Annotated in this window: 60 protein-coding genes, 1 tRNA gene and 1 pseudogene (1 of these 62 running past the window's edge); 6 read left to right on the top strand and 56 right to left on the bottom strand. The window is 45.0% G+C overall.

From position 1 onward, the window contains the following. The 4 genes from ACERC5_RS01265 to ACERC5_RS01250 form a co-directional block, all read right to left on the bottom strand. Positions 1-167, bottom strand: the start of a protein-coding gene (locus tag ACERC5_RS01265; protein WP_373659950.1) for a restriction endonuclease subunit S. Its footprint begins 1,732 nt before the window's first position; 167 of the gene's 1,899 nt are visible here — the first part of the coding sequence; its start codon is at positions 165-167; the stop codon falls past the left edge of the window. A gap of 378 nt (positions 168-545) precedes the next feature. Beyond that, positions 546-617, bottom strand: a tRNA-Arg gene (locus ACERC5_RS01260). A 145-nt stretch (positions 618-762) separates the two neighbouring features. Continuing rightward, on the bottom strand, positions 763-1,233 hold the full coding sequence (locus ACERC5_RS01255; protein WP_373658314.1) for an HD domain-containing protein: 471 nt from the start codon (positions 1,231-1,233) through the stop codon (positions 763-765). 44 nt (positions 1,234-1,277) lie between these two features. Beyond that, positions 1,278-2,024, bottom strand: a complete 747-nt coding sequence (locus ACERC5_RS01250; protein WP_373658313.1) for a TrmH family RNA methyltransferase — start codon at positions 2,022-2,024, stop codon at positions 1,278-1,280. Between the two features lie 180 nt (positions 2,025-2,204). Here ACERC5_RS01250 and ACERC5_RS01245 point away from each other — a divergent pair, with 180 nt between their 5' ends. Further along, positions 2,205-3,188 carry an L-lactate dehydrogenase gene (locus ACERC5_RS01245; protein WP_373659949.1) on the top strand — a complete coding sequence of 328 codons (984 nt, stop codon included), beginning with the start codon at positions 2,205-2,207 and terminating at the stop codon, positions 3,186-3,188. Positions 3,189-3,367: 179 nt separating this feature from the next. Here ACERC5_RS01245 and yidD read toward each other — a convergent pair whose 3' ends face one another. The 16 genes from yidD to ACERC5_RS01165 form a co-directional block, all read right to left on the bottom strand. Then, positions 3,368-3,604, bottom strand: coding sequence for a membrane protein insertion efficiency factor YidD (gene yidD / locus ACERC5_RS01240; RefSeq protein WP_373658310.1), 237 nt, complete (start codon positions 3,602-3,604; stop codon positions 3,368-3,370). Beyond that, positions 3,601-4,326, bottom strand: a complete 726-nt coding sequence (locus tag ACERC5_RS01235; protein WP_373658307.1) for a pseudouridine synthase — start codon at positions 4,324-4,326, stop codon at positions 3,601-3,603. Before ACERC5_RS01235 ends, yidD begins: the two co-directional genes overlap by 4 nt. After that, on the bottom strand, positions 4,316-4,906 hold the full coding sequence (gene scpB, locus ACERC5_RS01230; protein WP_373658306.1) for an SMC-Scp complex subunit ScpB: 591 nt from the start codon (positions 4,904-4,906) through the stop codon (positions 4,316-4,318). The genes ACERC5_RS01235 and scpB overlap by 11 nt, the downstream gene beginning before the upstream one ends. Then, positions 4,890-5,624, bottom strand: coding sequence for a segregation/condensation protein A (locus tag ACERC5_RS01225; protein ID WP_373658305.1), 735 nt, complete (start codon positions 5,622-5,624; stop codon positions 4,890-4,892). The genes scpB and ACERC5_RS01225 overlap by 17 nt, the downstream gene beginning before the upstream one ends. Then, the gene (gene xerD, locus ACERC5_RS01220; protein WP_373658304.1) at positions 5,614-6,357 is read right to left on the bottom strand and encodes a site-specific tyrosine recombinase XerD; all 744 of its coding nucleotides are present in this window, start codon (positions 6,355-6,357) and stop codon (positions 5,614-5,616) included. Before xerD ends, ACERC5_RS01225 begins: the two co-directional genes overlap by 11 nt. After that, positions 6,347-6,829, bottom strand: a complete 483-nt coding sequence (cbpB, locus tag ACERC5_RS01215; RefSeq protein ID WP_373658303.1) for a cyclic-di-AMP-binding protein CbpB — start codon at positions 6,827-6,829, stop codon at positions 6,347-6,349. Before cbpB ends, xerD begins: the two co-directional genes overlap by 11 nt. Beyond that, the gene (locus ACERC5_RS01210; RefSeq protein WP_373658302.1) at positions 6,826-7,347 is read right to left on the bottom strand and encodes a metallophosphoesterase; all 522 of its coding nucleotides are present in this window, start codon (positions 7,345-7,347) and stop codon (positions 6,826-6,828) included. The genes cbpB and ACERC5_RS01210 overlap by 4 nt, the downstream gene beginning before the upstream one ends. Next, positions 7,329-8,318, bottom strand: coding sequence for a nucleoside-triphosphate diphosphatase (locus tag ACERC5_RS01205; RefSeq protein ID WP_373658301.1), 990 nt, complete (start codon positions 8,316-8,318; stop codon positions 7,329-7,331). Before ACERC5_RS01205 ends, ACERC5_RS01210 begins: the two co-directional genes overlap by 19 nt. Next, positions 8,315-8,710: a hypothetical protein gene (locus tag ACERC5_RS01200; RefSeq protein WP_373659947.1), complete on the bottom strand. Its 396-nt coding sequence runs from the start codon at positions 8,708-8,710 to the stop codon at positions 8,315-8,317. Before ACERC5_RS01200 ends, ACERC5_RS01205 begins: the two co-directional genes overlap by 4 nt. Further along, entirely contained in the window at positions 8,707-9,531 is an 825-nt protein-coding gene (gene racE / locus ACERC5_RS01195; RefSeq protein WP_373658299.1) for a glutamate racemase, read from the bottom strand. Before racE ends, ACERC5_RS01200 begins: the two co-directional genes overlap by 4 nt. A gap of 155 nt (positions 9,532-9,686) precedes the next feature. After that, positions 9,687-9,932 (bottom strand): YneF family protein, encoded by a 246-nt coding sequence (locus ACERC5_RS01190; RefSeq protein ID WP_018368317.1) that lies wholly within the window; start codon positions 9,930-9,932, stop codon positions 9,687-9,689. Positions 9,933-10,012: 80 nt separating this feature from the next. Then, entirely contained in the window at positions 10,013-11,260 is a 1,248-nt protein-coding gene (locus ACERC5_RS01185; protein WP_373658298.1) for a diaminopimelate decarboxylase, read from the bottom strand. A 139-nt stretch (positions 11,261-11,399) separates the two neighbouring features. Further along, the gene (guaC, locus tag ACERC5_RS01180; protein ID WP_373658296.1) at positions 11,400-12,383 is read right to left on the bottom strand and encodes a GMP reductase; all 984 of its coding nucleotides are present in this window, start codon (positions 12,381-12,383) and stop codon (positions 11,400-11,402) included. Between the two features lie 162 nt (positions 12,384-12,545). Then, entirely contained in the window at positions 12,546-14,123 is a 1,578-nt protein-coding gene (locus ACERC5_RS01175; protein WP_373658294.1) for a hypothetical protein, read from the bottom strand. A gap of 115 nt (positions 14,124-14,238) precedes the next feature. Beyond that, a complete protein-coding gene (locus ACERC5_RS01170) occupies positions 14,239-15,486 on the bottom strand; it encodes an MFS transporter (RefSeq protein WP_373658293.1) in 1,248 nt (415 codons plus the stop codon). Between the two features lie 226 nt (positions 15,487-15,712). Continuing rightward, positions 15,713-16,324, bottom strand: coding sequence for a DUF5052 family protein (locus ACERC5_RS01165; RefSeq protein WP_373658292.1), 612 nt, complete (start codon positions 16,322-16,324; stop codon positions 15,713-15,715). 75 nt (positions 16,325-16,399) lie between these two features. On the opposite strand from ACERC5_RS01165, the gene ACERC5_RS01160 reads away from it, so the two are divergent. Beyond that, entirely contained in the window at positions 16,400-17,095 is a 696-nt protein-coding gene (locus tag ACERC5_RS01160) for a hypothetical protein (protein ID WP_373658291.1), read from the top strand. A gap of 135 nt (positions 17,096-17,230) precedes the next feature. Here ACERC5_RS01160 and ACERC5_RS01155 read toward each other — a convergent pair whose 3' ends face one another. Continuing rightward, positions 17,231-17,539, bottom strand: coding sequence for an Lrp/AsnC family transcriptional regulator (locus ACERC5_RS01155; protein WP_373658290.1), 309 nt, complete (start codon positions 17,537-17,539; stop codon positions 17,231-17,233). A gap of 108 nt (positions 17,540-17,647) precedes the next feature. Here ACERC5_RS01155 and ACERC5_RS01150 point away from each other — a divergent pair, with 108 nt between their 5' ends. Further along, positions 17,648-18,427, top strand: coding sequence for an MBL fold metallo-hydrolase (locus ACERC5_RS01150; protein ID WP_373658288.1), 780 nt, complete (start codon positions 17,648-17,650; stop codon positions 18,425-18,427). Positions 18,428-18,464: 37 nt separating this feature from the next. Here the strand turns inward: ACERC5_RS01150 and ACERC5_RS01145 are convergent, their stop codons facing one another. The 3 genes from ACERC5_RS01145 to ACERC5_RS01135 all read right to left on the bottom strand — a co-directional run bounded on the left by ACERC5_RS01145 (position 18,465) and on the right by ACERC5_RS01135 (position 21,409). After that, complete coding sequence (locus ACERC5_RS01145; protein WP_373659945.1) at positions 18,465-19,319, bottom strand: bifunctional methylenetetrahydrofolate dehydrogenase/methenyltetrahydrofolate cyclohydrolase; 855 nt, start codon at positions 19,317-19,319, stop codon at positions 18,465-18,467. Positions 19,320-19,481: 162 nt separating this feature from the next. Further along, on the bottom strand, positions 19,482-19,820 hold the full coding sequence (locus ACERC5_RS01140) for an HIRAN domain-containing protein (RefSeq protein ID WP_373658286.1): 339 nt from the start codon (positions 19,818-19,820) through the stop codon (positions 19,482-19,484). An 89-nt stretch (positions 19,821-19,909) separates the two neighbouring features. Beyond that, entirely contained in the window at positions 19,910-21,409 is a 1,500-nt protein-coding gene (locus ACERC5_RS01135) for a MutH/Sau3AI family endonuclease (protein WP_373659943.1), read from the bottom strand. Between the two features lie 105 nt (positions 21,410-21,514). On the opposite strand from ACERC5_RS01135, the gene dcm reads away from it, so the two are divergent. Further along, positions 21,515-22,777 (top strand): DNA (cytosine-5-)-methyltransferase, encoded by a 1,263-nt coding sequence (gene dcm / locus ACERC5_RS01130; protein ID WP_373658322.1) that lies wholly within the window; start codon positions 21,515-21,517, stop codon positions 22,775-22,777. A 274-nt stretch (positions 22,778-23,051) separates the two neighbouring features. After that, positions 23,052-23,969, top strand: coding sequence for a hypothetical protein (locus tag ACERC5_RS01125; protein WP_373658284.1), 918 nt, complete (start codon positions 23,052-23,054; stop codon positions 23,967-23,969). A gap of 113 nt (positions 23,970-24,082) precedes the next feature. Here ACERC5_RS01125 and ACERC5_RS01120 read toward each other — a convergent pair whose 3' ends face one another. The 19 genes and pseudogenes from ACERC5_RS01120 to ACERC5_RS01030 form a co-directional block, all read right to left on the bottom strand. Beyond that, the gene (locus ACERC5_RS01120; protein ID WP_373658283.1) at positions 24,083-26,734 is read right to left on the bottom strand and encodes a valine--tRNA ligase; all 2,652 of its coding nucleotides are present in this window, start codon (positions 26,732-26,734) and stop codon (positions 24,083-24,085) included. Positions 26,735-26,877: 143 nt separating this feature from the next. Continuing rightward, a complete protein-coding gene (locus ACERC5_RS01115; protein ID WP_373658282.1) occupies positions 26,878-28,035 on the bottom strand; it encodes a hypothetical protein in 1,158 nt (385 codons plus the stop codon). Further along, positions 28,032-28,271, bottom strand: a pseudogene (locus ACERC5_RS01110) (VOC family protein); the annotation flags it as partial. The gene ACERC5_RS01115 and the pseudogene ACERC5_RS01110, both read right to left, overlap by 4 nt. Further along, positions 28,262-28,516, bottom strand: coding sequence for a hypothetical protein (locus tag ACERC5_RS01105; RefSeq protein WP_373658281.1), 255 nt, complete (start codon positions 28,514-28,516; stop codon positions 28,262-28,264). The gene ACERC5_RS01105 and the pseudogene ACERC5_RS01110, both read right to left, overlap by 10 nt. A gap of 41 nt (positions 28,517-28,557) precedes the next feature. Then, entirely contained in the window at positions 28,558-29,148 is a 591-nt protein-coding gene (locus ACERC5_RS01100) for a GNAT family N-acetyltransferase (protein ID WP_373658280.1), read from the bottom strand. Between the two features lies 1 nt (position 29,149). Next, positions 29,150-29,503: a VOC family protein gene (locus ACERC5_RS01095; protein WP_373658279.1), complete on the bottom strand. Its 354-nt coding sequence runs from the start codon at positions 29,501-29,503 to the stop codon at positions 29,150-29,152. 376 nt (positions 29,504-29,879) lie between these two features. Then, positions 29,880-30,650: an acetyl-CoA carboxylase carboxyl transferase subunit alpha gene (locus ACERC5_RS01090; RefSeq protein WP_373658278.1), complete on the bottom strand. Its 771-nt coding sequence runs from the start codon at positions 30,648-30,650 to the stop codon at positions 29,880-29,882. Next, entirely contained in the window at positions 30,647-31,513 is an 867-nt protein-coding gene (gene accD, locus ACERC5_RS01085; protein WP_373658277.1) for an acetyl-CoA carboxylase, carboxyltransferase subunit beta, read from the bottom strand. The genes ACERC5_RS01090 and accD overlap by 4 nt, the downstream gene beginning before the upstream one ends. Positions 31,514-31,733: 220 nt before the next feature. Further along, on the bottom strand, positions 31,734-33,104 hold the full coding sequence (gene accC, locus ACERC5_RS01080; RefSeq protein ID WP_373658276.1) for an acetyl-CoA carboxylase biotin carboxylase subunit: 1,371 nt from the start codon (positions 33,102-33,104) through the stop codon (positions 31,734-31,736). Positions 33,105-33,386: 282 nt separating this feature from the next. After that, positions 33,387-33,809 carry a 3-hydroxyacyl-ACP dehydratase FabZ gene (gene fabZ / locus ACERC5_RS01075; RefSeq protein WP_373658275.1) on the bottom strand — a complete coding sequence of 141 codons (423 nt, stop codon included), beginning with the start codon at positions 33,807-33,809 and terminating at the stop codon, positions 33,387-33,389. After that, a complete protein-coding gene (gene accB, locus ACERC5_RS01070) occupies positions 33,806-34,282 on the bottom strand; it encodes an acetyl-CoA carboxylase biotin carboxyl carrier protein (protein WP_373658273.1) in 477 nt (158 codons plus the stop codon). Before accB ends, fabZ begins: the two co-directional genes overlap by 4 nt. Continuing rightward, entirely contained in the window at positions 34,282-35,517 is a 1,236-nt protein-coding gene (fabF, locus tag ACERC5_RS01065; RefSeq protein WP_373658272.1) for a beta-ketoacyl-ACP synthase II, read from the bottom strand. Before fabF ends, accB begins: the two co-directional genes overlap by 1 nt. Positions 35,518-35,749: 232 nt before the next feature. Further along, positions 35,750-36,484 carry a 3-oxoacyl-[acyl-carrier-protein] reductase gene (gene fabG, locus ACERC5_RS01060; RefSeq protein ID WP_373658271.1) on the bottom strand — a complete coding sequence of 245 codons (735 nt, stop codon included), beginning with the start codon at positions 36,482-36,484 and terminating at the stop codon, positions 35,750-35,752. 4 nt (positions 36,485-36,488) lie between these two features. Beyond that, complete coding sequence (fabD, locus tag ACERC5_RS01055; RefSeq protein WP_373658270.1) at positions 36,489-37,418, bottom strand: ACP S-malonyltransferase; 930 nt, start codon at positions 37,416-37,418, stop codon at positions 36,489-36,491. 1 nt (position 37,419) lies between these two features. Beyond that, complete coding sequence (gene fabK / locus ACERC5_RS01050) at positions 37,420-38,385, bottom strand: enoyl-[acyl-carrier-protein] reductase FabK (RefSeq protein WP_373658269.1); 966 nt, start codon at positions 38,383-38,385, stop codon at positions 37,420-37,422. 188 nt (positions 38,386-38,573) lie between these two features. Continuing rightward, entirely contained in the window at positions 38,574-38,795 is a 222-nt protein-coding gene (locus ACERC5_RS01045) for an acyl carrier protein (protein ID WP_373658268.1), read from the bottom strand. Between the two features lie 59 nt (positions 38,796-38,854). Beyond that, positions 38,855-39,832, bottom strand: a complete 978-nt coding sequence (locus ACERC5_RS01040; protein WP_373658267.1) for a beta-ketoacyl-ACP synthase III — start codon at positions 39,830-39,832, stop codon at positions 38,855-38,857. After that, positions 39,832-40,266 carry a MarR family winged helix-turn-helix transcriptional regulator gene (locus ACERC5_RS01035; RefSeq protein ID WP_373658266.1) on the bottom strand — a complete coding sequence of 145 codons (435 nt, stop codon included), beginning with the start codon at positions 40,264-40,266 and terminating at the stop codon, positions 39,832-39,834. Before ACERC5_RS01035 ends, ACERC5_RS01040 begins: the two co-directional genes overlap by 1 nt. 92 nt (positions 40,267-40,358) lie before the next feature. After that, positions 40,359-41,147, bottom strand: a complete 789-nt coding sequence (locus ACERC5_RS01030; protein WP_373659942.1) for an enoyl-CoA hydratase — start codon at positions 41,145-41,147, stop codon at positions 40,359-40,361. A 173-nt stretch (positions 41,148-41,320) separates the two neighbouring features. Between ACERC5_RS01030 and ACERC5_RS01025 the strand changes: the two genes are divergently transcribed. Continuing rightward, positions 41,321-42,670 carry an aspartate kinase gene (locus ACERC5_RS01025; protein WP_373659941.1) on the top strand — a complete coding sequence of 450 codons (1,350 nt, stop codon included), beginning with the start codon at positions 41,321-41,323 and terminating at the stop codon, positions 42,668-42,670. 103 nt (positions 42,671-42,773) lie between these two features. Here the strand turns inward: ACERC5_RS01025 and ACERC5_RS01020 are convergent, their stop codons facing one another. From ACERC5_RS01020 to ACERC5_RS00960, 13 genes are all read right to left on the bottom strand, one after another. Next, a complete protein-coding gene (locus ACERC5_RS01020) occupies positions 42,774-44,537 on the bottom strand; it encodes an ABC transporter ATP-binding protein (protein ID WP_373659940.1) in 1,764 nt (587 codons plus the stop codon). 2 nt (positions 44,538-44,539) lie between these two features. Then, positions 44,540-46,282: an ABC transporter ATP-binding protein gene (locus ACERC5_RS01015; protein ID WP_373658262.1), complete on the bottom strand. Its 1,743-nt coding sequence runs from the start codon at positions 46,280-46,282 to the stop codon at positions 44,540-44,542. Between the two features lie 50 nt (positions 46,283-46,332). Then, on the bottom strand, positions 46,333-46,806 hold the full coding sequence (locus ACERC5_RS01010; RefSeq protein ID WP_373658261.1) for a GNAT family N-acetyltransferase: 474 nt from the start codon (positions 46,804-46,806) through the stop codon (positions 46,333-46,335). A 3-nt stretch (positions 46,807-46,809) separates the two neighbouring features. Continuing rightward, positions 46,810-48,678 (bottom strand): ABC-F family ATP-binding cassette domain-containing protein, encoded by a 1,869-nt coding sequence (locus ACERC5_RS01005; RefSeq protein ID WP_373658260.1) that lies wholly within the window; start codon positions 48,676-48,678, stop codon positions 46,810-46,812. 23 nt (positions 48,679-48,701) lie between these two features. Beyond that, positions 48,702-49,811, bottom strand: a complete 1,110-nt coding sequence (locus ACERC5_RS01000) for a PD-(D/E)XK nuclease family protein (protein WP_373658258.1) — start codon at positions 49,809-49,811, stop codon at positions 48,702-48,704. A gap of 8 nt (positions 49,812-49,819) precedes the next feature. Continuing rightward, positions 49,820-51,034: a CCA tRNA nucleotidyltransferase gene (locus ACERC5_RS00995; protein ID WP_373658257.1), complete on the bottom strand. Its 1,215-nt coding sequence runs from the start codon at positions 51,032-51,034 to the stop codon at positions 49,820-49,822. Positions 51,035-51,063: 29 nt separating this feature from the next. Then, positions 51,064-51,882, bottom strand: a complete 819-nt coding sequence (locus ACERC5_RS00990; RefSeq protein WP_373658256.1) for an Eco47II family restriction endonuclease — start codon at positions 51,880-51,882, stop codon at positions 51,064-51,066. Further along, the gene (locus tag ACERC5_RS00985; protein ID WP_373658255.1) at positions 51,882-52,883 is read right to left on the bottom strand and encodes a DNA cytosine methyltransferase; all 1,002 of its coding nucleotides are present in this window, start codon (positions 52,881-52,883) and stop codon (positions 51,882-51,884) included. The genes ACERC5_RS00990 and ACERC5_RS00985 overlap by 1 nt, the downstream gene beginning before the upstream one ends. Positions 52,884-52,925: 42 nt before the next feature. Continuing rightward, positions 52,926-53,690, bottom strand: a complete 765-nt coding sequence (dapB, locus tag ACERC5_RS00980) for a 4-hydroxy-tetrahydrodipicolinate reductase (protein WP_373658254.1) — start codon at positions 53,688-53,690, stop codon at positions 52,926-52,928. 9 nt (positions 53,691-53,699) lie between these two features. Beyond that, positions 53,700-54,542 (bottom strand): DegV family protein, encoded by an 843-nt coding sequence (locus ACERC5_RS00975; RefSeq protein WP_373658252.1) that lies wholly within the window; start codon positions 54,540-54,542, stop codon positions 53,700-53,702. Next, positions 54,543-54,917 (bottom strand): DUF1149 family protein, encoded by a 375-nt coding sequence (locus tag ACERC5_RS00970; RefSeq protein ID WP_018368276.1) that lies wholly within the window; start codon positions 54,915-54,917, stop codon positions 54,543-54,545. 9 nt (positions 54,918-54,926) lie between these two features. After that, a complete protein-coding gene (locus tag ACERC5_RS00965; protein ID WP_373658251.1) occupies positions 54,927-55,448 on the bottom strand; it encodes a hypothetical protein in 522 nt (173 codons plus the stop codon). Between the two features lie 258 nt (positions 55,449-55,706). After that, on the bottom strand, positions 55,707-57,296 hold the full coding sequence (locus ACERC5_RS00960; protein WP_373658250.1) for a DEAD/DEAH box helicase: 1,590 nt from the start codon (positions 57,294-57,296) through the stop codon (positions 55,707-55,709). Positions 57,297-57,671 lie beyond the last annotated feature (375 nt).

Here is a 57,671-nt window from a genome sequence, read left to right as displayed (position 1 = left end):
GCCCGTGTCGTCTTACCTGACTTAGAATGATAAAGTTTTCCATCATCAGGTATAAAATCTTTATTACCACTTGAAGGTAAAAGATAGCCATAATTAATATCCTTATCTTTATAGCCTTGCTCTTTTAATTTTGTAGACACTTTCATATCTATTGATTTTTCACTCATACTTTTCCTTTACTAAATTACAGTATATCTCGAAGTTTCTTCCACTCCCTATACTGAACAATAGTTATAAATGAGAATCCACTAAAGCTATGTTTGGTATAATTTGTCTTTAGATTTAGATAGCATTAGACTTTTATTTTACTAATAAGCCTATTAGCATTATACCAAAATATATCAAAAATAGACCTCAAAACTTTAAAAACAGTTTGAACTAATCGCAATTATACAGGATGAAGATTACTAAAATAGTAAAAACTGATTCGTTCTTTACAGAAAAAATAAAAAATGGCAACGTTTTTTATCGCCATTTCAAAAGTTATCCCATTTGTTTCAAAAAAATCCCTTTTTCTTATTGACAAAGAAAGGGAGACGTCTCTATCCAGCCTAAGGGAATCGAACCCCTATCTCAAGAACCGGAATCTTGCGTGATATCCATTACACTAAAGCTGGCTACTTTCAAGTATATCATATTTCAGTAAATTTGAAAATAGTTAGATGATGATTTTTTAAGCACCGGTTACTAAATCTATATATCATCAGGGCTTAATCAATAACTAATTCATCAACAACCTCATCCGACAAATCAAGGCGCAGACTAACTGGCAAATACTTGCTTAAAAAATCTAGTCACAGGCTGCAAGCCTTCTCTGATTGCCCAATACTTATCCACCAAGGTCACGATATAACTCTCTTTGTAACGAGGAAAAGCGATTGTTGCTCCCCACATGTGCTTCAAGATAATGTCTTCTTCCACCTTGTTCGTATTGATTAGCTTTTTAGCATTGCGCAAAGCAATACGCGGATGTACCCAAGCATGGCTTTTATTAAACTTTTGGTGACGCCAGTCATAATAGAATAAATCGTGCAACAAACCTGCCCTAGCTGTACTCGCTGCATCCCATCCCAGTTTCTTGGCAATTTTATAACTGGTGTAAGACACATTTATCGAATGCTCCAAACGGGTCGAGTGATAATGGTGAACAATACTTTCTAGTCGTTGTACCTTTGGGTGGCGGATTAAATGACCGACCAGAGCCATGTATTCCTTGTCATCTTTGTAAGTCATCTTATTTTCCTCTCTAGTAGCCATAGCAAAGCATGTCGCTATCATCAGAGATTGACCAGTCTGAACATCATAATCCCTGCAGCTACCGCAACGTTGAGACTTTCAGCCCGACCAGGCATAGGAATATGCACCAGCTCATCGGCCTGCTCAGCCATTGCTGCTGAAATCCCAGAACCCTCATTTCCCATCACTAAAGCAAAATGGTCGTAGCCAGTTAATGTCCGATAATCAACCGAATGCTCAGACAAAGTAGTCGCTAAAACAGGCACCTCAATAGCCTTCAGCTGGCTAATGATCTCTTCAATAGGCAAGCGGTAAATCGGCAAATGGAAGTGACTTCCTTGCATAGAACGTAAGGTTTTTTGATTATAAATATCTGCTGTGCGATGATTGATCAACACCCCATCGAACCCTGCGGCATCAGCTGTCCGAATCATCGTCCCAACATTTCCAGGATCCTGAACATCTTCCAAGACCAGATAGCGACCTTTTTCAAGTTTAGTTACATCTGGATGAGAAATGGCAACCTCCGCAACAATCCCTTGCGGTGATGGCGAACCTGATAACTCACGTAACACTTCCGGACTAACAAAGACAGCCTGTGGCAAATCAGACACTCGGTAAGCCTCTTCTGCTAAAACAAACACACGCAGCATCTCTGATCCAGACAATCGCGCTTCTTCAACAAGATGCCAGCCTTCAATCAAGTAAGAGGTGATCCGATACTTCTTTTGCTGTAATTTTTTAGCCTGCTTAATCAAGCTATTTGCTTTAGAGGTAATGATAGTCATGGTAAATATTATAGCATAATCACTTAAAAAATACTGAAAGAAAAGATGTGTTTGTTATATAAAAATCAGTTCTGTGTTATTCTAAAACGCTTTCTATCACTATTTTCACAATTTTTGGCTGACAAAGAGCAGACTTAGTGATACAATAAACATGTAAATCATTTTCAAAGGAGTTTTCACATGATCGCAACAAAGCAACACAAAAAAGTTATCCTCGTTGGTGATGGCGCTGTTGGTTCTTCCTATGCCTTTGCCTTGGTGACTCAAGGCATTGCTCAGGAACTCGGTATCATTGATATTGCTAAAGACAGAACTCAAGGAGATGCTGAGGACTTGAGCCATGCTCTGCCATTCACTTCACCAAAGAAAATCTACTCAGCAGATTATAGCGATTGCCATGATGCAGATATCGTTGTTTTGACAGCTGGAGCTCCTCAAAAACCAGGTGAGACTCGTCTTTATTTGGTTGAAAAAAACTTGCGCATCAACAAAAGCATCGTTGAAGCAGTTGTTGCATCAGGCTTTGATGGTATTTTCCTTGTTGCAGCTAACCCTGTTGACATTTTGACTTACTCTACTTGGAAATTCTCTGGTTTCCCTAAAGAGCGCGTTATCGGTTCTGGAACATCACTTGATTCTGCGCGCTTCCGTTACGCCTTAGCAGATAAAATCGGTATCGATGCTCGTTCCGTCCATGCTTACATCATGGGTGAGCACGGTGACTCTGAATTTGCCGTTTGGTCTCACGCCAACGTTGCAGGTGTGAAACTGGAACAATGGTTGCAAGATAACCGTGATGTTGATGAGCAAGGTCTCGTAGACCTCTTTGTTTCTGTTCGTGACGCTGCTTACTCAATCATCAATAAAAAAGGCGCAACCTATTACGGTATCGCTGTTGCCTTAGCCCGTATTACCAAGGCTATCCTTGATGATGAAAATGCTGTATTGCCACTTTCTGTTTATCAAGATGGTCAATACGACGGTGTTGAGGGCATCTTTATCGGTCAACCAGCTATTATCGGTGCACACGGTATTGTTAGAAATGTCAAAGTTCCTCTTAACGATGCCGAACTTCAAAAAATGCAAGCATCTGCTAACCAACTCAAAACTATCATTGATGAAGCTTTTGCCAAAGAAGAATTTGCTTCAGCTTGTAAAAATTAACAAAAAATCTGTTGAGAAGACTCAACAGATTTTTTCATACCCTTTAATAAGAAAACAGGACTTTCTATACTATTCATGATGCCTTGTCTCAAGCATGGGATAAGCAATTATTACAAGGAGTTTTTTCTGCCCTAATAATCCCTTATGAAGCGCAAAGTATGGGAGTTGACATTTAGGCATTATTTGTCCTGTCTTTTTAAGCTGAAGTGGTCTGGCACTGGATCCTCACCACCAGCAGCAAATGGATGGCAGCGACAAATGCGAGCAGTGCCCATCAAGACACCTTTTGCTCCATGCTTTTCAATCGCTTCTATCATATAGGAAGAGCAGGTGGGCTGGTAGCGACAACTTGGGGGCAAAAGTGGGGATAAGACAGTTTGATAGAGCTTAACAGGGGCAATTAGTAATTGTTTCATTTGATATTGTTAAGGGCTGCGTTGTGCAACTGACTAATTTCTTTTTTATTGAGACGACGGTATTCACCCGGACGAAGCCCTGTCACGTCAAGGGTCCCAAATCGTGTTCGTGATAGCTTGTCGACTAAAAGACCGACACTTTCGAACATTTTTTTAACCTGGTGGTTCCGTCCTTCATGGATAGTTAATTCAACCACTGATCGGTCTTTTTCCTTATCTACTTTAAGAATGGTATAACGTGCAGGCTTTGTCTTTTTGCCATCAATGACAACACCTTTTGTTAAGGGACGCAGGTTATCCTTGGTTGCAATGCCCTTGACACGCGCCACATAGACCTTATCAATCTCATTACGAGGATGAATCATTTTATCGGTAAAATCACCGTCATTGGTCAAAATCAAGAGGCCAGTAGTATCCCAGTCCAGACGCCCGACAGGATAAATTCTCTCTTTAACCGTCGGCAAAAGGTCAATGACTGTTTTTCTGCCTTTGTCATCTGAAACACTGGAGATAACCCCTCTGGGTTTGTTGAGGAGGTAGTAGACTTTTTCTTCGTTATAAATTGGTGTTCCCTCTACTTCAACCAAATCACCTGACTTGATGGTGGTCGCTAGTTCCGTGACAATCTGGCCGTTGACAGTCACTAGACCTTGCTTAATGAGCTCTTCCGCCTTACGGCGACTGGCTACGCCAGCGTGGGCAATAAATTTATTAATTCTCATCTTCTCTTCTCTCTTCTAGTAGCTCTGCTATGTCACCTGAGGCAAACAGATTACTCTCTTCTTCCTCAATCACAATGCTTGAGACATCTGGTAACTCCGTCAGGTCATTGATCCCCATAAAATCAAGGAAATAGGGGGTCGTCGCGTAAAGGTTGGGTCGCCCAATCACCTCTTTTTTACCAACTTCTGCAATCAAATCAAAGGCCAGTAATTTAGCAATGGCGCCACTTGAGTTGACCCCTCTAATGTCATCCACTTCAAGCCGCGTAATGGGTTGCTTGTAGGCAATAATCGACAAGGTTTCAAGACTAGCTCGTGACAAACTCTGGTTAGTTGGTGTTTTAGCGTAGATCTGCAGCAGCGCTGCATAGTCTTCTTTTGTCACCAAACGGTAGGCCTTCCCAGTTTCTAAAAGGCAAAGGCTCGTCTCGCTATCTGAAAGGTATTTGGTCGCCAATTTGTCAAGTTGTTGGATCAATGCTGACGCTGACAGGTTGAGCATATCTGCCAACTGACGTAGAGTTAGTCCTTCTTCTCCTGCTACAAAAAGCAGGGCTTCTATCCTAGCTAGGTGTGACATCCGTCGCTCCTTTCTCTCCTATCCACTTGAGGTAAACCTCACCAAAATTCTCTGTCTGCGTGACTTCAATCGCCTTGATTTTAATCAGCTCCAAAACCGCTAAAAAGAGGGTAATCAGCTCACTCAGAGACGACCGATGCTCAAAAATAGCTACCAAAGTGAGCTGATGAGTTTGGCTAAAACGGTCTCTAATCTCGTCCATCATGTCCTCGATTTTGTAATCATCTTTATCGATGGTCGTGTGACTGGTTCTGACTTGTTCCTGTTTCGCTGCCATCACCTTTGAAAAGGATAAAAAGAGGTCGATAACCGACTTATCTGCTGTCAAGGTCATTCCTTCAGCTACAATTTCCTCTTTCGGCTTAGAAAAATGCAGGGCTCTCTGCTGGTGCTGTTCTGCTAAATCCTGGCTAACCTGTTTGTACAGTTTATACTCTTCTAACTGCTGGAGCAAGGTCATCTCTAAATCGTCGTCTTCAGGAGGTGCTTCGACCAACTTAGGCAAGAGCCTGCGGCTCTTAATGAGCATCAGCTGGCTTGCCATGACCATATAATCACCAGCCACCTCCAAACGCAGAACAGTCAGAGTAGATACGTAAGCAAGGTACTGCTCGATGACGTCAATCAAAGGCACCTCATAGATGTCCATCTTATACTGAGATACCAGATGAAGAAGGAGGTCGAGCGGTCCTTCAAAATCTTTTAATTTAATGTCCATGTGTCTCGTAGGTCATGAGCGTCTGAGTCGTTTTCAATCCCAGCTGCTTTGCCAAACTTGCTTGACTAACGCCACGACTTAATTCTGTGATGATGTACTGCTGTCGCAGTTTTTGAGCGGTCAAATCACCTAATCCCAAACTGGTGAGGTAGTGAGACAGGCGATTAAATAGCCATTGTCTTGAGTAGGATTTGCCGTTCTTATCAAGGAGATAAGTGCCTGCTTGCACTCGTTCAAGATAGGGAACTAGGTTCTCTGGCAGGGGAAGCACCCTAATCAATTCTCCTTTTTTGATAGTCAACATCCGAAAATCGAGATTGATATCAGCTTGCTTAATACTTTGAATCTCGCTGGGGGTCAACCCTAACTGCCAAATCAAAAGAGCAATCAGTTGACCTGCTGTCTGGTCAGTCTCAGAAAATAAGACAGACAAGTCTCGAATCGGCAGTTGAGTGGTCGTCTGTTTCACCTTATCAAGCGGTTTCAAACGATGATAAGCCCCTACCTCTCCTTGCTCATACAGATACAGGAGAAATTGATTAATGGTAGACAATTTTCGTCTTCTAGCAGCAGGTTTCAGCGTAGAAATAGTAGTCTCGTAGACCTGCAACTTACTGCTTGTCATCTCATCTCCCACCACTTCTAAAAACTGCTGTAGATCATAAGTATAGGCAGCTCTGCTATTTTCTGAGAGCTCCTTACTTGCTAAAAATCTTTCTAAGTTATTGGCCATCACTGACTTCTTTCTTAGGAATAAGGTGATAATGTCCTGCAAAATTATGAAGGAGGCTATTGATAGCCTTGAGAATGGCTTTTCGCGTGATAATCCCCTTAAAATAGCCGTCGGCAGTCACTACCGGTAGAAAAGAAGCATCGACCAGTTTATGCATGATTTCGGTGAGGTCAGCTGTTGGCAAAATTGCCTCAAGGCGTTTATTGACCATGTGCGAAATGTCTAAATCAGCCAGCTCCTCTAAAGCCAGTTCGTGTTCAAATTGGTAATTAACAATGTCAGATACGCTGATTGTTCCGACATAGTGCCTATCCTTGGTGATGACTGGAACGCGTGAAAAACCGTTTCTTGACAAGAGTAACATGACATGATCGGTGTTATGCGTATCAACAAAAATGGCTAAGTCTTCTGCCGGTGTCAAATAGGTTGTCCAATGAGACAATAAAAATTCTTCAAATTCTTTGGCAATCATCGACTAAATTCCTTTGATAAACGAGGGTAAAGCTGGTGATTGAGGTCGTAAAAATTCACACGAATGCTCTTGTCATCTGCCTCAATCACCGCATAGAGTTTCTCCTGCACCTCGCCACGTGGCTGGCTGACAGAGCCAGGGTTGACAAAAACCGTCTTGCCCTCTTGCCAAGCCGCCGCACGGTGCAAGTGTCCATAGAGACAGATGTCCGCTTGGGCTTCTTGTGCAAAATAAATCAGCTTGTCCCACATAAAATTGATGGCGTAGAGATGACCATGAGTCTGGGCGATTGTGAGATGTGGCAGGCTCGTCACCAGATGCTGGGAGTAGCCCTCGTCATAATCACAGTTGCCTTGTACGACCTGAATCCCTGACCAAATCTTGTCCGTACTAGGGAGTTCCGAGTCCCCATTATGAAATATGGCATCCACCTTGCCCTGATAATGCTCTTTGATGGCCTCAACCACCGCACGATCACCATGCGAGTCGCTCATGACCACTAATTTAAGGCTTGCCATTCTGGAAATACCTCCAACAATTTTTTAAGGGCAATCGCCCGATGAGAATGGGAATTTTTATAGTCCGTACCAAGCTCTGCCGACGTTTTTCCTGTCTCTCCGACTAAGAATAATGGATCATACCCAAAACCACCATCACCTTTTGGTGCAAAATCGATGTATCCTGCCCACTCACCTTCTACCACCAAGCTCTCACGATGAGGTGCTGCTAATACTAAAGTACAATGAAACTGGGCAGAGCGGTCTTTAGGCTCAAAGACCATGGCCAACTCATGCAGGAGTTTGGCGTTATTTTTCTCATCAGTCGCACCTGGTCCAGAAAAGCGGGCAGACCAGACCCCAGGCAGACCACCAAGGATATCGACTTTTAGCCCTGAATCATCTGCTAACACCATCTGACCCGTCAGTTTGGAAATGGTCTCCGCCTTGAGGCGGGCATTTTCTTCAAAGGTCGTCCCAGTCTCTTCCACATCAGGTAAATCTGGGTAGTCATTGAGGTTTTCCACCGCCATACCCAGTTGCTTAAAGAATTTCCGAAACTCCTTGGTCTTACCTTCGTTTTTAGTGGCAATGAGAATCTTATCTCCCAGCCCAGCCTGCTGACCGAAGAAATCAGAAGCCTTGATACCACCTGTTGGAACATACACATCAATGAGCCGGTCCCCTTCTTTGATCACAATACCCCCAGCCTGTTGTGTCATGGTCAATTGACGACCTGCTGCATCGTTGATAATGTCAATCACAAAGCGAATCAAGGAGACATCAGAGGCTTTTTTGATGACCTCAACCTGATAGCCTTGCATGCCTTTGTCATCGTCATAGTAAGGCGGGAATAACCCTTGCAACCTAAAGGCAAGAGCCTGAATCTCCTCCTGCTCCTCCGGCAACAGGGCAGATAGAAAACTATGCCCGCCCCACTTACCGATAAACCAGTTCTTGTCGTCCTTATATTCGTAGATCTTAGTTGTCATGTCTTATCCTCTATTTTTGTGAATTGCTCAAGGGGAAGGCCACCTTGAGGAAGAATGAGTTGTACGACTTGCTGACCTTCTGTGATAAAAATTGCGCCATTTCTGTCCTCAGCAACAAGCTGGCGCTCGGTCTCCTGATTAATAATGGAAAGAACAAAATCAATTAGGCTCAATTGTGAGGACAGTCGTATCACCAGAACGTCATACCCTTGTTGAGCTAACCAAGACTCCTCAGATAAGGGAGCTTGGTCAAGGATAGTGGCTAATAGCTGATTGAGCAGATAGAGCTTGTTTGACATGGGTTCGGCAAATTGAGATAAAAGATTGTGTCCGCCCCACTTACCGATAAACCAGTTGTGATTGTCTTTGTATTCGTAAATCTTATCTGTCATACAGTTACCTCATCTAGGCCAGCTGCTAAATCAATATGGTTGACCGTGAAGGGAACATCTGGTAACCAATCGCCTGCGATATGAGCAAAGCTGTCAGCTCCTCCGGTTGTGTAAAAACGGTGACCTTTCGCCGGCTGGCGAGGGTCTCGGTTGATGCCGAAGTAGTTGAGCAAAACGGAGATGTCTCGCACACTCTCAGCTCCGCTATCAACCAAAGCCACCTCCTGCCCCATAACGTTTTGAATGATAGGGCGCAAGAGCGGGTAATGGGTACAGCCTAAAATGAGGGTATCCACCTGACCAACCAAAGGCGCCAAGGTCTCATAAACAGCCTTCTTGGCCAAGGGTGAGGTCATCTGGTTGGACTCAACGATAGGAACAAAGGCTGGACAAGCCAAGCTCTCCACCTGACTTTGAGGGGCTAAACTGGTGATTTTCTCGCGGTAGATGTCCGACTGCACCGTCATAGGCGTGCCGATGATACCGATTTTCCCAGTTCTTGTTGCCTTAATCGCAGCGCTGGCTCCTGGCATAATGACCCCGATAACGGGAATATCCAGTTGGCTCTTGATGTCTTCCCACACCACTGCTGTTGCGGTATTACAAGCCAGTACAATCATCTTGACGTCCTGTTTGCGCAGAAAATTGACCAGCTCCCAAGTGTAGGTCTTAATTTGCTCGGCAGGTCTAGGGCCATAAGGGGCTCTAGCCGAGTCACCGATATAAACAACTTGCTCGTGGGGCAACTGGCGCATCAGCTCACGTACCACCGTCAGGCCACCAACGCCTGAGTCCAAAAATCCAATAGGTCTATTATCCATCGTCTTCTTTCTGTGAGATTTATAAAAATAGCAGAGCTGTCAGCGCTAATCGTCGACGACACCTACTTTTACAATTGATGACGAGATCTTCCAACCAAAATCAAAAATCACGCCATTGGACGTGATTTGACAAGTTGGCAATCACTGCCCACTTCTTATTTTTTCTTGGCTTTAGCTCTTGCTTCCTTCTGTTGCTTTTGCATCTGACGAACAACAGCTTGAACCTTGGCTTCACTTGGTTTTTGACCCATCTGGCTCATCATGGTGCGGATAATATCCGCATTAAATGGTGGATTTTCTTCCAAGTATTTTTCCATCTGTTTACGAGCGATGAAAGCACCGCCGACTAAACCGCCGAGACCTGCCAAAGTAATCAAGAGCATGGCTACCCAAATATTCATATCAATCGATACTCCGTTTCATTTTCTTATCTTAACCATTATAGCAAAAAATAAGCAAATTGACAAAGGGAAAATAACGACTAGTCACCAAAATCAAAGCCCATCACGGTTGCTAGATAGTCCTCTGGGGTTTCTGCCCGACGAATGAGACGCGGTGTGCCATCAGTCTGCCAGAGAATTTCCGCAGAGCGGAGCTTGGCATTGTACTGATAGCCCATAGAAAACCCATGCGCCCCCGTGTCGTGAATAACCAAGGTATCGCCAATCTCCGTCATTGGCAATTCACGTTCCCGCGCCAGCTTGTCATTATTTTCACACAGCCCACCGACCACATCGACCACAGCCGTCTCTGTGCTTTCAAGACGATCCATGTTGGTCACATGGTGATATGAGCCATACATGGCAGGACGTAGCAGGTTGACACTAGAGGCATCTACCCCCAGATAGGAGCGGTAGGTGTGTTTTTTATGGGTAACAGTCGTCACCAACAACCCGTGTGGTGCCAGCATGAACCGCCCCAACTCCGTAAATATCTTGACCTCACCTAGACCAGCAGGGGTGAGTACCTCTTCATAAGCCTGACGGACACCCTCGCCGATAGCCATAATATCATTTGGCTGCTGGTCAGGATGGTAATTAACCCCAATACCACCTGATAGGTTGATAAACTCAAGGCTCACACCTGTTTCAGCCTGAATTTCAACTGCTAGCTCAAACAGCTGCCGTGCCAACTGGGGGTAGTAAGCGTTGGTCACTGTATTTGAAGCTAGGAAGGCATGAAGTCCAAAACTCTTAACCCCACGGTCTTTCAGGTAACGGTAGCCGTCCATCAGTTGTGCCCTAGTCATGCCAAATTTTGACTCCTCAGGGTGATCCATGATGTCTGTTCCCAGAGCAAAAACGCCACCCGGATTATACCGCAACGAGATGGTCTCAGGTAGACCGACCTCACGCTCCAAATAAGCGATGTCCTCATAGGCATCTAGGTTAATCACTGCCCCAATTTTCTGGGCATAGGCGTATTCTCTTGACGGCGTGTTGTTGGAGGAGAACATGATGTCGGTAAAGCCAAGTTTGTGACTCATCAGCAGTTCTACCTCTGTCGCACAGTCCACCCCACAGCTCTCTTCTTGCAAGATTTTTAAAATTGCAGGGGTCGGCGTCGCCTTGACAGCAAAATACTCCTTAAAGCCCTTGTTCCAAGCGAATGCAGCATTAACCGCTCTAGCTTTCTCGCGAATGCCCTGCTCATCATACAAATGAAAAGGGGTCGGAAACTGCTCTGTTACTGTTCTCAGTTCTTCAGGACTGATAAATGGTACTTTCATTTATTTCTCCTCTGAAATAATCTTATCCCATTATAACACAAGTCCTCAAAAAACTAGACCATCAGCTCTGCTATTACTGTTTGCCACAGAAGTTCGTCTTATAAAAAGCCAGTCCTAACTGACCAGCTTTTTCCTGTTACTAGATACTATCCCCATTCCAGATGGAGTTTTTGACCACCACATAGTCCACATGGCGCAGGGCATCCACATCGTGACCACCCGCATAAGAAATAGACGATTGCAAGTCCTCCGTCATTTCCTTGAGGGTATCGGCTAGATGACCCTTGGCCGGGAGGAGAATTTTTTTGCCTTCAACGTTTTTGTGTTCCCCCTTTTGGAATTGAGAAGCAGATCCAAAATACTCCTTGAAGAGTTGACCATCTTCTTCAATCAACTGACCTGGACTTTCGATATGCCCTGCAAAGAGCGACCCAATCATGACCATGCTCGCCCCAAAGCGGATGGATTTGGCAATATCACCGTGGGTACGGATGCCCCCATCAGCAATAATCGGTTTTCTGGCTGCCTTGGCACAGAGCTTCAAGGCAGACAGCTGCCAACCACCAGTGCCAAAGCCAGTCTTGACCTTGGTGATGCAGACTTTACCAGGACCGATACCAACCTTAGTCGCATCAGCACCCGCATTTTCCAGCTCACGCACCGCCTCTGGTGTGCCGACATTCCCCGCAATCACAAAGGTCTCAGGCAACTCTTTTTTGATGTGCTTAATCATATCAATCACACTGTCCGCATGACCATGAGCGATGTCAATAGTGATAAACTCAGGCGCATCAGCTTTTAGTGACGTCACAAAATCATACTCATAGTCCTTCACCCCCACCGAAATGGACGCAATCAGCCCTTGATCGTGCATTTTTTTGATAAATGCAGGGCGAGCTGCTTCATCAAAACGGTGCATGATGTAGAAATACCCATCGCGAGCCAACTGTTCAGCTACCGCCTCATCAATGATGGTTTGCATATTGGCAGGAACCACTGGTAGTTTGAAGCGATGACCGCCGAACTCAACTGTCGTGTCTACTTCAGACCGACTACGGACGATACACTTATTAGGGATGAGTTGAATATCTTCGTAGTCGAAAATTGGAAAATTATGGTACATCAGGTAACTCCTTGACTAAATAATTGACCTTCCTATGCTATCGCATCGCTAGGCAAAAACTTGCCTTTCCTTAATTATTTTACCACAACTGTCGCTTATTTCAAATTTTGTATAAATAAAAACAAAAATAGTTCGTTAAAAACGAACTATTTTCATGACCTGTTAATGTGATAGCTCACCATAACGTTTTAAAATAGCTTGGCGACGGGCTTTCAACCGTTCTTCTTCAGCTTGTAGGCGTGCTAAATTAACTGATAAGCTCTCCAACTCGGTGGTCAAGTCCTCGATTTCTGAGTTAACATCCGTCAATTCCTCACCCACATCGGCCAAATCCTCTTCGACATCAATTAGCTCTTCGGCTAATTCACTGCTGTCCGTCGGCAGAGGTTGCTCATTAACAACAGACGACATCGCCTCTGGTTGCCAGCCCACTAGCGTTTTTTGGCTATCCATGTGCAAATATTTACCTAATCCCTTGCCATTCTTGGCCATCAGATACTTGATAAATTTCTTAATGAGACCTTCAAAGCCTGTATCCTTGAGGTCTTTGTCCAACTCAGCGTAGACCTGATCCTTGACTTGGGCTTTTTCCTCATCAGTCAGAGGGCGACCAGCCTGGTCATACCAAATCCCGTCCTTAATCATAACGGGCATATCTTCCTTCTCCTCCGTTACTGTTTTTTGTTCTGAAGTTTTTTGCTCTAGGTTAAAATCACCAGTAAGCTTGTCTATCATCTGCTGAATGAGACCTTCGTTAAGTTTATACTTGGTCGTTTGGTTATCATGGTCAACCAAAAGCAATTTGGAATTGATGAGCTTTTGGGTATGAAAGGAGACCGCCGCTCCTGTAATGCCTAGTTTTTCTGCAATGACCTTATTCTTAGCATGGGGTTGAATCAACTCAGTCAGCACCTGATAACGGCTGATATCACTCATGGTCTTGAGAATAGTTGAGAAGCTATCCATATCTAAGACATCTCGCTGGTTCAACAGCTGATCCATCCGAGTAGAAGTCACCAGCCAGATAGGAAGGCTAAATTCCTTCGTGAAAAATATAGCCATGACCCTGATGTGAATAGGACTGAGCAAGATCAACTCATAGGTCGTCTGGTACTGCTCAGCCATGTTCGACATCCCTGCCATCGGAACATAGGCGAAAAAGGACTCTAGACCGAAGGCCTCCAAGTAAGACTGCCGCTCTGACGCAAACTGCTCATAGTAAGGCGCATAGATGGTCTCCACTTGACGCAAGACCTTAATCAAACCCTCTACCGTTTCTTTAGGGCTGTTGATGGCTTGATACCAGTACCACTTATTCTCGGCAGACATCTCGACCTTGTCCAGATAGGTCAAGAGAGGCACAGCCTCAATCTCCTCTTCAATATAGGAGCGTGCCAGAGTCATCTGATAGGCTTTGATAATATCCTCCTCAGACAAGGTTTCAAAGAGATCAAGAGCCTCAGACAGGGTCTTGGGGTCATCCCCCTTGTCCAGTAGAATAATGTAAAGAATGTGGGAAATGGCATAAGCTTCACTCCAGAGGTTATAACGTTTGAGGTCTTCGTCTAAGGGTGATAGTTTATCTTTTATCTCTTCTTTAATATGCCAGACATCGCTCAAAATATCTTTTTCTTTTTGATTTATATCCCATTCTAAGTCTCCTTCTTTTTTAAGCATAAAGAGGGGAACGTAGAGATAGTCGACAATCTGGCTGTGATGAGCATGGTAGGTATAGGTCATGGCAACTCCTTTAATCGCAATCTGTTATATCTATTATACCCCTTATCAATTCAACCGTCTAGGCTGATGCGTCAAAGCCAGACGATACAAGGTCTAACAACGAGTGTTGCTGGCTTTAAGCTCTGCTATTTCCAAAAAATGTCCAAATAACAAGAGCAATAGAAGCGATAAGGAACAATAAAGCTAATGGTGTCGGTGCAAGGACTAATACCAGCCCTGATAAGAGCAGGCGCACCAAGAGGATACCCGCGGTAAAGTAGGTGCTAATGCCTGATGAAATTGTTGCTAAGCGTTCTTCTGGCAGTTCATTCATTATAAGGGCATTCATTTTCGGATTGACAATGCCGACATTGACCATGGTGACAAAGAGGACAGCAATCATCAGGTAGGTGTTGCCCAGCAAGAGTCCTAAGAAGAGAGGAGCTGGAGCTAGGGCTGACAGGCGCACGAGCTTTGTCACTTCCCAGTTTTTGGCAACTGACATGGTCAGCATACCGCCGATAATCCGACCAGACATGGCTGCCGCACTGATGAGGGTCAGGGTAAAGGGCAGATTCACGATAATCATGTTGGTATTCTGACTAGCAGCAAATAGAAAGAGCACATCCAATCCACTGAAAACAGCATTCATTAGAGGAATAACTGTCATAACCGTCCGCAAAGCAGGGATTTGTTTAATTTCCCGAATAACCAGCTTGGAACTCTCCCACATCTGAACCAAAAAGTTTTGGCGTTCAATCGGGGCTTCAACGTCTTTAATCGGATCGGCAGTTAAGAGTGCAGTGAGTTTAGGCTTAATCACTAGCATAATAAGCGCCGCTACTGCAAAGGTCGCTGCGTTGAAAAAGGCTAAGTGCTGGTAACTCATAACCGCAATCAGCAGAGCTCCGCTAAACTTAAACACAATACTGAGCAAAGAGAAACTAGATTGACGAAAGGCCATGGCTTGTTCCCTCTCCTCAGCCTTAATCACCCGCAGGGAAATCGGGCTATACAGTCCATTTTCATACTGACCAGCCAAATCTGAGATAAAGTTAATTGCACTGGCAGCCAGCACCACCCACAAACTAGGCTCAAAGCCCATAAAGAAACCAATCAAGCTGTAGAGACCGACACGCAAGACCAGTGTTCCCATAATCATCTCCAGCTTCTTCTTGGTCTGATCGGCTTTGATCCCCATAGCAAAGCTAAAAAGCATGGGCAGGGTTTCTGATAAGGTCACTGCTGAAATAGCGAGCTGACTATTGGGCAAAAGGAGGACGTAATTCATCAGAGCCAGATAATACAAGGTGTCTCCGAAGTTAGAAATCGCATCTGCGACAAAAGTGGTCAAAAAGAGCTTATTTTTCAAAACTGTTTTCATGGTGTAAACCTCACGACTATTTTTTTGATAAACGTTTATTTAATTTTATTTTAACAGATATTTTTATAAAGTCAATGGTTTTTTAAAATTAAATGATTATTTAATTTTAAATATAAAAAGAAACTGAGATGGTCACCATCTCAATTTCTACTACTTTATATTTAGGCTTAGAGTTCAAAGCAAGTTAACCTTAGCAACAGCTGCTAGTTTACTTTTGATTTTCTACTTAATCAAGCAAATCCGTGTCGTAAATCGTAAAGTCTGCACGATAGATAATCAAACGCTTGCCATCGATAAGCAGATAGGTCGTATTGGGGATGCCATTTGGCGCAGAGGTCGATACCTTGTTTCCAAAATAAGTCGCTAGCGGCGTCCCATTCTGCGACCGAATGAGAATCAGTTTGCTCTGACCAGTCCAGTCGTTTTTGATTTGATTAAAGAAACGATTGACAAAAGGCAAGGAACGGTCATCAGTCTCAAGCTCCACACTAGCCCCATACTTATCCATGTAATCTGTCAAGCCATCCTCAGAAAAAATCAGGGTTGACCCCACATGCAAGACCTGACTAGACCCAATCGTCACATCAAGAACGGAGGATTCCTTGCTGATATTGCCCAGCTCATCGGTCATATCAAACCGATCATCGCTTTGGATAGATACTGATTTGCCTGTCAACTTGTCAATCACTTGCGAGTTTTCGTCAAAGGTTCGCACCGTCCCTGATAAACCCAGATACTGCTCCTGTGTGGTCTTAAAAAAGTCGGTCATGCTCTGACATCCTGCTAACACCAGTAGACCAAGGGCGGTCACCAGCCCGAGTTTTATTGTTTTTCTCATAAATGTTCTCCTTTTACGTTTCCCTCATTATACCACAAACTTGCTCCCTCGTCCGCCTTGTGCTATGATAGACCTATGAACAAACGATTTTTCGCCCAACCCCAGACCCCTTCTCATAAGGCTTTTTGGAGGATAATAGCCGAGCTGTACAAGGCATTTATCACCCTAGAGCTTGTTGATGAGATGACTGAGCAGATGAGCCCTAACAAGCTGACTTTGATTGAGCAAAGGGTCGATGATCATCAACCGACCTTTAGATTGACAGCCAGCACCACAGAACAGTTCATTGAGCTCCCCAACTTAACCCCAGAAGATTGGGACATATCAACCAGCTTAGCCCTCGCCAGTTACTTGATGACAGTTGGTCAACCAGAGCCGTTGCACTGGCTAGATAAGTTACCCTTACACGCTGCCATCACCGACCAAGATAATCACCTCATCTACCATAACCAGAAACCCAAAGACCCCTTCTTCTTTGACGAGCTGGAACAAACCCCTGTTGAGAACTGGCTGATTCAAGAAGTTCTGACTAAACCTGAACACGCCGTCCATCTGCTCTTGCCTGCCACCTCTTTTGATCAGATACTCATCCAGTCCTATCAAGGGCTTTACGATAATAACCAGTTTCAGGGCATTTTTCAGCAGGTACAAGACATCAAGCCGATGCTCGCTAGCTATCTAGCCGAGACAGGGCAGGCCATCGTCGGCTGGTCAGACACTACATCAGGGGCCTCCATTAAAAACAACCTCTTTGATGAGGAGGCATTTTAAGAATCATCTGACATGATAAAAAATACAATTGCTATTCGCTAATCATCAAATGCAATAAAATTAACCACAGTGGATACCTGATAACTAGCATATCGCTCTAGACCATCAAGAAAATGTGATAAATCTTCTATTTTTTCAAAATACATTTCCAGCAATCCGATAATGGCGGTCAACATGATAGGCAAACCGACTAACATAGTCCTTATAGGATTGGTGGTTACCTTCTGTTAAAGTGACTAAGACTAGAACATGAACCATACACCCTGTTTGATGACGATTGAGTTCTACGGTATAACGCTGGATAACACCTTGTTCTTCCATTTTCTGTAGGCGAGCCGTCACAGCAGGAGCTGTCAAATGGACAGCTTCTGCCATATCCTTAATTTTCAACCGACTATTAGCTTGCAAGAGGGTCAGTATCTGGCGGTCTGTCTGGTCTAGCATATCTTTCTTTCTAAACTAAAGTTTTTAGGGCAAATACTTTTGAAAACACCTGTATCTTCCTATGCTTTTAGTGTATCATAGTCCTATCATTTTTGAAAGGATAAGACCATGAAATTCCATCACATTCGCCAATCAACTGCTCGCTTGATCTATGCAGGCAAGACGTTTCTTATTGACCCAATGTTAGCCGATAAAGGTGAATACCCTCCGATTGAAGGTGCGGTGACGGGTAACACCAGCAGAAATCCTCTCGTAGATTTACCATTTACTCGAACAGCCATCACTACTGGTATTGATGCCATTATCGTGACCCATCTCCACCAAGACCATTGGGATGAGGTGGCAACTGAGGTGCTGGATAAAAGCATTCCGATTTTTGTCCAAGATGAAGCTGACGCTACTGTGATAGCAGCTGCTGGTTTTACCGATGTTCGTGTGTTGACGCAAACCACTAGCTTTGGTGGTATTACCCTCCACAAAACTAATGGGGAACATATCGAAAACCTCAACCAATATCCCCAAGAAGTTAGAGACTTCATTGGCTCTGTTTGTGGAGTGGTCTTCCAAGCAGACGACGAAAAAACGCTTTACCTAGCTGGAGATACTTTTTGGAATGACCATTTCAAAATAGCTATCAACCGCTACCAACCAGACATTATCGTTCTTAATGCAGGTGGCAATGCTGTAGAAGGACTAGGAAGAGTGGTCATGGATAGTCAAGATGTTCTTGCTGTTGCCCAGCATACACCTGCTACTCTCATCTCCGTTCATATGGAAGCCATCAACCACTGGGCACTGTCTCGTCAGGAACTTGCTACTTTTGCTGAGCAACACGAATTTGCTGACCGTTTACATATTCCACAAGACGGAGAAATAATAATACTTTAATCTCAAAAACGCCATCTGGCGTTTTTTTGTAGGTCTCTTAGATGTTCACTGTGCGCATGGCTGCCTGATAGGTTTGTTCTAGTAGCATGGTGATGGTCATGGGACCGACCCCACCTGGAACAGGTGTGATGAGGCTTGTTAGTGGTTCGACCTCGTCAAAATCAACGTCACCACAGAGCTTGCCATTATCGTCACGGTTCATGCCCACATCAATGACAACAGCACCTTCCTTGACAAATTCCTTGGTCACAAACTTAGCCTGACCGATGGCAACGACTAAAATTTCTGCGCTACGCGCCAACTCTGGCAAGTTTTGGGTGCGAGAGTGGGCAATCGTCACCGTTGCGTTTTTATCCATGAGCAGCTGTGCCATTGGCTTGCCGACAATGTTGCTACGACCAATCACAACCGCTCGTTTGCCAGCCAGTTCGACACCATAAGCCTCAACCATTGCCATAATCCCAGCAGGCGTGCAAGGCACCATGACGGGGTGTCCGCTCCAGAGGCGTCCCATGTTCATCGGATGAAAACCGTCAACATCCTTTTCTGGAGAAATGGCTAGCAAAACAGCCTCTTCGTCAATATGTTTAGGCAAAGGGAGCTGCACCAAAATCCCATGATAACTGGCGTCCACATTGTATTTAGAGATAAGAGCCAGCAACTCCTCCTGAGAAATAATGTCAGGTACTCTTACCACCTCGCTCTTAAACCCAGCGGCAAGTGCTGACCGCTCCTTGTTGCCAACGTAGACCTGACTAGCAGGATCATCACCAACCAAAATCACGACTAAACCTGGGACAATAGCATGCTCTTCCTTCATCTGAGCAACTTTTTCTGCTAGTTGCTCTTGCAAACGATTTGCTATGCCTCTTCCATCAATTAATGTTGCCATTTGAACTCCTATCTCCATTGATACCACCATTCTACCAAAAAAAAAGACAAAAAGCACGTACTTTTTATCCTTACTAATAGTTAGCGATAATTTTCTGTACAGTTTAATTTTTTGAGTTTGTTCAGTTGATGTCGTCAATTAAGAGATAATAAGCTGGGATGCTTACCGATTATCCTTAAATTTCACCACCACACGCAGTTGACGCTCGGGATGAACGGTCAAATCAACCATCTGGATACGCGCTTCTAAAATCTCACCGTGACCGTAGAACATCATACGACTGATTAAGGTATTACGGTCTTTAGGCACATAGCCGAGCTTTTTGCCCTTGTAAAAAATCGCTACCGCTTCTGAGTCATAAGGATTGGTCGGCTCCGCCAACAAATCCAAATAAGTCCCTGGCTTTAGCTGGTCTACAACCTCTAAGCCATCATAGTAGGCAAAGGCTGCTAAATGAAAATCCTCCACATTGCGACTTGGTTCGTAGCCTGTAAATGTCATGATGTTTCTCCTTTGTAGTCGTTTTTATTAATATTATAGCAGAAAAGGTATAGGCTTGCTATTTAATTATGAATAATACCAACTGTTTACTAATCCAGCAAATCTGAAATTTGTGCCAAGACATAGTCATTATTTAACCAAAAACATTGCTTGGTCATGTAGTCACTAGAAAAGGCCTCCGGTTTATTAGTCCAGCGAGCAGGAACCGGTAACTGATCAGAGTTAGGATTATTAGCAACATAAGATGCTTTTTGAGCATGTGGACGAATGTGGATTGTTCTTCCCTCTGATTTTGAAATGAGATTATTTGTCACACGCCCATTTTGATAAATCAACTGAACACCATGCTTTAAGGTATCAACCGTTTCCTGCCAAGCAGCCTTAACGACACCGTCTAAATCAGCAATGGGCATGGTCCAAAATGTTGCCCCTTTGAAATAATAGATTCCATCCTGATTCTCTTGAAAAATAGCAAAGAAAAATTTCGTGGCATCAAAAATATCTCGAAGAGTCGATCCTTCCCATTCCTCTTCAACCAACTCTTTAAATTTAAAAGCAGGAAAACTCATACTTTCTTTAATGGTCTGCTTATTAGTTACTCGTATGGTCTTAACCGTAATATTGGCCTTGAAAAATTCTTCCGTTTCGTCAAGATTCTTGTCCAACCCCAACATCCGATTAATCAAGAGGGCATTAATCGACTTAGGATAGCTCCCATTACTCTGCTTTGGAATGTCAAACAGATTTGCTAGCTCTTCGACCGATTTGTTTTTGTAAGGGGCAAGTTGATGAATAATATAGTCTTCCAAGCGGATATTTTGTAAAATGGAAACATCCTCAATAAGACGATGACCGCTCTGATACCTTACTTGACGCTCCTGAACCTCATTTTCAAAGGGTTTTAAGCGAATATTGTCATCTTCTCGGCCACCAAAAATAAATTCCCTTAAAATATAGGTCATATAGTTGCTTTTCAAAGAATAGGCCCTTTGCATGGCTTTGGGAGCATTTAGATTCGGATGTTGGTCTCGAACAGATTTGCTATTGGCACCTTTTGTACAAGCACCCAAGTAGAGGGTCAACCCTTCTGATAATTCATGTGCTCGACCCGACTTAATATAATCATGAATTTTCTCCCAGTCCTGTTTGATGATTTCCAGGTCATTTTCAGGAAACTGAAAGAGAGCAGCCTTTAAGATTTGCCAATCTGTCCAAGGTAATTCTTTGTCATGCAGGTAAAACCCAAGTTCCATAAACTGGTTTTTCAACCAAAATGAGGAGGTTTCAAATACCTTGTCGTATTCTTCAATGTAGTTGATAATATTTAATACCAATCGCTCCTTAGCTGAATAGGTACCGTTTTTGAGAATTTTGACGGGCGTGGCCTTTAGCTCTACGCCAGCTTCATACAAATCTGCTCCAGCAATGCTATTTTTATCCACCCCAAACCAAGATTCCCAAGCATCTCCTACTTGGGACTTCTTGCCAGATTTTTTCTCGGGCATATTGGCCATCAGCTCTGCCATTGTCTTCCCAACAGCTTCTAAAGCTCTGTTGTGGATCTGCTCTTTCGTTTGATAACTAACCATACACTTCTCCTGCTACTCTATATTTCCATTATAGCAAATTAAATAGTTGATCGAATGCAAAAAATGCGGTATAATAAAGAAATAAACCTATAGATTGAGGATATGATGAACGTACTTGAATTATTCGCTGGCGTGGGAGGGTTCCGTATAGGGCTTGAACAGGCAGACAAGGATTTTTTCCAAACCAAATGGGCCAATCAATGGGAGCCTTCACGCAAGTCTCAAGACGCTTTTGAAGTCTACGACTACCGCTTCCCAGATAGCAAAAACTTAAACATCAGCATTTCTGATATTACCGACGAAGAACTCGCTATGATGGATGCGGATATGATTGTCGGTGGCTTCCCTTGTCAAGACTATTCTGTTGCTAGAAGCAAGAAGAACGAGCAAGGGATTGAAGGTAAAAAAGGGGTCCTCTTCTGGGAGATTATCCGAGCGACCCGCATTATTCAACCTAAATACCTGATTTTGGAAAATGTTGACCGCCTGCTAAAAGCCCCGTCCAAACAAAGAGGTCGTGACTTTGCCATTATGCTGGCAGCCTTTAACAATCTTGGCTATTCTGTTGAATGGCGGGTCATCAATGCTGCCGAATACGGCCGCAGCCAGCGCCGCCGTCGAGTCTTTTTCTTTGTCTATCGTAACGATACGGCTTTTGCAAAAAAACTAGACCAAGAATTCGAGCAAAACGACCAAGTTTTTGACGAAAAACGCTATGACGATTACATCTATCAAACAGGCCTCTTTGCCACCCAATTTCCAATCAAGCAAACACCTGTTAAACATCGTCAAGTTTACTATGAGTTGACCAATGATATCGTTGAGGTTTCAGATAACTTCACAGGTACTGTTTGGAACACAGGCGTCATGCGACACGGAAGATACTACTCGATTGATACCGAACCAAATTTTGACGGTCAACCGATTACGCTTGGTCAAATTCTCCAAGACGAGTCAGAAGTTCCTCAAAAATACTTCCTGACCTCACCTGAAAAACTGGAAAAATTCCAGTACCTCAGAGGACCTAAGAAAATCGAGCGCACCTCGGCTGATGGCCACACCTACACCTACTCCGAAGGAGGAATGTCTCCCTATGATGACTTGAATTTACCTGGCCGAACCATGCTAACATCTGAGGGAACTGTCAATCGTTCCACTCATCTGCTCTATGTCAATGACAAGTATCGACTCTTAACACCCGTTGAAGCCGAACGCCTCCAAGACTTCCCAGACAACTGGACCTCCAAGAAGAAACTCTCTGACGGAACTATTGTTGACGTCTCTGATAAAATGAGAATGTTCTTTATGGGTAACGCTCTGGTCACAGCTATCGTGAAAAAAATTGGCGAATATATCAAGAGTATTTAATAAAAACATAAAAAAACAACATATGGTGTCCCACGGAACAAGAGACACTATATGTTGTGTTTTTTGTTGTAGTTTTGCACTACTTTTGATATAATTAACATATGGAAAAAGCTGATAGGCGGCAACCTACCAGCTTTCATTAAGAATTAGAAGAGAAGGCAACTTAAGTACTGCACTATTCTAAAACCTACTGTAAAACTATATCAATTTTTGATAAAAAAGTAAACTAACTCAACTAATTCTTTTTCCATAATTAAAATGAAAAGGAAAATGAATGAATAAAATTATTAATCTCAAACATCATGAAATTGATTTTTTAAATCTAGATACCACAACAGATACTAGGCTATTTATAGACCCTACAAAACTTTACTCTAACAACTTGCATCCTATTTTTGGTAAAGCTCACCAAAAAGTTGCACATTTTTTTAGAACAGCATTTAAACTCTACCAACAAAATAACCAAGCTAAATTAAAAGAATTATTCAGTCATTCTCAAGAATGTAACTACATTCATCTTGGTTTATCTAAAGGAAAATCTTTGGGTAAGGGCGCATCTCAAGAAATGCTATTAAAGTTCTTTGAGCTTGTTGCTAAAGCAGATGATAACAGCAGAAAAAATTTACTTACCCTGACCGCTTTATCAATCCTTTCACCAAAATTTGCCGAAGATAGAACCTCTGATTTATTAGTTAGCCTACTAAAAAAAGAAATTGTCGAATATACTCTAGAACAAGCTAGAATTCATGGCATTCCAATTTCTACAAAGAACTATAACTTCAGAGAATATTGGAATAGTGACTCTGAATCGTGGGAAAACCTTGAATCTCCTTATATTCTTGGTGCTGATAATCAACCCTTACTCCTTCTTCCAAAAGTACTCATTACAAAACGTTATCACTTTCAAGTTATTAAATTTATCCGAACAATCATTTTTGTCCCTTATAAAGAAAAACTTGCAGGAACTTTTGGATATCATAAGAATGGTAATGCTAAACCGGTACCAAATCGTTACTTAGAGAAAGAGCTAATAAAGAATCAGTATATAGATTCAAAGAGTAAGTACAAACAATTTGCTCAAGATGAACTATCCAAAAATCCCAGACAGTTTGATAGCTTTTATACAAATATTACTCAGTTTACCAATCGTAGTATCCTGTCCGATGACGAACTTGATGAACTAACCAAGTAATAAAATTTTTAGAATAGTGCTTTAAGTACAGAAATTTTCTGTACTTATTTTCATACCAAAAACCCCAACAATCTGCTGGGGTTTATCGGTTATTGAAATACAGTTTTATCTGCTTACTTCACCAACTTCTCCATTTCTGCAATGCGTGCTTTGGTGGCATCGTATTTGGTTTGGTAGTCGGTTTGTTTGTCTTGTTCTTTTTGGACGATGTCTGGTTTGGCGTTGGCGATGAATTTCTCGTTAGCGAGTTTCTTGGTCACCATGTCCAGTTCTTTCTGCCATTTGGCGAGCTCTTTGTGGAGGCGGTCTAGCTCTTCTTCGACATTGAGAAGGTCTGCTAGCGGCAGGAAGATTTCAGCGCCTGTGATGACGGCTGACATGGCAAGCTCTGGAGCAGCAATAGCTGCGCCAATCTCCAGCTTCTCTGGGTTGGTGAAGCGGGTGATGTAGTTGATATTGGCTTTAAAGAAGGCTTCTAGCTCGCTGTCTGCGGTCTTAATCAGGAGGGTAATCGGCTTGCTTGGGGCGACATTGACCTCAGCACGGGCGTTACGAACCGCACGAATCAGATCTTTCAGGCTCTCGACCTCTGTCGCAGCTCTGCTATTGGCAAAAGAAGCATCCACCACTGGATAAGCGGCTACCACGATACTGCTATCAGAAAGCTGCCCAAAAATCTCCTCGGTCACAAACGGCATAATCGGATGGAGCAGGCGTAAAATGGCGTCAAGGGTGTAGAGGAGGACGGAGCGGGTGATGGCTTTTTCTGCCTCATCGTCGCTGTAGAGGACCTCCTTAGTCAGCTCGACATACCAGTTGGCAAAGTCTTCCCAGATGAAGTTGTAGAGATGGTGTCCAGCGATACCGAACTCAAACTTCTCAAAGGTGTCTGTGACTTTGGCAATGGTCTCATTGAGGTTGTGGAGAATCCAGCGGTCGGTCACGTTGCCAGCTTGGCTCTTAGCGACCTTCTGCACATTGGCACGTGCCTCCTCAAGGGTCAACCCCTCACGATTCATGAGGATATAGCGGGAAATGTTCCAGATTTTGTTGATGAAGTTCCAAGAAGCATCCATCTTCTCGTAGCTGAAGCGAACATCTTGACCTGGGGCAGAGCCGTTTGAAAGGAACCAACGCAGGGCGTCTGCACCGTACTGGTCGATAACATCCATTGGATCAATCCCGTTGCCCAAAGACTTGGACATCTTACGCCCCTGCTCGTCACGGATGAGACCGTGGATGAGGACATTCTTGAATGGGCGGCGGTCAGTAAATTCCAGCGATTGGAAAATCATGCGAGACACCCAGAAGAAGATGATGTCGTAGCCTGTAACAAGGGTTGAGGTTGGGAAGTATCGGTTAAAGTCATGACTGTCCGTATCTGGCCAGCCCATCGTGGAGAATGGCCAAAGGGCAGAGCTAAACCAAGTGTCCAGCACGTCCTCGTCCTGCACCCAGCCCTCACCTGCTGGGGCTTCTTCGCCAACATACATCTCACCAGCTTCATTGTACCAAGCAGGAATCTGGTGACCCCACCAAAGCTGGCGTGAAATCACCCAGTCATGGACATTTTCCATCCATTGGAGGAAGGTATCATTAAAGCGTGGGGGGTAGAAATCAACCTTATCGTCAGTCTCTTGGTTGCTAATCGCCCGTTTGGCCAGCTCGTCCATCTTGACAAACCATTGGGTGGACAGGCGTGGTTCAACGACAGCACCTGAACGCTCAGAATGTCCTACGGAGTGCACCCGTTTTTCGATTTTGACCAAGCTACCAAGCTCTTCTAGTTTGGCAACGACTGCCTTGCGGGCTTCAAAGCGATCCATGCCAGCAAATTCCGCCGCCAATTCGTTCATGGTGCCATCATCGTTCATGACATTGACTTGTGGCAAATCATGGCGTTGCCCAACGAGGAAGTCATTCGGGTCATGGGCTGGCGTGATTTTGACCACACCTGTTCCGAATTCTGGATCGGCATGCTCGTCAGCCACGATTGGAATTGCTTTGTTGATGATTGGTAAAATAACGTTTTTGCCAATCAAGTCCCTGTAGCGTGGGTCTTCTGGGTTGACAGCAACTGCCACATCACCAAACATGGTTTCTGGTCGTGTGGTCGCTACTTCTAGACCGCGCGAGCCATCTTCCAGCATATAGGTCATGTGGTAGAAGGCTCCCTCCACGTCCTTGTGAATCACCTCGATATCGGATAGGGCGGTACGAGCGGCTGGGTCCCAGTTGATGATGAACTCACCGCGGTAGATGAGGCCTTTCTTGTAGAGGTCGACAAAGACCTTGCGCACGGCTTTTGACAAGCCCTCGTCCAGCGTAAAGCGGTCACGCTGGTAGTCCAAGGACAAGCCCAGCTTGCCCCACTGCTCGCGGATAGTGGTGGCGTACTCTTCCTTCCACTCCCAGACCTTTTCTAAAAACTTCTCACGACCGAGGGCATAGCGCGAAATGCCCTGCTCCCGCAGGCGCTCCTCCACCTTGGCTTGGGTGGCAATCCCTGCGTGGTCCATGCCAGGTAGCCAGAGGGCATCATAGCCCTGCATGCGCTTCTGGCGGATAATGATGTCCTGCAAGGTCGTGTCCCAAGCGTGCCCAAGGTGCAATTTACCCGTCACGTTTGGCGGTGGAATCACGATAGAATAGGGCTTGGCTGTCTCGTCACCAGACGGTGCGAAGACATCGGCCTCAAGCCATTTAGCGTAGCGACCAGCCTCTACCTCAGCTGGATTGTATTTTGGTGATAATTCTTTTGACATGGGGTGGTCCTTTCTTTTATTCATTGCCTTTTTTTAAATATATTTACTAAACACTTTTCTCAAGTCATTCCTAATTTGTTCTTTAACATGTTCAATTTCATTTGGATATCCCAATCTTTCTTTAGAAATAGACACATACCTTTTTAAATAGACTTCAACACACCTAAGAGGAAAATCAACCATTTTTTACTGTTTTGCAAATACATTATTAAATCATCTATGTATTGAGTCATCAGTTCGCGATTAATCATTTCATTTTCAAATCGCTCAATATAGCTTCCTATTTCTGTTCCCTGGTAGTTTCTTATATTGCTTATGAAATAGTCTCGCTCTTGTTCAGCTTCCTCACAACTCGTATACCAGCAATCTTTTAAATACTTATTTATTACCTCCAATAATTCAAAAAATATCTCTGGAGTTTGGGCATAGTCTTCTTTACTATCTAAACCAATGGAACGACTCAAGGAGGTTTCAATATTATTTTCTCCAAGTATCACAGATAATTTAAACAGTTTATCTTCTTTTGACGTTATCCAATATTGCGTGTGACTTGAGAAAAAATCTATAAATTTATTGAAAAAAAGTGATTCATAGACTGAATGTTGCAATTGAATATTATATATTTCTATCATATGACTCAAGTTATTTTCAATACTATCATTTAAAATACGTCTTTTTAGTATCTCCCTGATATAATTTAAATCTTCTCCATCAACTATTCTGTAGTGAAGCAAATTGTTTCCAACGTGATATTGAAAATAAATATTTTCATCTAGGTAAGTTCTACACTCAATGATTGCTGACTCAAGTTTATCCGAATCGAATCTAAAAATACAATCTCCAGAAACAGCATTCCCAACAAATTTCTCTTGGAAATTTTCGTTTGCTATGTTTTGATAGTAAATTGTAATGTTAGTAAGGGGGGCACTTTCCCTAATGAATAATCTAATTGCTGAATTTTTTCCTTGTAACTCCGCCAAAAATAACGGTCGTAAAAATGCACGTTCTCGTTCTCGCTGTTCTAAGTATAGTTTCTCTTGTTTCTCTTTCTCTTCTTTTCGTTCGAGCTGTTTATTATGTGATTCTATTGTATTTTGCCAATCAAATAGAATAAAGGTTGTAAAAATTGCAATTGCTGATAAGACAACTTCAAAATAATCTTTGTTGCTATCTGATGAAAAATATAGCTTTAAATATTTAAACAACACCCCCATGATATTCATTTCTGCTAGCAATGGTAGTAAAATAAGAAAGATTATAAAAGCGAGAATTGAAATAATTGCTAGTTTTGTTCTTCTCATTTTTCTTCTTTTCCTCCTTCCCCCACCACCTCCACTTTGACTCCATCAGGGTCTTCACAGTAGAGGGCGTAGTGACTGTCTCCTCCTGCGTAGGGGTAGCGGTCATCGTAGAGGAGTTTGACTCCTCTGGTCATCAAATCCTGCCTGAGTTGGTCAATCTGCTCACGACTGCCACCGTAGAAGGCTAGGTGATTCAGCCCTGTTCGGCAGCGGTGATAGCCTGCATCTAGAAAATCAGCTGACGCAGAACCTCTCGATTGCCTTCAGTTTGAACTATTTCCATTTTGGAAATAGTTGCCTGCTCATCCAGCTCACCTTCTTCAAAAATATGCTTGAGATGCTTGTTAATAGCAGGCACTCCCATACCAAACAGCCGACTCATCTCTTTTGGACTGACCCAAATCGTCTCTCCACGAATAATGACCTGGACGGTCTCCTGCAACTGTTCAGCAGTATAAATCAGGAACTGCAATTCATTCATCAGGACTTCCTCCTTCCCAAACTAAGTTTGATACTCTAAGTTTAGTTCAATGGCACATTTTTCTCCCACTCACTCTTCAGCAAGCCATAGCGGAGGCTAGCACAGCGATTCCCTTGGGCATCCTTACGGTCACGGATGGTTGCTTCTAAGGTAAAACCAAGCTTTTCAGCCAATTTTCGACTAGCTTGGTTGTGATCATAACACGCAATTTCAATCTTATGAAGCTTGAGAAGTGTAAATCCGGCTTCCAAAAAAGCGTGACAAGCTTCGGTCATAAGGCCTTTTTGCCAAAAATCCGGATGTAGAGTATAGCCCATTTCTAGGACATCATCCGCATGGCGCAGGTTAAAATCAACAGAGCCGATAACCTTATCTGTCCCTTTGAGGCAAATCCCATAGCCCGATGGCAAATGATGGTCTGCATTACGTTTCGTCAGAACATGCTCTAAGTAATACACTTCATCTTCAACTGTTTTGACAGGTGGAAAACCTGCTGGCCAGGAGACCTCTGGTAAGCTAGCATATTCGAACACCGCTTCTGCATCTGCAACGGTGCGTTCTCGCAGGTAAAGTCGGTCAGTCTCAAGATTCGGCAGACTGATTTTTTCTTCAGTATTGTGATTGTTGCTCATGTTAGTTCTCCTGGAGTTGATAGAAATCTAGGACAATACCTTCAGGACCTTGAACAATTAGGGAATATGTCCCCCAGTCAGTCCTCGTTGGTGGATTCAGAATCATCTCTCCCGATTCTTGAAGGGCCTGATATTTCACATCTACATCTTCTATTTGAATGTGCAGAATAATACCAGATTGGAACTGCTCCAATGGGATAATCGCTTTATCCGATAGCATCAGACAATGGCTACCGACAGTGAACTGAGCAAAATGCTCATCTTTATAATCTGCTACAAGACCAAGCAATCTCTCCAACTGTTCACTAGATTGACTAACATGACTGACAACAATATCTAATTGATTTAAATCCATCACAATTCTCCTTTTCTAGATTAATATCGGTTCCAAATTCATCAGTTTACAGTTTTCACTCCGTTCAAACTGCATCCATATCTCTAAACTCTGCTCAGTTGCTATGCAACTGGCACTCACTAAGAGATATGGAAAATCCCCATCCAGCTTGCGCTAGATAGGGACGAAGTTCTGTTACGATTTCCGCGGTACCACCCAAATTCGGGCTTGTACCCGCAACTTTGTTTGTTCAGTTTTAGACATCAGCAACCAGTTTTGACCAACTCGCGGATTTCTCAGCCTCACCACTTTCTGTACAGTTGTTTTCTCAAAACACCTCTGATGGGTTAATTCTATCATCTTTTTAACAGAATAGCAACACCTATTGCCCAAAAAATCAATATTTTCTAAACCGTTGGTAACGGGCTTCTAATAACTCTTCTAACGGCAGTTGGCGTAAGTGGTCAAGTTCCTTAATCAATTCACTTTTCAGTGTAGCGACAACTTCATTTGTAAATTGCCCATATTCGGGGATAACCTTATCCACGACATCCAGCTTGAGCAGCTCATAAGAGGTGATTTTCATAAGCTCAGCCGCCTCCATGGCACGGCTGCCATCTTTCCAGAGAATAGAAGCAAAGCCTTCTGGCGAAAGCACCGCATACATAGAATGCTCCAGCATCCAAACCTTGTCCGCCACTGCTAGAGCCAAAGCTCCACCAGATCCACCCTCACCGATGATGATGGCGATAATCGGCACTTTTAGGTCACTCATCTCCATGAGATTGCGGGCAATAGCTTCTCCCTGTCCACGCTCTTCTGCTCCGACACCTGGATAAGCGCCCGCAGTATTGATAAAGGTAATAACAGGGCGACCAAATTTCTCCGCCTGCTTCATAAGACGCAGGGCCTTGCGGTAACCCTCTGGACTAGGTTGGCCAAAATTACGGTCCAGATTGTCCTGAAGGTTTCTTCCTTTTTGGATACCAATCAAGGTCACAGGCTGACCTGCCAATCGACCGACACCTCCAACAATCGCCCCATCATCTCTGAAATGCCGATCACCATGCAGCTCCATAAAATCATCCAGCAAGAGCTCAGCGTAATCCAGAGCGGTCAAGCGAGCTTGGTCTCTGGCCTGCTTGATGATGTTTCCGATGTCACTCATCGCACACCTCCATGTAGACTAATTAAGCGACCGATGGTCTCACGCAGGTGCTGCCGCTTGACGATCGCATCGACAAAACCATGCTCCAAGAGAAACTCTGCCTTTTGGAAATCATCGGGTAGCGTTTCCCGTACAGTACTTTCAATGACACGCCGTCCTGCAAAGCCAATCAAGGTCTGCGGTTCGGCTAAGATGATGTCCCCTTCCATGGCAAAGCTGGCTGTGACCCCACCTGTGGTCGGATCTGTTAGAATCGTCAGGTAAAAGAGCCCTGCATTGGAATGGCGTTTGACAGCAGCTGAAATCTTGGCCATCTGCATGAGGGACATAATCCCCTCTTGCATTCTAGCTCCTCCAGAAGCCGTAAAGAGGACGACTGGTAAGCATTCTTGCGTCGCATGCTCAAACAGACGGGTAATTTTCTCACCCACGACCGTCCCCATGGACGCCATGATAAAGTGAGAATCCATGATTCCCAGTGCCACTTTCTGTCCCTCAATCATAGCGGTCCCTGTCATCACTGCCTCATCCAGACCAGTCTTTTCACGGGTTGCCTGTAATTTTTCCATATAGTGAGGGAAGTCCAAAGGATTCTTGGTCTCAATCCCTGTAAACAGTTCCTCAAAACTCCCCTCATCCACTGTCAGGGTCAAGCGATCGTGCGCTGTAATCCGAAAGTTATACTGACAAGATGGACAAGTCTTTTCTAGCCCTAAATCCTTCTGATAAATGGTCTGCTTGCAGGCAGGGCACTTGGAAAAGAGTTCGTCTGGCACCTCAGGCTTGACCTGTGGACGGACTTCTCGGGCAAAGCGATTGGGGTTGATACGGATATATTTTTCTTTTCGTGAAAATAAAGCCATTCTTCCTCCTTTTTAGCAGAGAGGCAGTCGAGACAAAAGTCCTGGCCTCTTAACACTATATTGTTTATTGTACAAGACGCAGTGGTTGACTGGCCTCTAACTCGCTGATAAATCAGCTTTTACAGTCCTAGTCAACTGTGCGGAGGTGGGACGAAAAGATCGAATTTCTTCGAAATTACCGATTTTTGTCCCACTCTCTTCTCGTGTGTATCTTCCTATTTTAGTCATGAGTGGCTTGGTAATGCGGTAAAAATTCTTCCATCAAGTAGGCGGTGTCATAATCCCCTGCCACTACTCGCTTGTCCGCAATCAAGTCCAGCTGAAAGTCTGTATTGGTCACAACCCCTTCAATCTCCAGCTCATAGAGGGCCCGCTGCATCTTCATCAGAGCTTCAAACCGATTGGCCCCATGCACGATGACCTTGGCAATCATGCTGTCATAGTAAGGCGGAATGGTATAGCCGGGGTAAACAGCTGAGTCAACCCGCAAGCCCACACCACCACTGGGCAGGTAGAGATTGCGAATCTTACCAGGGCTCGGTGCAAAGTTGAAGGCTGGATTTTCAGCATTGATACGGCATTCAATGGCATGACCTGTGATGGCGACCTCCTCTTGGGTCACCGATAACGGCAGTCCTGCTGCGATGCGGATTTGCTCCTTGACGATGTCTACACCTGTCACAAATTCCGTCACGGGGTGCTCGACTTGGACACGGGTATTCATCTCCATGAAGTAAAACTCACCCTTAGCTTCGTCTAAGAGAAACTCGATCGTTCCTGCATTTTCATAACCAACGGACTGAGCTGCACGCACTGCTGCCTGCCCAATCTTGTGGCGCATGGTTTGTCCAATCGCAATAGACGGCGCTTCTTCAAGGACTTTCTGATTGTTTCGCTGGAGCGAACAGTCCCGCTCGCCCAAGTGAATCACCTGCCCTTGCTTGTCTGCGAGGATTTGAACCTCAATGTGACGAGCTGGATAGACCACTTTCTCCAAATACATGGCACCATTGCCAAACGCTGCCTTGGCTTCTGACGAGGCTGACTCAAAGGCAGGAACAAGATCTTGAGCCTTTTCGACCTTACGAATCCCTTTGCCGCCACCACCAGCTGACGCCTTGAGCATGACTGGATAGCCGATTTTCTCCGCAATGGCTAGCGCCTCCTCAGCAGAGAAGACCTCTCCATCTGAACCAGGAATGACAGGAACACCAGCCTTGATCATCTCGGAACGGGCATTGATCTTATCCCCCATGGTATCCATGACGGCACCAGATGGACCAATAAACTGAATGCCTACCTCTTCACACATGGTCGCAAACTTGGAATTTTCACTTAAAAATCCAAACCCGGGGTGAATGGCTTCTGCACCTGTCACAACTGCAGCAGATAACACTGCATTGATATTCAGATAGGAGTCGATCGATTTGGCAGGTCCGACACAAATCGCCTCATCTGCCAAGAGCACATGAAGGGCGTCTTTATCCGCCTGCGAATAAATCGCCACCGTTTCAATTCCCAATTCTCTCGCTGCACGAATAATCCGTACCGCAATTTCGCCACGGTTGGCGATTAAGATTTTTTTGAACATACTTTTCTCTCTTTATGGCAGTTTCGCAAAGGGATTTCCCTTAACTAAACGATTCCAATGAAAACTTTTCTATCGCAGTAGCTGTTGGGTCGTTCACTTCGCTAGGCTTGTGACCAACCTGCTCCTTTTCCGATTTTCAGACTCGAACCTTCCAGAGTCACTTAACTGACTCTGGAAGTCTTGCGGGGATAGGACAACAACATCGAACGCTCTGCGTTAGCGATTTCTGTATTCTCGCTTTCTGATTTTCAGGCTCGAACCTTAAACAGTCCACTGGACTGTTTAAGCCCCAATCGCAAAGGTCAGCGTCCCGCTCGCTGCCAGCTTGCCATCGACTTCGGCTTTGGCTTCAACGACTGCAATCGTGCCACGGCGTTTGACAAAGGTCGCTGTCATGACGAGCTGATCTCCAGGAACGACTTGTTTTTTGAATTTGACCTTGTCCATGCCCGCATAAAAGACCAACTTGCCCTTGTTTTCAGGCTTGGACAACTCCAAAACACCTGCGGTCTGCGCCAAGGCTTCCATGATGAGGACACCCGGCATGACTGGATATTGGGGAAAATGCCCATTGAAAAAGGGTTCATTGATGGTCACGTTTTTCAATGCGACAATCGTATCGTTTGTCATCTCCAGCACCCGATCCACCAAGAGCATCGGGTAGCGGTGAGGCAGCGCCTCTTTAATCTGGTTTATATCCATCATTTGATGCGCACCAATCCTTGTCCAAATTCGATGACCGCTTCATTGGCCACCAAGATCTCTGTGACAACCCCATCACGTGGAGCTGGCACTTCATTCATCACCTTCATGGCCTCGATGATCATCAGGGTCTGTCCCTTCTTCACACTGTCCCCGACGGCCACAAAGGCTGGCTTGTCTGGAGCGGGCGACAGGTAGGCCACACCGACGAGCGGGCTCTCCACCACTTCCCCTTCGGCTTGTGCTGTTGGGACAATGGCAGAGCTAGCAGTCGCAGGCTCATCTAGGGGAACGACTGGCGTTTGCGCTTGGGGGGCAGCATTCGCCACCGTAGGCTGAGCAGCTGGTGCCACAGCCAAAGCGCTGCCTTCATTTTTACTAAAGGCAAGCTCATCGCTGCCATTTTTATAAGAAAATTCACGGAGACTTGAGCTGTCAAACTGTGCCATTAAGTCTTTAATTGCTGCTAATTCCATTAGCCCTCCCATTTCTTAAATGCAATGACTGCATTGTGACCACCAAAGCCAAAGGTATTGGAAATGGCATAGCGAATAGCCATATCTCGACCTTGTCCATAGATGACATCCGCCTCAATGTAGTCAGATACTTCTGTCGTACCAGCCGTTTTCGGCGCATGGGCATGTTTCATCGCTTCGATAACAGCGATAGCTTCCACCGCACCCGCAGCTCCCAACAAATGACCTGTAAAGGACTTGGTTGAGGACACAGGCGTATTGGTTCCAAAGACAGAAACGATCGCGCCGCTCTCGCCCTTCTCATTGGCAGGAGTAGAAGTCCCGTGGGCGTTGATGTAGTCCACATCTGCTGGCTCGATGCCTGCTTCTGCAAGCGCCAACTTCATAGCTTTAATAGCCCCCAAACCTTCTGGATTCGGCGAGGTCATGTGGTGGGCATCGCAGGTATTGCCATAACCCACGATTTCCGCCAAGATTGTAGCCCCACGTTTTTGGGCATGTTCCAGACTTTCCAAGACCAGAACACCTGCACCTTCACCCATGACAAAGCCATTTCGGTCCTTGTCAAAAGGAATCGACGCGCGAAGCGGGTCTTCGGTCGTGGACATAGCGGTCAAGGCCTGGAAACCACCGATGGCAAATGGCGTAATGGCTGCTTCTGAACCACCAGCCAGCATGACATCTTGGAAGCCGAATTTAATTTCACGAAAAGCATCCCCCAAGGCATCATTGGACGATGCACAGGCCGTAATCACACACTTGCAGACCCCATTGGCACCAAATCGCATGGCGATATTTCCTGCTGCCATGTTTGGCAGGGCTTTTGGCAGAGCCATCGGGCGAATCCGCTTGGGACCCTTGGTGTTCATTCGCTCCACTTGTTGCTCGATTTCCAAAATCCCACCGATACCGGTCGACAAAATCACTCCAAAGCGGTCTCTATCTAACGTGTCTGGCGTCAAGCCTGCATTGGTGACTGCTTCTTCTGCCGCATAGAGAGCATAGAGCGAGTAGTCATCGTAGCGATTGGTGTCTTTTTTCGTAAAGTATTTGTCAAAAGGGAAATCCTTGATTTCCGCGGCATTATGGACACTGTATTCGCTCGTATCAAACTTGCTAATCTTGCCAATACCGACCTTGCCTGTGTATAGGCTGTTCCAAAATTCTTCTGGCGTGTTCCCGATTGGGGAAGTAATACCGTATCCTGTAACGACGACACGATTGTTTTTTGTCATGGTGTTCTCCTTTTTGAACTGTACGATTTTTACAACTGTCACATTAACGAGACGCAGTGGCTGAGTGCTTCAGGATGTTTGCGCCTTGAAGGCGAGAAATCGTGAGTTGCACAACTCAAACAGCCTGAAGATGGCTGTTTGAGGTTGTGGATAGAGCGAGCAAGGCTCGCCACAATCATCAGGGCTGTTTAGCTGATGTCATCAGCTTTTACACCCCTACTCAACTGTTCTCTCATTGCATGGTCAAGCCGCCATCAATGGCAATCACTTGACCGGTGAGGTAGTCTTGACTAGCCAGAAAGACTGCCGCATCAGCCACTTCATCCGCCTGTCCAAAGCGTTTCATCGGGACTTGTCCCAGCATCGCCTCTTTAATCTTATCTGCCAACACAGCTGTCATATCCGACTCGATAAAGCCTGGGGCAATGGCATTGACCCGCACATTGCGACTTGCCACTTCCCGTGCGATGGACTTGGTCAAGCCAATCAATCCTGCCTTAGACGCTGCATAATTAGCCTGCCCTGCATTGCCCACGAGACCAACCACGCTCGAGAGGTTGATAATCGCCCCCTCACGTGCCCTTGTCATAGGTTTTAGGACAGCTTGAGTCATGTTGAAGGCCCCTGTTAGGTTGATTTTGAGGACGCTGTCAAAGTCTTCTTCCGTCATCCGCATGGCCAGACCATCCTTGGTAATGCCGGCATTGTTGACCAGAATATCCACACTTCCCAGCTCTTCGATGGCTCTATCAACCATTTGCTTGGCCTGCGCTTGACTGGAAATGTCTCCCGAAATGCTCACCACCTTGACACCGTAGGGCTCAAAGGCAGCCAGCGTTTCTGCTGGAATCTCCCCACGACCGTTGATTACGACATTGGCACCCAGACTGGCAAATTTATGAGCAGTAGCCAATCCAATACCACGTGTTGAACCAGTAATAAACACATTTTTCCCTTGTAATTTCAAAGTATTATCCTCCAATATTTTCTAATAATTTTTCTAAATCAGTTAATGTTTCAATTGATTGACAAGCTAATGTCTTGTCCATTTTTTTGATAAAGCCAGACAAGACATTGCCCGGACCAATCTCAATAAAATTGGTCACCCCAGCTGCCTGCATGGTAGCAATCGACTCGTAAAACCGTACAGGCTCCATGACCTGACGAGTCAACAGACTTGGAATGTCCGTAGTCGCCATAATAGCCGCCTCGGTATTGCCCACGACAGGACAAGTTCCCTCATGAAAGGCCACTTCTTTTAGAGCAAGTGCTAGCTTGTCCGACGCCGGCTTGAGGAGTGCCGTGTGAAAAGGACCAGAGACATTCAGTGGTATCAGGCGTTTGACGCCTTCCTCTTTAAGAAGCTCTACCGCCGCATCCACCGCATCTACCTCACCACCGATGATAATCTGTGCTGGCGTGTTGTAGTTGGCAGGACTGACCACACCCAAGTGAGCGACTGCTTGACAGGCCTTCTCAATGACAGCGACATCCGTATTCAGGACGGCCACCATCTTGCCTGATCCAGCAGGAGCTGCTGTTTCCATATACTCCCCACGCTTGGCGATGAGGGCGACTGCTTCCTCAAAATCTAGATAGCCTGCTGCCACAAGGGCTGAGTATTCGCCCAAGGACAGACCTGCCATCATGTCAGCCACCAATCCCTGCTCCTGCAAGAGACGGAAAATCGCCACAGAAGTCACCAGCATGGCTGGCTGGGTATAGCGGGTCTGATTGAGCTTGACCTTATCGGTATCGATAAGGTCCCTCACATCATAGCCCAAGACACGGCTAGCTGCTTCATAGGTCTCTCGGACAATTGGATAGGTCTCGTACAAGTCCCGTGCCATCCCTAGACACTGCGCCCCTTGCCCTGCAAACAAAAAAGCTGTTTTTGTCATCTTATTCTCCAATACTTGCCCAACGCGTTGCTTCTTCCTTGATCACTGCAGCCGCACCGTAGTAAATATCCTTCAAAATCTCTTCACAAGTCTCTTCCTTACTGATGAGCCCTGCAATCTGACCTGCCATGACAGAGCCATGGTCAACATCCCCGTCAACCACCGCATTGCGAAGGGCACCAGCTCCCAGCTCTTCAATTTCTTCAGCTGTCTTTTTACCCGCTAAGAAATCTTTCTCAGCCTGACTGTAAGCTGTCGCCAGCTTATTTTTAATAGCACGGACAGGGTGCCCGACAACAGAAGCCGACACCACCGTATCAATGTCCTTAGCTTTCAAGACCTTATCTTTGAAGTTTTGGTGGGCATTGGACTCTATCGCCACAACAAAGCGTGTCCCTACCTGCACCGCCTCTGCCCCCAGCATAAAGGCTGCCGCCGCACCGTGACCATCTGCAATACCACCTGCTGCAATGACAGGAATCGTCACCGCTTCGACAACCTGACGCACCAAGGTCATGGTCGTCAACTTACCAATGTGGCCTCCTGCTTCCATGCCTTCGGCAATGACAGCATCCACACCCAGTTTTTCCATGCGCTTAGCAAGGGCAACGGACGGTACCACTGGAATGACGATAACCCCTGCTGCATGCAAGCGTTCCATGTACTTACCAGGATTTCCCGCACCTGTCGTCACGACCTTGACACCCTCTTCGATGACCAAGTCCACGATGTCATCCGCAAAAGGCGATAGGAGCATGATATTGACCCCAAATGGCTTATCCGTAATAGACTTGACCTTCTGGATATTGGCACGAACAACCTCTTTTGGAGCGTTGCCCCCACCGATGATGCCCAGACCACCAGCATTTGAGACAGCACCAGCCAAATCACCATCTGCCACCCATGCCATCCCCCCTTGGAAAATAGGGTATTTGATGTTTAATAATGTTGTAATACGTGTGTTCATTTTAGTTCTTATCCTTTTTACAACTTAGCAAACCTGCTAGGAAAACAAGACAGGTTTCTCTTGCTTACCTAGCAAGTTTGATAAAAAAAATATTTTTTCTATCAAACTATTCAGGTAAGAAGTAAGGCTAAGCATTTAGCCTTAACTTCTATATTTTAATGATATTGATAGCTTCTTTATGAAACGAATTAAATTTTGCCTTCAACGTAAGCAACCAAGTCGCCAACAGTGTTCAAACCGTCTTCTGTTTCGATTTGGATGTCAAACGCATCTTCAATTTCTGAAATAACTTGGAACACATCCAGTGAGTCAGCGTCCAACTCATCAAAGGTTGTCATGAGAGTGACTTCTTCAGCATCTTTGCCGAGTTCTTCAACGATAATTTCTTGTACTTTTTCAAATACTGCCATGATAGGGTCTCCTTTTTGGATAAAAATATTTTTATAAACGGGTGCTAACCCATTGATAACTAGATTGTAATCAGTAAACTACCCCAGGTTAAGCCACCACCGAAGCCTGATAAGAGGACGGTTTGGCTACCATCGAGACGAATCCGCCCATCGGCGACGCACTCGGAGAGCAGGATAGGAATGGACGCTGCACTGGTATTGCCATAGCTCATCATATTGGCTGGGAATTTAGCTAGATCAGCACCAATTTTTTGAGCCATCTTGTCAATGATGCGACTGTTGGCTTGATGAAGCAGGTAGTAATCGACAGCCTCTGCCGATAAGTCATTGTCGGATAACAGTTGACGGATGCTTTTTGATACGGTCTTGATAGCAAAATCAAAGATGGCTCGACCGTTCATCTGAACCCGACTATCAGCCTGCTCTGCCATTGCCGCAAAAGGCGATGAAAAACCTGACTTTCCTGACTGCAAGGCTTGTCCATGGGTGCCGTCGGTATTGAGGCTCTCGGCCAGAAAATACTGGTGATCGCTGGCCTCCAGCAAGACCCCGCCAGCACCGTCACCAAAGAGCACAGCGGTGCTACGATCAGACCAGTCCAAAATCTTAGAAAAGACCTCCGCCCCAATGACAAGACCTTTTTGATAAAGACCAGACTGGATTAATTTTTCAGCGGTTGATAAGGCAAAGACGAAACCTGAGCAAGCTGCCGCAACATCAAACGCAAATGCACGCGTAGCTCCAAGAGCTCCCTGAACGAGAGCTGCTGTTGAAGGCATCATGCTGTCTGGCGTAATGGTCGCAATGATGATAAAATCAAGCTCTTCTGCCGTCAAGCCTGCTTTTTGGAGCAGTTGCTCAGCAACGGCTGTCGCTAACTGACTGGTGTCCTCTGTCTGGCTGATCCGCCTCTCTCTAATACCCGTACGACTAGCAATCCAGTCGTCGCTGGTATCCATGATTGCTGCGAGATCATCATTGGTCACCACCTGACTAGGTACGTAGTGAGCAACCTGACTAATTCTTGCATAGGTCATCACATCAAGTCCTCCAGAAACTGGTGAAGGCTAGCTAGACCTTTTTGAAGCGCTAGGACCTCGCTCTCGCTCATATCGCCTAATACCTTTAACACCATATTTTTGTGGAACTGACGGTGAAGTCTATACAGCAAGCGTCCCTTGCTTGTTAAGCTAATGTAAACCACACGACGATCTGTCAGCGAACGTGTCCGTGTGATGTACCCTTTTGCTTCCAGTTTATTAAGGCTGGTGGTAACTGTTCCTAGGGTTAGGAGCAGCTCTTTTGCAATATCAGATGGTGTGACATTCTTGTTTGTTCCAATAATGTCAATGGTGTGCATCTCCTTTAAACTAACATCCTTAAACTGACTTTGTCTCAGGCTGTTCTCCTCTACAACCAAAACACGGTTAAAAATATCTACTAAGTAACTATTGATTTGATTGTAGTCCACACCACACCTCCACTGTATCTTATCAAAGCTAGAACTTTGATGGTCAAATTATATCACAACCAAAGTTGTTTGACAAGAAAAAAATGTCATCACTAGTTTCCTGTAAATTGAGGGCGGCGTTTTTCAGTGTAAGCTCGAACGCCTTCTTTGAAATCTTCTTTGTAAGCTAAGTCTGACTGCAATTTCAATTCTAACTTAGAATAATCTTCCCAACCTGCAAATTCGCTAGCCCAAATCATCTGTTTGATTGCCGCATAGGATTGAAAAGAGGCTCTGTTTAATTTTGTGATAAGATTCGTAACCGTTTTATCTAACTTATCTGACGTGCAAGTTTTATAAACAAAACCATAGTCTAAACCACGTTCAGCTGTTACAGCTTCTGCCGTCATCGCCAGCTGGGTGGCTCGGTTGATCCCTAAAGAGCGGGTCAAGAGGAAAATACCTCCAGCATCTGGTGCTAGATTAACATTCACAAAGGCTTGGATAAACTTCGCTCGTTCAGTCGCGATGCAAAAATCTGCAGCGACAACCATGTTAAAGGCTGCACCAGCCACTGGGCCATCAACTGCCATAATCACTGGTTTTGGCAGACGCTTCAAGACAAAGGAAATCGTGTTAACCAGCTCTGCTATTTTCACTAAAGATGACACATCATCGGCATCCACAGCCCGTTGCATCTCGGCCAAGTCCCCACCAACGGAGAACACCTTTCCCTCACCCTTGACCAGAAGAATCTTAACAGCTTGATCATGATTGGCTAGCTCAATCGCTGCTAAAATCTCCTCGCAAATGGGTACATTAAAGCCATTAGAGACTTGAGGGCGATTGAGGGTCAGGGTGGCAACACCATCTGCTACCTCATAGATAATTTCTTCAAACATCTCCTTATCATCCCCTTATATAGTTAGATAGATAAATCATTTGATAATCAAACGATTTACTTTATTATAACTGATTTAACTGAAAATGCAAGTAAAAACTGTAAAGCTACTGACAAAGTTTATTGTCTTTGCTATAATGCTAGGGTAAAGTTTTAGAAAGAATAGGACCATTCATGAAAGTAGCCAAATTTGGTGGCAGCTCTCTTGCTTCTGCCCAGCAACTAGAAAAAGTTTTTAACATTGTTAAATCAGATAATGAACGACGTTTCGTCATTGTCTCAGCACCAGGCAAACGTTCGGCAGATGACACAAAAGTGACCGATGCCCTGATTAAATACTACAAAAATTATACCGCTAATCACGATGTGACGGCTGATCAAAACTGGATCATCAACCGCTATAAAGCCATGGTTGATGAACTTGGCTTGTCTAACAAAATTCTTGATGACATCGCATTAGCCATCGCCAGTCTAGCCACTCTGCCGAAAGAAGGAAACGAGTTTCTTTACGATACTTTTTTGGCAGCTGGAGAAGACAACAATGCTAAATTGATTGCCTATTTCTTTAGACAAAGAGGGTTAGATGCTAAGTATATTCACCCAGAAGAAGCTGGCATTATCGTCACCGGTGAACCCGGTAACGCACAACTTCTAACATCAAGCTATAATGCCTTGCAAAAACTGCGTGATTCTGAAGAAATTTTAGTTATCCCTGGATTTTTTGGTGTTACAGTTGACGGACAAATCTGTACCTTCTCGCGAGGAGGGTCTGATATTACAGGCGTCATTGTTGCAGCAGGGGTTAAGGCTGATATTTACGAAAACTTCACTGATGTTGATGGGATATTTGCTGCTCACCCAGGTGTCGTTGACCAGCCACACTCCATTCCCGAGTTAACTTATCGGGAAATGCGCGAGCTGGCCTACGGTGGGTTCTCTGTTTTACATGATGAAGCGCTCATTCCAGCCTATCGTGGAAAAGTCCCTATTGTCATCAAAAATACAAACAACCCTGATCATCCTGGTACAACAATTGTCTTGGAGAGTCCCAAAAAAGACCAGCCAGTTGTTGGGGTCTCTGGGGATGATAAATTTGTCAGCATCAATATTTCCAAATACATGATGAACCGAGAAGTTGGATTTGGACGGAAGGTACTTCAGATTCTTGAAGATTTGAATATCAGATTCGAACATATGCCAACAGGGATTGATGATTTATCCGTTGTTGTGCGTGAGCGTGAACTCAGTCCAATTAAAGAGCAGGAAATCATTGATCAATTAACGCGAAAACTAGAAGTTGATCATGTTGACATCGAACGAGATTTGTCGATTATTATGATTGTTGGCGAAAATATGAAAAATCATGTCGGCGTTGCAGCCACTGCTACTTTTGCTTTAGCTAAAGAGGAGATTAACTTGGTGATGATTTCCCAAGGTGCCAGTGAGGTTTCCGTCATGTTTGTTGTTAAAACAAGCGATGAAAAAGCTGCAGTCAGAGCGCTGTACCGTGCATTTTTTAACTAGAAATTGATTGTGTGACCGTATTTTTAATACTTGGATTGTCTATTAGATATTAAAGGCGTGAGAATGAAATAGCCTCCTAGACTATTTCATTCTCACGCCTTTTTTAATCTGTCTTGGCAAACTGGCTTTGGTAGAGTTCATAGTAGAAGCCTTTGTCAGCCAGTAAACTGTCATGCGTGCCTTGCTCAATAATCTGACCGTCCTTAAGGACCAAAATCTTATCTGCTTCTCGGATAGTTGACAAGCGGTGGGCGATGACAAAGCTAGTTCTCCCCTGCATGAGCTTTTTCATAGCCTGCTGGATAAGTAGCTCAAGTCTTGTGTCCACTGACGAGGTCGCTTCATCCAAAATCAAAATTTTCGGGTCTGCCAATAGGGCACGGGCAATGGTCAAGAGCTGTTTTTGCCCCAGCGAAATGTTGCTGGATTCTTGGTTCATTTCCATCTTGTAACCACCTGGTAGGGTGCGAATAAAGTGGTCCACATTGGCAGCCTGAGCTGCTGCCACCAGCTCCTCATCGGTCGCTGAGAGGTTACCAAACCGTAGATTGTCCTTGATGCTCCCTTCATAGAGCCAAGCATCCTGCAAAACCATCCCGAACTGGCGGCGCACCGCCCGTCTATCCAGTTCTCTGATATCTCTACCATCTAGGGAAATAGCTCCCGCAGTCACATCATAAAAGCGCATGAGAAGGTTAATCAAAGTAGTCTTTCCTGCACCCGTGGGACCAACGATGGCAATCATCTCACCTGGTTCAACTGTCAGATTAAAATCTCGAATGAGGGGCTTGTCTGGACTATATTGGAAAGAAACCTTACTAAAGGTCACTTGACCAGTCAAATTGATTTCGTCAGCCGTTTGGAGACTGCTCGTTTCTTCGTTTTCATCGAGAACAGCAAAAATCCGTCCTAAAGATGATTTAGCGCTCTGCAATTGTCCCGACAACTGCGCTAAGGTCTGGACTGGCTGACTAATCTGCCAAACATACTGAACAAAGGCCTGCATGTTACCAATGGTCAATCGCCCTGCCAACACCTGAAGCCCACCTAAAAGCGCTAGAACGACATAGGTCAAATCAGAGATAGAGTTAAGCAGGAACATCAGACTGGATAAAAAACTAGCCTTGAAGCCAGCTACCTGCAGGCTGCTGGTAATGTGGCGAAAATCTCGACTAGATACTTCTTCACGACCATAGAGCTTGATAATGTTGAATCCCGTCAGATTCTCCTGAACAAACCCGTTAAGGTCTCCTAAAATTTTGGATTGATCGGTGAAGTATGGCTGAGACAGCTTCAACAAGAACCGAGCCGTCAAGTAGGTGATGGGCATACTAACCATGACCACTAGCGCCAGCTGACTATTGAGCCAAACCATCATGGAGATGACCAAAATTAAACTCAAAACCGCATTAACAATCTGTAAGAAAGACTGCTGAAGAGCATTCGAGACGGTCTCTACATCGGTTGTAAATCGCCCTAAAAGATCACCAAACCGGTGCTGGTCAAAATAAGCCACTGGCAAGCGATTGATTTTATAGCTGAGGTCTTGGCGTAAGTCACGCATCGCACCTTGCACCACCTTGGTCATGTAGATATTGGCTAGGTAAACACCGACTTCAAAGAAGAGGGCACGCACCAGATAGAGTCCTAAAATTAGGGTCACATAGCGATAGTTAATGTCTGCACCAGCGACACCTTTCGTCATATCAATCAGGTTTTGCGTCAACTCTGTGATAACTAAACCAATAACAAAGGGTTCCAAAACACCAGCTACAATACTGATGACCTTAAAGAAAACAGCTAAAAAGAGTGAGCCTCGATAGCGACTAAGATAAGGCCACAGTCGCTTAAAACCTTGTTCTGTCATTCTTAGCCCTCACTTTCTGTCAAACTCTGGCTATTGAGCTGAGACTCTGCAATCTCGCGATAAATGGCATTGCTGAGCATGAGCTCCTCATGCGTCCCGCGCCCAACAATCTCTCCCTTGTCCAGCACGATAATCTGGTCAGCATCCATAATAGTACCAACCCGTTGCGCCACAATGAGCACTGTCGCCTCCTGTGTCACCGCCTTCAACCGCCGTCGTACCTCGGCATCAGTCTTATAGTCCAAGGCTGAGAAAGAATCATCAAAAATATAAATGTCCGCCTGCTTAACCACCGCTCGCGCAATCGACAGCCGCTGCTTTTGCCCACCAGACAAGTTACTACCGCCCTCTGCCAACAAGCTCTCGTAGCCCTCCTCACGGCTAGCGATAAAGTCAGCTGCCTGTGATACTTGCGCTGCTTGCTCCAGCTCAGGCAGAGTCGCCGTTTCCTTACCGTACTTGAGGTTTTCTTCGATTGTTCCGGTAAATAGCAGAGCTTTCTGAGGAATAAAGCCTATCTTAGACCGCAAAGCCTTGAGGTTGTAGTCTCGAACATCAACCCCATCGACTAAAATTTTCCCCAAGGTCACATCATAAAACCGAGGAATCAGGCTGACTAGACTAGATTTCCCAGACCCCGTTGAACCGATAAAAGCGATGGTTTCCCCGGGCTTGGTCTTAAAGGAGATGTTATGGAGAACAGGACTCTCCGTCTCTCCTGGGTAAGCAAAGGTCACATTGTCAAATTCCAGATAGCCCTTGGTCGCTGTTTCTGTCACTCCATCCTCATTTGGTGCGATAGAGATAGGCAGGGTCATCACTTCTTTAATCCGGTGACTAGAGACTGCCATCTTCGGATACATGGTAAAAAGGTTAGAAAAAAGCAAAAAGGAAAACAGCGCATGAAAGGCGTATTCGATAAAAGCAACCATGTCACCGATCTGCAAGTCTCCTCGCGACAGTGGCGGAATGGCAAACCAGACAATGGCGACAATCATGGCGATGATGATTTGCACAAAAATGGGCTCAGTCAAGGCAGTCAGGCGAAACAACTTGCTTGAGGTCTCTGTGAACGACTGGTTGGCCGTCGCAAACCGCTCTTCCTGAAAGTCTTCCCGTGCAAAGGCACGAACAACTCGAAGACCAGTTAGGTTTTCTCGCACGTACTGGTTAATCTTGTCCAGCGTTGTTTGTTGCTGCTCTGATAAAGGTTCCGTTCGTCTAGCGACGTAGACCACCACAGCCACCAAGAAAGGAATGGAGACCGCCACAATCCAAGCCATGGATGGGCTAGTGCGAAGAATCATACCCACCGAAAACAGCATCATCAGTGGGGTAATCATGCCAAGACGCAAGGCTTGATCAGCGAATTGCATGAGCATGTAGGCATCCGTTGTCATCCGAGTGACGAGAGAGGAGACGCCGATTTGCTCGTACTCATGGTGAGAATAAGCCTGAAGCTTGTCGTACATGTCATTACGCATGTCCTGAATCATGGTAGTCGTTAACTTGCTAGTGGCATAAGCCATGGTCAGGCGACCGACCAGACCAGCTAGACTAGCTAACAACATGACCCAAAACCAGCGGTAGAGGGCAGCTTCATTTTGCTGCACCAAACCGTCATCAATCATCCGTGCCAAAATGGTCGGCAGACCTAGATTGACCACAATAAAGAGTAAAACCCCGACCACATTTAACAAGAGCCATTTGGGGTAATGTTTCAAATAAGACCAAATATATGCCATAAGTTCCTTTCTCGTCTTTCTGGAGTTGCAAGCTCAATAGTTAGTGACCATCACAGCGACTTAACCATCCAGACATCCATCAGGTAGTGGCCCGTTTCCTGGGTCAATGGCTGAGCTAAATGCTGGTAGCCCATCTTCTCATAGAGTTTGAGGGCAGCAGCTAGCTTGGTGGAGCTTTCTAGATACATCTGCTCATAGCCTGCTTGCAGCGCTTTTTCTTCAATGTGTGCCAAGAGCTGGCTGGCATAGCCTTTTCCACGGTAGTTTTTGTCTACATAGAGTTTTTGCAGCTCACAAACCAATTCTGAAATCGGACCAAAACCACCGCAGGCAACCACCCTGTCGTCTACCTTGATGACCAAGTATTGAGAACGAGGCAGTTTATCATAATAGTCAGCCAAATCATCCAACTGCGGGTCAAAATAAGCTGTTCCAGGCAAAGCCAATCCCTCATCTTCTAAACAGTGACGGACAAGCGTGGCCACCGCAGAGTTATCAGTTGGGGTGAGGTAATGAAGTTCCATCTCCTACCCCTCCAACTCACTCAAATACTCATAGCGCTCGTACTTGGCAAGGAGCTGGTCATTTTGCTCGTCCAACTCTTTTTGCAAGTCGGACAGGCGGGCAAAGTCCGCTCCACAGGTCGCCATCTCACCCTCAATAGCGGCAATCCGCTCCTCAAGGCTAGCAATCTTCTCCTCGATGACCGCCCATTCCTGCTTCTCAAAGTAGGACATGCGCTTGCGCTCGGCTTTTTCCTTTTCTGCCTTTGGTTTTTCCGTTTTTGGGGCAATCGCAGAGCTGTCCCGCTCGAAGGCCTTTTCATCCAGATAATCGGTGTAGTTGCCGAAAAATTCCCTGACACCGCCAGCCTCAAAGGCTAGAATCTTGGTCGCCACCTTGTCAAGGAAATAACGGTCATGGCTAACCGTAATCACAGGACCTGCAAAGCCTTGCAGGAAGTTCTCCAAGACTGTCAAGGTCGCAATGTCCAAATCATTGGTCGGCTCGTCTAGGAGCAGGAGATTGGGCTTTTCAATCAAGATTTTCAAGAGATAGAGCCGTTTTTTCTCGCCACCAGACAGCTTGGCAATCTGGGTGCCGTGAGTTGAGCGAGGAAAGAGAAACTGCTCCAAGAGCTCGGAAATGCTGGTCGTGCCGACAGTTGTCTTAACCTCGTCTGCCACCTCTTGCAGGTAGTTGATGACCCGCTTGCTCTCGTCCATCCCCTTAAGATTTTGCGAGAAGTAGCCAACCCGCACAGTCTCCCCCATGTCAACCGTCCCAGCAGTGGCTTGCAAGTCTCCGCTAATGAGGTTGAGCAGGGTGGACTTGCCGACCCCATTGTCTCCGACAATGCCAATCCTGTCCTTGTTTTGAATGAGCAGATTAAAATTGCTCAAAATCGGCTTGTCCCCATAGGAGAAGCTGACCTGCTCAAAGTTAATGACTTTCTTGCCAATCCGACTGGTCTCAAAGGTGATGTCCAACTCTGTACTGGTGGTCGTGGTCGCCAATTTCCCCTTCAGCTCATGGAAGCGATTAATACGAGCTTGTTGCTTGGTCGCACGCGCCTGCGGTTGGCGACGCATCCACTCCAACTCCTGCTTGTAGAGTTGCTTTTTCTTGTGGAAGCTGGCCGCATCCCGCTCGTCCTGCTCGACCCGCAGGCGAACATAGTCTTGGTAGTTGCCCTGGTACTCAGTAAGCTGGCTGTTGGCCAGCTCAAAGATACGGGTAGCGACATTGTCCAAGAAATAGCGGTCATGGGTGATGAAGAGGACTGTTTTCTTACCGGTTTTCAGGTAAGTGGTCAGCCAAGAGATGGTGTCGATGTCCAGATGGTTGGTCGGCTCGTCAAGGAGCAAGAGGTCACTGTCTGACAGGAGCACCTGGGCTAGCTGAACCCGACGGCGCAGCCCCCCAGACAAGAAGCCGACGGTGGCTTGCAAATCTGTGATCCCTAGTTTGGTCAGAACCGTTTTGACCTCGCTCTCGATCGACCAGACGTCCAGCGCATCCATCTCTGCCATGACCTTTTCCAGCTCTTTCTGGCTCTCTTCTGAGTAGTCGAGGAGCAGCGCTTCATAGCGTTTCAGCACTGCCATTTCCCTTAACTCCGATGACAGCACCGTGTCTAGGACGGACTTGCTGTCGTCAAAATCAGGCTCTTGGGTCAGGTAGCTGATGGTGTAGCCCTTGGCAGCGGTAAAGGGCGAGCGGTCGCCGTCAAAGCCAGACCGCCCCGACAGAACGTCAAGGAGCGTGGTCTTGCCCGTACCGTTGACGCCAATGAGACCGATGCGATCCAGCTCATGGACGATAAAGCTGATGTCCCGAAAAACCGTCTTGTCACCGACGGACTTAGTTAAGTGTTCTACGATAAAGTTTGACATAAGGTGCTTTCTAAAAGATTATTTTACTCGAAAGTAAAACCATCTTGAATAATATTTTTTACTTTCAGTAATTCCGTTTTAATTTCATCAATTAGCTCGTCGTAAGTAATTCCATTTCTAATATTCCAATATTGATAGATTTGAAAATTATTTTTGATTTTACCAGTATAGCTACCATACAATTTACTCAAAGATGTCTTTTTTTCTCTTATCAATTTAGAACTCTTATCGTAATTCTCCAAAAATCCTACTCTCTTCATCTCATTGAAATAATAATCTTTATCATCAAATCGTGAATAATGTGATACTGGTCCAGAATGAAGTCTAAATTGTCTTCCTTCAATCTGAATACCTATAACTCCAATAATTTCACCATTTACCTTCTGCTTATACATAATATCTACAGTAGGTTTTTTATTATTAAAAAAGTTACCAATCACAGGCATACCCCAAGGAGTTTGAAACTCTACATTAAGTTCTTTCTCAATGAATTGGCTCAACTTACTTCCAGAAAACTTTAAATATATATCTTCTAATCTCAACTTCTCAAGTTCAGAATCACTTTCAAAAAAGTATCTATTCTGTGCTTCGTTCAACTTCTCTAAAAGTATACAACTTATTAGTTGGATGTCAGAAACATAATTTTCAATAGTGTTAAAGATATGGGAATCTAGAGTAACTATTTGATTTATTCCAGCTATTCTTTCAGAAATTTTAGCATAAGATAAAAATTCCCAATTATCGTAATGTAATGTCTGCTCTATTCCTGTTAGGATACCAAACTCAAATACAATATTCTTCTCAGAAAAATTCTCTTCATATGTTCTTAACTGCTCAATAGTCGGAATAGATTTCAATTTATTTTCGATGAAAACAGCCTTTCTCATACCATTAGAATCCTCAAAATAAATGGTTAAGTCCCTGTGTCCTTTTTCTCTTTCTACCTTAATGAACTGATTCTTCTTAGAATAAAACTCTGGATAAAAAACTTCCACAAAAGGATTGACACTATCAACCCTAATATTGATTAACCACTCCCAAAAATTAGAGTGGGATAACTCTTTTCCCCCCAACGATAAAGCAAATAGAGGGGATTGCTTTAGCGCATTAACATTCTCCTGCAAATTACTCATATTTTCTCCTAGTTTAACATTTTTAAATGCTTGACAAGATACTTAACAATCTCCTCCCTCTCATTCCCCACTTCTCCCGCGACGATAGCCCGTTCCAGTTCGTCCAGAATGTCGCCCAGCTGGGGGCCTGGTGTGATGCCGAAGTCTTGGATCAGGTCTCGCCCGGTGATGGCCATGTCTTGTTTGGAATGGATAGGGAGCTCCTCGTCTAATTGCTGGATCAGCGCTGGCTGGCTGGATAAGCCCTGAGCAGACCGCAGATTCTCCACCAAGAGCAGGCAGTTCTTACCATAGCGGTAGACCAGCTGACGACTGGGCTCCGCACTCAAACGCTCATGGTAGGCAGACACCAGCTGGTCGACAGCTTTCTGAAGGTCATTGGAGGTTTTCCATTTTTTCAGGAAGGGCTTGACCTCTCTGATGTTTAGGGCGAATAGCAGAGCAGCCCAAGCCTGTTCGGAGCTGATAAACTGATAGCCCTCAGTGAAGCCATCACGCAAGGTCTCAAGCGCTGCTCCTTTTTCAGCCATATCAGGCAGAAAGTCATAGGCACAACTCGCTATCAGGCTGGTCAGACCAGCCTGCCAAAATGGTGCGGTCAAGAGCTTATCAAACTCGATGAAGACCCGCTCCACGGAAATCTTGGCTAACAAGGGTACCAGCTCTGCCATTGCCTCAAAAGTCGCAGTCTCAAGGGTAAAGCCAAGACTGGCTGCAAAGCGAAAGCCACGCATGATCCGCAGGGCATCCTCCTGAAAGCGCTCGGCAGGGACGCCAACCGCACGGAGCAGGCGGTGGTCAAGGTCAGCCAGCCCATCAAAGAGGTCAATGACCTGACCGCTGCTATCGAGGGCAAAGGCGTTGACCGTGAAATCCCGCCGCAGCAAGTCCTCCTCCAGCGAGCGGACAAAAGTCACACCAGAAGGACGGCGATAGTCCACATAGACATCCTCCGTACGAAAGGTCGTCACCTCGTAGCCCGCCTCACCGTCCAAGACCAGCACCGTGCCATGCTCAATCCCAATATCAACCGTGCGTGGAAAAATGCTCTTAACCTCCTGCGGATAGGCGGAAGTGGCGATGTCCACATCGTGGATAGGACGACCTAAAATGGCATCTCGCACCGAACCGCCCACAAAATAAGCCTCGTAGCCCGCCGCCTGTAATTTCTCTAAAATCGGCAAAGCCTTCTGAAATTCAGAAGGCAGATTGGTTAGTTTCATTTGTTTTCCTCTGTTGCAGATGATTCTCTCTAATTAAGACGATTAAAGCCTTGATAACTTGAGAAACCTAATAGATAAATAGCCAAAGCAAAGGCTTGTTCGTCAGATAGGTTGTCGTCGTGAACTACTGACTGTTGAATTTCCTGTAAGACCGTATCGTTAGGAACAACCGTATCAGCTAAGTCGGTCACACAATCTTGAATGACCTCTGGAAGTATTAAACACATTTGATAAAAAGCGTCTTCTTGTCCAGTCACTAGAGCATAAAATTGATCAAGGCTAACTCTCCTAATATGTTTATGACCAACTTTCTTCTTATCAACAGTTGTCTCCCACTTGATATTTTGAGATTGCTTAGCGATCGCCTCAACTAAAAAGCAGGCACAATCATCATCATCTAGCAACTGGGATTGCATTTTGATAAACGTTTTTCCAGCAGCAGCAGAATTCATCGTATTATGTTTATTTTTCATTTCAACATAAACACGACTAACCGTTGAACCGTCAGGAAGTTCAATAGCACTTGGGCGTTCTAAGATAACATCCCAACCTCCCTCTTTTCCATTGTCTGGAACTCGGCAGTCTAACATGTATTGAAAAATTCCTTGATGGAAATAACCAATATCATTGTTATTCGCTTTATCCCTTTGACGGAAAATTTCACTATTAATAATGTCCTCCCACGATTGCTGATAAACAGTTTTATCAAAAATCAATTTAACAGGGTCAATGATATTTTTATTAAAACGTTGTAAATCAAATGAGGTTAATTTTTCACCATATTTGCCAATCGTCATGCGAACATGATGATAAAAATTCTCTTGGCTAATAAAATCAAGTGTCCACATTAAACTACCTCCAAACTTTTCTTAATCTGATTGGCTACCTCATAGGCTAATTTTACAGGGACGGCATTCCCAACTTGCTTGTACTGATTACCAACACTGCCAGTAAAGACCCATTCATCAGGAAAAGATTGAATGCGAGCATTTTCTCGAACAGTAAAAGGTCTTGCTTCAAGGGGATGACAGCGATCCGTCTGTTTCTGACTGGGCGAGGTCAAAACCGTTAAAGACGGCTCGTCCATGCTCAACCGACGTAGAATACCTGTCCGACCACCACCCATATCCCACGTCGATTTCATATAAGGTTTAGCGACCTCTTCTGGAATATCTCGCCAATAACCCCCAGGTGGAACCAACTCAAAAATCGCTTTCTTATAGTCAGAATAAGAGGCACCAACACTAGGTGGTGTATCAACTAAAATATCTTTCAAAACAGGTTTATAGCTATGAGGAATCGGATAAATAAACTCGGTTTTATCAACCAAGTCATTTCGAATACCAACCATAATCATTCGTTCACGCTTTTGAGCAACACCATAGTCCCAAGCATTAAGAACCTTAGACTGGACTTGATAACCAGCATCTTCGAAGACTGTCAAAATCGTCTGATAGGTTCTCCCTTTATCATGACTAACCAAGCCCTTAACATTTTCGAAGAGAAACATTTTAGGTTGTAATTTCTCTAAAAAAACAGCATAGTGATAAAATAGCGTTCCTCTAGTATCTTCCAAACCTAGACGCTTACCAGCATAGGAAAAAGATTGGCAGGGAGCACCACCACTAAGCAAGTCTAGTTCTCCTTTTTTGATTTGAAAATAATCTTCTAAATCAAGCGGCGAGATGTTGGCGACATCATCATGGATAACACGCCAATTAGGACGATTGGCCTTCAGCGTTTCGGCAGCTGCTTTATCAAATTCAACTAATCCGATAGTTTCAAAGCCTGCTGCTTCCACTCCTAGGGCTAGCCCTCCAGCTCCTGCAAATAATTCAATTGTCTTCAAACTAGACTTCCTCTCATTATCTTGTTTATTAGTTGCCTAAGCCTAGAGCAGACTCTCTAATCCGTAAACAAGTTGGTCACGGGCGACCACAGCCTTAATCCCGATATTGACCCCGCTCATAAAGGATACACGGTCATAGGAATCATGACGAAGGGTCAGACCCTCACCCTGCGCTCCAAAGATGACTTCCTGATGGGCAACGAGACCTGGCAAGCGCACGGAATGAATCCGCATGCCGTCCACTTCCGCCCCACGTGCTCCTGCCCGCAACTCCTCTTCGTCAGTAGCCCCTTGTGGCTTGCTTTGACGGGTCTCACGCAGAAGCTCTGCGGTCTTAATGGCCGTGCCTGACGGCGCATCTTTTTTCTTATCGTGATGGAGCTCGATGATCTCCACATCTGGGAAATACTTGGCCGCTTTCTGGGCAAATTCCATCAAGAGGATAGCGCCAATCGCAAAGTTAGGGGCAATCAAGCCACCCAGCTTTTTCTGACGAGACAAGTCAATCAGCTCGGCGATTTGTGCCTCGGTAAAGCCAGTCGTCCCTACGACAGGGGCAAATCCCTGCTCAAGAGCAAAGCGAGTGTTGTCATAAGCGACCGCAGGGGTCGTGAAGTCGACCCAGACATCCGCAGAGAAGCCCACCAAGTCCGCCTTATCGGTGAAGACAGGCACGCCCTCAATCTCTTTTTCAGTCGCAAAGGGATCCAAGAGACCGACCAACTGTAGCTCAGGGTCAGCCTGTACCATCTGGACAGCTGTTGACCCCATCTTGCCTAAAAATCCTGCAATAATAACCTTAATCATATCATTTCCTTATACAATAGGGGTAATGCCAAAGGCGATGCCCCCCTCGCCCAGATGGGTTGCGATGACACTATTGAGCGGTACAATCTCTGCGGATAAGCCCAGCACCGCCAGCAGCTGCTGGAACTCTCTTGCCTTATCAGGGGCGTTGGTGTGGAGAATGGCAATCTCATAGTCACCATCGGCTGTTCGCTCTTGCAAAATCTCCACCAGTCGCTTAACCGCCTTTTTCTCCGTGCGAACCTTTTCATAGACTGTAATCACGCCCTCTTCATTGAAATAAAGGATAGGCTTGATGGACAGGAGGTTGCCAAGAATCGCAGAGCCATTTGACAATCGTCCCCCTTTGACCAAGTGATTCAAATCATTCGCCATGATAAAAGCATTGCTTTTCGCGATTTTTTGATTGAGCTTGTCCAACATCATCTCAAAATTAACTCCCGCATCTGCCCAATCAAGAGCATTAACCGCCATGCTGGTCAAGGGCACAGAGGTAATCTTACTATCTGGAAAAGCGACAGTCAGGTCACTGTGCTCCTCCATCAAATACTGAATATTTTGGAAAAAGCCCGAAATCCCACTAGAGAGAAATAGACCAATCACATGAGTATAGCCCTGCTCTGGCAAGGCAGATAAAATATCATCTAACTCCGCCACACTGGGCTGGCTGGTCGTTGGCAAGGCTTGGCTAGCTGCCATCTTGGCATAAAAGTCTTCAGGTGTCAGATTGACCCCCTCAACATAGGTCTCTCCGTCAATGGTAATCGGAATATCCAGAACAAATAAGCCTTCGCGACGTCTCAAATCCTCTGAAAGGTAGGCAGAACTATCTGTAATAACAGCTAACTTCATTTAAAACTCCAAACTAATCCCAGGACGATCTAGGGCAACTTCTGTTACTTCATAGGTTAGACGGCGCAACATATCAAGCAGGGGCGCGGATACCTCTTCTACGTCATGTTGCGAAAATTCACTCGGCGACTCAACCAAACGGTTATGCAAATAGTTAATTTGTGACATCACACCGCTCACTACAAAATCTTGCTGGACAATAATAAAGTGCAAGACCGCCATAAATGTCGTCTTTTGGTTTTCTTCACTCTTTTCTATAAGTTGAAACTTGACTTCTGCATTCGATTCTGGTGCACCATGCTCTTTTTCCCACTCATGATTGCGGGCATCGTAGTGGTAGGCATTAACAAAAACTTGTTCTCTAGTGAGTTCCATGTTGTCTCCTTAAAATTTTTTCTGTGGGTGTTTTGCAACAATCTCTGGATGGTTTGCCAAGGTACTGAGACCTTTTTCTGTTAACAAATAAGCACGTTCTTGACAGTATTGTTCTAATTCTTGATCAGAAAAATGCGTTAAAACTGCTTTATCCAAATCAGCACGTTTCATCTTTGACAAACCGCTTATCCCTTTGTCCTTAAGCCAAGCTTTTAATTGAGTAATCGGCTGATGGCGCAGGGCATCTCTTGCCCCTTCAATAAAGACATAGCCCTCTTCAATTAACCAAACCAGGTCATGTTCAGCATCAATCCCATAGGTCGTTGCAAAGTATTTGTGAGGTTGGCTAGTGGTTAGGTAGCTCCCAAACTGAATACGCCAGAGCAAGATGATATGTCCAGGCAATAGCCCTTCAGATGTTCGCACCATCTGAAGCTTGGCAATCGGTTTAGCTAAAATTTCATCCAGGTACTGGTCTGGAACACGTGGGTATTCAGCATGATTTGCATAAATGGTCGTTATTGTTGTCATTTAACTATTATACCATATCTCTTGTCAATCGTCATCTAGTAAAACAGTGGTAGTGTAGCGAGTTTCCCTTGCGATAGGACAATTATTCTAACAGAAATATTAGCACAGAGTAATCAATCACTAGAGTAGTGGAAACGCAATGGCACTAAAAAGATGCTAATTACCACAATCGTATCTGTGGCATTTAGCATCTTTCATCTTATTTTTATGTGCATTAGATGAGAAAGAGGCTTTTACCCTATTCTCATTTGTTGGACATTACTTATCACCTTTATTACGAATCACAAAACCAGTTTGTTTTTCACTCGAGGTACGGTGAGGGCGCTTGTTGTCTTTTTTAACGACATCACGCTGGTTTCTATTGGACCTGCGCTTAAAGTCCCTGCGGTCACCATCGCGATCATCCCGGCGACGGTCACCACGATAGCCTCCACGACGGTCGCGACCAGCTCTATCGTCACGGTCTGAACGTCCTCGACTGCCTTTTCCTTTGGCTTGACCTGGGGCAAACTTGAAAGGCAGTGGTTTTTCTTGGGCAATTTCTACCTTAGGCATAGTGTCAGGATTTGGCACCGTCAAGGTAAGGATATACTGCGCCAACTCTTCTGGGCTAAACTCAGCAGCTAACTTAATGGCATCACCTTTGAACTTATCAAATTCCGCACGGATAGCTTCGTCGGCAAAATCACGCTCAATTTTCTTAAGCGCTACTCGCTTGGTTGCCTTGAAGGCCTCTTCTGCTGTCGCAGGCTTCATGCCCTTCATGCGCTTTTTGGTTAAATTTTCGATAATGGCCAGATAGCCCATCTCATTTGGTGAGACAAAGGTAATAGATTGACCAGATTTGCCCGCACGACCTGTCCGACCGATACGGTGCACATAACTCTCTGGGTCTTGCGGAATATCATAGTTGTAGACGTGGGTCACGCCAGAAATGTCCAATCCACGGGCAGCAACGTCTGTTGCAACCAAAATATCCAAGGTATCATTTTTGAAATCACGAAGAACACGTAGGCGTTTGCCCTGATCAAGATCCCCATGAATCCCTTCGGCACGGTAGCCACGAAGCTTGAGCCCGCGAGTCAACTCATCAACACGGCGTTTGGTTCGACCAAAGACGATGGCCAATTCTGGCTGCTCCACATCCATAAGGCGGGTCATGGTATCAAACTTTTCATGCTCCCGTACGCGGACATAGTACTGGTCAATCAACTCTGTCGTTAACTCCTTAGCCGCAATCTTAACGTGTTCAGGTTCTTTCATAAACTGGACACCGATGCGCTTAATCGGGTCAGGCATGGTCGCCGAAAACAGCAAGGTTTGACGGCTTTCCGGCGTGCGACTGATGATGGCTTCGATATCATCAAGGAAGCCCATATTGAGCATCTCATCAGCCTCATCCAAAATCAAAGTCTCAATCCCATCTAGTTTCAAAGCTTTACGTTTGATTAAATCAAGCAGGCGACCTGGTGTTCCAACAACTACGTGGGCACCTGACTTGAGGGCCTTGATCTGCTTTTCAATGCTAGATCCACCATAAACAGAGCGAACTTTGACGCCCTTATCCCGACCGAAGCGGAAGAGCTCTTCCTGACTCTGCACCGCCAATTCACGGGTCGGAGCGATAACTAAGGTCTGCACCGCAGGATTTGTCGTATCAATCTTATCAAGGGTCGGCAAGCCAAAAGCGGCGGTCTTTCCTGTTCCCGTCTGGGCTTGACCAATCACATCCTTACCAGCTAAAGCTAGTGGGATAGTCAGCTCCTGAATCGGTGACGGGGTGGTAAAGCCTGCTGTCTCCACAGCAGATAAAATCTCTAAGGACAGAGCAAGTTCATTAAAATTCATGTTATCTTCTTTCTAAAAAGGCAGTGCGAAGCTGCCTTATCACGCTTTTCTATATCGTTGAACAAACAACCTAACTAGTATAACACAAAATTCACAATTAAGGTGAGATTAACTTTGAAAGTTCACATAACACGTTTTCATTGTTGCAAAGAGCTGCTTTAAGCCGTTAGCATCGTAGATAACCTTCTCCTAAGCGTTTGACAACGGAAACGTCACATCTTTACTGACTTAATTTCAATAAGCTATTTTTAACGGCTCTATAATTTCTGTAGTGGGTAAATCCACCATGGAGATTATAGAGCCTTTTGAGTGTAGAAAAAAAGTTCCATATGACCTACAATGAAAAGTGCTTAAACAACTCATTAGAAAGACACA

The sequence above is a fragment of the Streptococcus sp. E24BD genome, assembly GCF_041807825.1.
GTDB classification, from domain to species: domain Bacteria; phylum Bacillota; class Bacilli; order Lactobacillales; family Streptococcaceae; genus Streptococcus; species Streptococcus entericus.
Note: the sequence above shows the minus strand (reverse complement) of the source record. Positions and strands in the feature narration are given on the sequence as shown.

Coding starts and splice junctions, on each gene's coding strand:
- ACERC5_RS01255 (WP_373658314.1), bottom strand. CDS start 1,233: ATGACTTACAAAGATGACAAGGAATACATGGCTCTGGTCGGTCATTTA.
- ACERC5_RS01250 (WP_373658313.1), bottom strand. CDS start 2,024: ATGACTATCATTACCTCTAAAGCAAATAGCTTGATTAAGCAGGCTAAA.
- ACERC5_RS01245 (WP_373659949.1), top strand. CDS start 2,205: ATGATCGCAACAAAGCAACACAAAAAAGTTATCCTCGTTGGTGATGGC.
- yidD (WP_373658310.1), bottom strand. CDS start 3,604: ATGAAACAATTACTAATTGCCCCTGTTAAGCTCTATCAAACTGTCTTA.
- ACERC5_RS01235 (WP_373658307.1), bottom strand. CDS start 4,326: ATGAGAATTAATAAATTTATTGCCCACGCTGGCGTAGCCAGTCGCCGT.
- scpB (WP_373658306.1), bottom strand. CDS start 4,906: ATGTCACACCTAGCTAGGATAGAAGCCCTGCTTTTTGTAGCAGGAGAA.
- ACERC5_RS01225 (WP_373658305.1), bottom strand. CDS start 5,624: ATGGACATTAAATTAAAAGATTTTGAAGGACCGCTCGACCTCCTTCTT.
- xerD (WP_373658304.1), bottom strand. CDS start 6,357: ATGGCCAATAACTTAGAAAGATTTTTAGCAAGTAAGGAGCTCTCAGAA.
- cbpB (WP_373658303.1), bottom strand. CDS start 6,829: ATGATTGCCAAAGAATTTGAAGAATTTTTATTGTCTCATTGGACAACC.
- ACERC5_RS01210 (WP_373658302.1), bottom strand. CDS start 7,347: ATGGCAAGCCTTAAATTAGTGGTCATGAGCGACTCGCATGGTGATCGT.
- ACERC5_RS01205 (WP_373658301.1), bottom strand. CDS start 8,318: ATGACAACTAAGATCTACGAATATAAGGACGACAAGAACTGGTTTATC.
- ACERC5_RS01200 (WP_373659947.1), bottom strand. CDS start 8,710: ATGACAGATAAGATTTACGAATACAAAGACAATCACAACTGGTTTATC.
- racE (WP_373658299.1), bottom strand. CDS start 9,531: ATGGATAATAGACCTATTGGATTTTTGGACTCAGGCGTTGGTGGCCTG.
- ACERC5_RS01190 (WP_018368317.1), bottom strand. CDS start 9,932: ATGAATATTTGGGTAGCCATGCTCTTGATTACTTTGGCAGGTCTCGGC.
- ACERC5_RS01185 (WP_373658298.1), bottom strand. CDS start 11,260: ATGAAAGTACCATTTATCAGTCCTGAAGAACTGAGAACAGTAACAGAG.
- guaC (WP_373658296.1), bottom strand. CDS start 12,383: ATGTACCATAATTTTCCAATTTTCGACTACGAAGATATTCAACTCATC.
- ACERC5_RS01175 (WP_373658294.1), bottom strand. CDS start 14,123: ATGACCTATACCTACCATGCTCATCACAGCCAGATTGTCGACTATCTC.
- ACERC5_RS01170 (WP_373658293.1), bottom strand. CDS start 15,486: ATGAAAACAGTTTTGAAAAATAAGCTCTTTTTGACCACTTTTGTCGCA.
- ACERC5_RS01165 (WP_373658292.1), bottom strand. CDS start 16,324: ATGAGAAAAACAATAAAACTCGGGCTGGTGACCGCCCTTGGTCTACTG.
- ACERC5_RS01160 (WP_373658291.1), top strand. CDS start 16,400: ATGAACAAACGATTTTTCGCCCAACCCCAGACCCCTTCTCATAAGGCT.
- ACERC5_RS01155 (WP_373658290.1), bottom strand. CDS start 17,539: ATGCTAGACCAGACAGACCGCCAGATACTGACCCTCTTGCAAGCTAAT.
- ACERC5_RS01150 (WP_373658288.1), top strand. CDS start 17,648: ATGAAATTCCATCACATTCGCCAATCAACTGCTCGCTTGATCTATGCA.
- ACERC5_RS01145 (WP_373659945.1), bottom strand. CDS start 19,319: ATGGCAACATTAATTGATGGAAGAGGCATAGCAAATCGTTTGCAAGAG.
- ACERC5_RS01140 (WP_373658286.1), bottom strand. CDS start 19,820: ATGACATTTACAGGCTACGAACCAAGTCGCAATGTGGAGGATTTTCAT.
- ACERC5_RS01135 (WP_373659943.1), bottom strand. CDS start 21,409: ATGGTTAGTTATCAAACGAAAGAGCAGATCCACAACAGAGCTTTAGAA.
- dcm (WP_373658322.1), top strand. CDS start 21,515: ATGAACGTACTTGAATTATTCGCTGGCGTGGGAGGGTTCCGTATAGGG.
- ACERC5_RS01125 (WP_373658284.1), top strand. CDS start 23,052: ATGAATAAAATTATTAATCTCAAACATCATGAAATTGATTTTTTAAAT.
- ACERC5_RS01120 (WP_373658283.1), bottom strand. CDS start 26,734: ATGTCAAAAGAATTATCACCAAAATACAATCCAGCTGAGGTAGAGGCT.
- ACERC5_RS01115 (WP_373658282.1), bottom strand. CDS start 28,035: ATGAGAAGAACAAAACTAGCAATTATTTCAATTCTCGCTTTTATAATC.
- ACERC5_RS01105 (WP_373658281.1), bottom strand. CDS start 28,516: ATGAATGAATTGCAGTTCCTGATTTATACTGCTGAACAGTTGCAGGAG.
- ACERC5_RS01100 (WP_373658280.1), bottom strand. CDS start 29,148: ATGAGCAACAATCACAATACTGAAGAAAAAATCAGTCTGCCGAATCTT.
- ACERC5_RS01095 (WP_373658279.1), bottom strand. CDS start 29,503: ATGGATTTAAATCAATTAGATATTGTTGTCAGTCATGTTAGTCAATCT.
- ACERC5_RS01090 (WP_373658278.1), bottom strand. CDS start 30,650: ATGAGTGACATCGGAAACATCATCAAGCAGGCCAGAGACCAAGCTCGC.
- accD (WP_373658277.1), bottom strand. CDS start 31,513: ATGGCTTTATTTTCACGAAAAGAAAAATATATCCGTATCAACCCCAAT.
- accC (WP_373658276.1), bottom strand. CDS start 33,104: ATGTTCAAAAAAATCTTAATCGCCAACCGTGGCGAAATTGCGGTACGG.
- fabZ (WP_373658275.1), bottom strand. CDS start 33,809: ATGATGGATATAAACCAGATTAAAGAGGCGCTGCCTCACCGCTACCCG.
- accB (WP_373658273.1), bottom strand. CDS start 34,282: ATGGAATTAGCAGCAATTAAAGACTTAATGGCACAGTTTGACAGCTCA.
- fabF (WP_373658272.1), bottom strand. CDS start 35,517: ATGACAAAAAACAATCGTGTCGTCGTTACAGGATACGGTATTACTTCC.
- fabD (WP_373658270.1), bottom strand. CDS start 37,418: ATGACAAAAACAGCTTTTTTGTTTGCAGGGCAAGGGGCGCAGTGTCTA.
- fabK (WP_373658269.1), bottom strand. CDS start 38,385: ATGAACACACGTATTACAACATTATTAAACATCAAATACCCTATTTTC.
- ACERC5_RS01045 (WP_373658268.1), bottom strand. CDS start 38,795: ATGGCAGTATTTGAAAAAGTACAAGAAATTATCGTTGAAGAACTCGGC.
- ACERC5_RS01040 (WP_373658267.1), bottom strand. CDS start 39,832: ATGACCTATGCAAGAATTAGTCAGGTTGCTCACTACGTACCTAGTCAG.
- ACERC5_RS01030 (WP_373659942.1), bottom strand. CDS start 41,147: ATGTTTGAAGAAATTATCTATGAGGTAGCAGATGGTGTTGCCACCCTG.
- ACERC5_RS01025 (WP_373659941.1), top strand. CDS start 41,321: ATGAAAGTAGCCAAATTTGGTGGCAGCTCTCTTGCTTCTGCCCAGCAA.
- ACERC5_RS01020 (WP_373659940.1), bottom strand. CDS start 44,537: ATGACAGAACAAGGTTTTAAGCGACTGTGGCCTTATCTTAGTCGCTAT.
- ACERC5_RS01015 (WP_373658262.1), bottom strand. CDS start 46,282: ATGGCATATATTTGGTCTTATTTGAAACATTACCCCAAATGGCTCTTG.
- ACERC5_RS01010 (WP_373658261.1), bottom strand. CDS start 46,806: ATGGAACTTCATTACCTCACCCCAACTGATAACTCTGCGGTGGCCACG.
- ACERC5_RS01005 (WP_373658260.1), bottom strand. CDS start 48,678: ATGTCAAACTTTATCGTAGAACACTTAACTAAGTCCGTCGGTGACAAG.
- ACERC5_RS01000 (WP_373658258.1), bottom strand. CDS start 49,811: ATGAGTAATTTGCAGGAGAATGTTAATGCGCTAAAGCAATCCCCTCTA.
- ACERC5_RS00995 (WP_373658257.1), bottom strand. CDS start 51,034: ATGAAACTAACCAATCTGCCTTCTGAATTTCAGAAGGCTTTGCCGATT.
- ACERC5_RS00990 (WP_373658256.1), bottom strand. CDS start 51,882: ATGTGGACACTTGATTTTATTAGCCAAGAGAATTTTTATCATCATGTT.
- dapB (WP_373658254.1), bottom strand. CDS start 53,690: ATGATTAAGGTTATTATTGCAGGATTTTTAGGCAAGATGGGGTCAACA.
- ACERC5_RS00975 (WP_373658252.1), bottom strand. CDS start 54,542: ATGAAGTTAGCTGTTATTACAGATAGTTCTGCCTACCTTTCAGAGGAT.
- ACERC5_RS00970 (WP_018368276.1), bottom strand. CDS start 54,917: ATGGAACTCACTAGAGAACAAGTTTTTGTTAATGCCTACCACTACGAT.
- ACERC5_RS00965 (WP_373658251.1), bottom strand. CDS start 55,448: ATGACAACAATAACGACCATTTATGCAAATCATGCTGAATACCCACGT.
- ACERC5_RS00960 (WP_373658250.1), bottom strand. CDS start 57,296: ATGAATTTTAATGAACTTGCTCTGTCCTTAGAGATTTTATCTGCTGTG.